The sequence below is a fragment of the Pacificispira sp. genome (assembly GCF_965228185.1).
GTDB lineage: Bacteria > Pseudomonadota > Alphaproteobacteria > UBA8366 > Aestuariispiraceae > Pacificispira.
Genome location: NZ_CBDDHE010000006.1, coordinates 742,782 through 800,452, shown reverse-complemented (window position 1 = coordinate 800,452; position 57,671 = coordinate 742,782). Strand labels below are relative to the sequence as shown.

General features: G+C 63.8%; 48 protein-coding genes (2 of these 48 cut by a window edge). 22 read left to right on the top strand and 26 right to left on the bottom strand.

Annotation, left to right across the window (positions count from 1 at the left end; genetic code table 11):
- A protein-coding gene (locus tag ACO06O_RS14430) for an alpha/beta fold hydrolase (protein ID WP_421881019.1) crosses the window boundary here: on the bottom strand, positions 1-418 show its start. The gene continues 434 nt to the left of window position 1, outside the view; 418 of the gene's 852 nt are visible here — the first part of the coding sequence; it begins with the start codon at positions 416-418; the stop codon falls past the left edge of the window.
- Positions 419-508: 90 nt separating this feature from the next.
- Here ACO06O_RS14430 and ACO06O_RS14425 point away from each other — a divergent pair, with 90 nt between their 5' ends.
- Positions 509-1,399, top strand: a complete 891-nt coding sequence (locus tag ACO06O_RS14425) for a LysR substrate-binding domain-containing protein (RefSeq protein WP_421881016.1) — start codon at positions 509-511, stop codon at positions 1,397-1,399.
- On the opposite strand, the gene glyA is transcribed toward ACO06O_RS14425, so the two are convergent.
- On the bottom strand, positions 1,372-2,706 hold the full coding sequence (glyA, locus tag ACO06O_RS14420) for a serine hydroxymethyltransferase (RefSeq protein ID WP_421881013.1): 1,335 nt from the start codon (positions 2,704-2,706) through the stop codon (positions 1,372-1,374). The two genes, ACO06O_RS14425 and glyA, sit on opposite strands and share 28 nt — an antisense overlap.
- A 99-nt stretch (positions 2,707-2,805) precedes the next feature.
- Here glyA and ACO06O_RS14415 point away from each other — a divergent pair, with 99 nt between their 5' ends.
- Positions 2,806-3,678: a LysR family transcriptional regulator gene (locus tag ACO06O_RS14415; protein ID WP_421881009.1), complete on the top strand. Its 873-nt coding sequence runs from the start codon at positions 2,806-2,808 to the stop codon at positions 3,676-3,678.
- A gap of 2 nt (positions 3,679-3,680) precedes the next feature.
- Here the strand turns inward: ACO06O_RS14415 and ACO06O_RS14410 are convergent, their stop codons facing one another.
- The 13 genes from ACO06O_RS14410 to speB form a co-directional block, all read right to left on the bottom strand.
- On the bottom strand, positions 3,681-4,877 hold the full coding sequence (locus tag ACO06O_RS14410) for an ABC transporter permease (protein WP_421881007.1): 1,197 nt from the start codon (positions 4,875-4,877) through the stop codon (positions 3,681-3,683).
- Positions 4,874-5,875, bottom strand: a complete 1,002-nt coding sequence (locus ACO06O_RS14405; protein ID WP_420419472.1) for an ABC transporter permease — start codon at positions 5,873-5,875, stop codon at positions 4,874-4,876. Before ACO06O_RS14405 ends, ACO06O_RS14410 begins: the two co-directional genes overlap by 4 nt.
- A gap of 29 nt (positions 5,876-5,904) precedes the next feature.
- Positions 5,905-7,833, bottom strand: coding sequence for an ABC transporter substrate-binding protein (locus ACO06O_RS14400; RefSeq protein ID WP_421881004.1), 1,929 nt, complete (start codon positions 7,831-7,833; stop codon positions 5,905-5,907).
- Positions 7,833-9,716: an ABC transporter ATP-binding protein gene (locus tag ACO06O_RS14395; protein ID WP_421881001.1), complete on the bottom strand. Its 1,884-nt coding sequence runs from the start codon at positions 9,714-9,716 to the stop codon at positions 7,833-7,835. Before ACO06O_RS14395 ends, ACO06O_RS14400 begins: the two co-directional genes overlap by 1 nt.
- 65 nt (positions 9,717-9,781) lie before the next feature.
- A complete protein-coding gene (locus tag ACO06O_RS14390; protein WP_421880998.1) occupies positions 9,782-10,273 on the bottom strand; it encodes a hypothetical protein in 492 nt (163 codons plus the stop codon).
- Positions 10,270-11,025: a polysaccharide deacetylase family protein gene (locus ACO06O_RS14385; protein ID WP_421880995.1), complete on the bottom strand. Its 756-nt coding sequence runs from the start codon at positions 11,023-11,025 to the stop codon at positions 10,270-10,272. The genes ACO06O_RS14390 and ACO06O_RS14385 overlap by 4 nt, the downstream gene beginning before the upstream one ends.
- Positions 11,022-12,191: a glycosyltransferase family protein gene (locus tag ACO06O_RS14380; protein WP_421880992.1), complete on the bottom strand. Its 1,170-nt coding sequence runs from the start codon at positions 12,189-12,191 to the stop codon at positions 11,022-11,024. Before ACO06O_RS14380 ends, ACO06O_RS14385 begins: the two co-directional genes overlap by 4 nt.
- Positions 12,188-12,787 carry a histidine phosphatase family protein gene (locus ACO06O_RS14375; protein ID WP_421880989.1) on the bottom strand — a complete coding sequence of 200 codons (600 nt, stop codon included), beginning with the start codon at positions 12,785-12,787 and terminating at the stop codon, positions 12,188-12,190. Before ACO06O_RS14375 ends, ACO06O_RS14380 begins: the two co-directional genes overlap by 4 nt.
- Positions 12,784-13,926, bottom strand: a complete 1,143-nt coding sequence (locus ACO06O_RS14370; protein ID WP_421880986.1) for a glycosyltransferase family 4 protein — start codon at positions 13,924-13,926, stop codon at positions 12,784-12,786. Before ACO06O_RS14370 ends, ACO06O_RS14375 begins: the two co-directional genes overlap by 4 nt.
- A gap of 12 nt (positions 13,927-13,938) precedes the next feature.
- Positions 13,939-15,177, bottom strand: a complete 1,239-nt coding sequence (locus ACO06O_RS14365) for a glycosyltransferase family 4 protein (protein WP_421880983.1) — start codon at positions 15,175-15,177, stop codon at positions 13,939-13,941.
- A gap of 7 nt (positions 15,178-15,184) precedes the next feature.
- Positions 15,185-16,417, bottom strand: coding sequence for a glycosyltransferase family protein (locus ACO06O_RS14360; protein ID WP_420419481.1), 1,233 nt, complete (start codon positions 16,415-16,417; stop codon positions 15,185-15,187).
- A 162-nt stretch (positions 16,418-16,579) separates the two neighbouring features.
- On the bottom strand, positions 16,580-17,755 hold the full coding sequence (locus ACO06O_RS14355) for a response regulator (protein WP_421880980.1): 1,176 nt from the start codon (positions 17,753-17,755) through the stop codon (positions 16,580-16,582).
- Positions 17,756-17,826: 71 nt separating this feature from the next.
- Entirely contained in the window at positions 17,827-18,795 is a 969-nt protein-coding gene (gene speB, locus ACO06O_RS14350) for an agmatinase (protein WP_421880977.1), read from the bottom strand.
- Positions 18,796-18,972: 177 nt separating this feature from the next.
- Here speB and ACO06O_RS14345 point away from each other — a divergent pair, with 177 nt between their 5' ends.
- The 6 genes from ACO06O_RS14345 to ACO06O_RS14320 all read left to right on the top strand — a co-directional run bounded on the left by ACO06O_RS14345 (position 18,973) and on the right by ACO06O_RS14320 (position 29,227).
- Entirely contained in the window at positions 18,973-20,157 is a 1,185-nt protein-coding gene (locus tag ACO06O_RS14345; RefSeq protein WP_421880974.1) for an efflux RND transporter periplasmic adaptor subunit, read from the top strand.
- Positions 20,158-20,169: 12 nt separating this feature from the next.
- Positions 20,170-23,331: an efflux RND transporter permease subunit gene (locus ACO06O_RS14340; protein WP_421880971.1), complete on the top strand. Its 3,162-nt coding sequence runs from the start codon at positions 20,170-20,172 to the stop codon at positions 23,329-23,331.
- A gap of 53 nt (positions 23,332-23,384) precedes the next feature.
- Complete coding sequence (rimO, locus tag ACO06O_RS14335) at positions 23,385-24,740, top strand: 30S ribosomal protein S12 methylthiotransferase RimO (RefSeq protein ID WP_421880968.1); 1,356 nt, start codon at positions 23,385-23,387, stop codon at positions 24,738-24,740.
- 707 nt (positions 24,741-25,447) lie between these two features.
- A complete protein-coding gene (locus ACO06O_RS14330) occupies positions 25,448-27,091 on the top strand; it encodes a TROVE domain-containing protein (protein ID WP_421880965.1) in 1,644 nt (547 codons plus the stop codon).
- Between the two features lie 197 nt (positions 27,092-27,288).
- Positions 27,289-27,762, top strand: a complete 474-nt coding sequence (locus ACO06O_RS14325) for an NUDIX hydrolase (protein ID WP_421880962.1) — start codon at positions 27,289-27,291, stop codon at positions 27,760-27,762.
- The gene (locus ACO06O_RS14320; RefSeq protein ID WP_421880960.1) at positions 27,749-29,227 is read left to right on the top strand and encodes an inorganic phosphate transporter; all 1,479 of its coding nucleotides are present in this window, start codon (positions 27,749-27,751) and stop codon (positions 29,225-29,227) included. The genes ACO06O_RS14325 and ACO06O_RS14320 overlap by 14 nt, the downstream gene beginning before the upstream one ends.
- A 139-nt stretch (positions 29,228-29,366) precedes the next feature.
- On the opposite strand, the gene ACO06O_RS14315 is transcribed toward ACO06O_RS14320, so the two are convergent.
- Both ACO06O_RS14315 and ACO06O_RS14310 read right to left on the bottom strand, forming a co-directional pair.
- Positions 29,367-29,993, bottom strand: a complete 627-nt coding sequence (locus ACO06O_RS14315) for a hypothetical protein (protein ID WP_421880958.1) — start codon at positions 29,991-29,993, stop codon at positions 29,367-29,369.
- 294 nt (positions 29,994-30,287) lie between these two features.
- Positions 30,288-30,818 (bottom strand): response regulator, encoded by a 531-nt coding sequence (locus ACO06O_RS14310; protein ID WP_421880955.1) that lies wholly within the window; start codon positions 30,816-30,818, stop codon positions 30,288-30,290.
- Positions 30,819-31,015: 197 nt separating this feature from the next.
- Between ACO06O_RS14310 and ACO06O_RS14305 the strand changes: the two genes are divergently transcribed.
- The 3 genes from ACO06O_RS14305 to ACO06O_RS14295 all read left to right on the top strand — a co-directional run bounded on the left by ACO06O_RS14305 (position 31,016) and on the right by ACO06O_RS14295 (position 33,661).
- Positions 31,016-32,011 carry an adenosine kinase gene (locus ACO06O_RS14305; RefSeq protein ID WP_421880953.1) on the top strand — a complete coding sequence of 332 codons (996 nt, stop codon included), beginning with the start codon at positions 31,016-31,018 and terminating at the stop codon, positions 32,009-32,011.
- Between the two features lie 13 nt (positions 32,012-32,024).
- On the top strand, positions 32,025-32,900 hold the full coding sequence (locus ACO06O_RS14300; protein ID WP_421880950.1) for an AEC family transporter: 876 nt from the start codon (positions 32,025-32,027) through the stop codon (positions 32,898-32,900).
- Between the two features lie 77 nt (positions 32,901-32,977).
- On the top strand, positions 32,978-33,661 hold the full coding sequence (locus tag ACO06O_RS14295) for a penicillin-insensitive murein endopeptidase (protein WP_421880948.1): 684 nt from the start codon (positions 32,978-32,980) through the stop codon (positions 33,659-33,661).
- Here ACO06O_RS14295 and ACO06O_RS14290 read toward each other — a convergent pair.
- The gene (locus ACO06O_RS14290) at positions 33,658-34,971 is read right to left on the bottom strand and encodes a class I SAM-dependent RNA methyltransferase (protein ID WP_421880945.1); all 1,314 of its coding nucleotides are present in this window, start codon (positions 34,969-34,971) and stop codon (positions 33,658-33,660) included. The genes ACO06O_RS14295 and ACO06O_RS14290 overlap by 4 nt on opposite strands.
- 174 nt (positions 34,972-35,145) lie before the next feature.
- Between ACO06O_RS14290 and ACO06O_RS14285 the strand changes: the two genes are divergently transcribed.
- The 7 genes from ACO06O_RS14285 (at position 35,146) to ACO06O_RS14255 (ending at position 44,965) form a co-directional block, all read left to right on the top strand.
- Positions 35,146-35,934 (top strand): motility protein A, encoded by a 789-nt coding sequence (locus ACO06O_RS14285; RefSeq protein WP_420419494.1) that lies wholly within the window; start codon positions 35,146-35,148, stop codon positions 35,932-35,934.
- Positions 35,935-35,957: 23 nt separating this feature from the next.
- Positions 35,958-36,638, top strand: a complete 681-nt coding sequence (locus tag ACO06O_RS14280; RefSeq protein WP_421880941.1) for an OmpA/MotB family protein — start codon at positions 35,958-35,960, stop codon at positions 36,636-36,638.
- 124 nt (positions 36,639-36,762) lie between these two features.
- Positions 36,763-37,590 (top strand): MBL fold metallo-hydrolase, encoded by an 828-nt coding sequence (locus ACO06O_RS14275; protein WP_421880937.1) that lies wholly within the window; start codon positions 36,763-36,765, stop codon positions 37,588-37,590.
- Positions 37,591-37,786: 196 nt separating this feature from the next.
- A complete protein-coding gene (locus ACO06O_RS14270; RefSeq protein ID WP_421880934.1) occupies positions 37,787-39,310 on the top strand; it encodes a tetratricopeptide repeat protein in 1,524 nt (507 codons plus the stop codon).
- 34 nt (positions 39,311-39,344) lie between these two features.
- The gene (locus ACO06O_RS14265; protein WP_421880930.1) at positions 39,345-40,667 is read left to right on the top strand and encodes a FecR family protein; all 1,323 of its coding nucleotides are present in this window, start codon (positions 39,345-39,347) and stop codon (positions 40,665-40,667) included.
- Between the two features lie 25 nt (positions 40,668-40,692).
- Positions 40,693-42,978, top strand: coding sequence for a CHASE2 domain-containing protein (locus ACO06O_RS14260; protein ID WP_421880926.1), 2,286 nt, complete (start codon positions 40,693-40,695; stop codon positions 42,976-42,978).
- A gap of 280 nt (positions 42,979-43,258) precedes the next feature.
- On the top strand, positions 43,259-44,965 hold the full coding sequence (locus ACO06O_RS14255) for an HD domain-containing phosphohydrolase (protein ID WP_421880923.1): 1,707 nt from the start codon (positions 43,259-43,261) through the stop codon (positions 44,963-44,965).
- Positions 44,966-45,069: 104 nt separating this feature from the next.
- Here ACO06O_RS14255 and ACO06O_RS14250 read toward each other — a convergent pair whose 3' ends face one another.
- On the bottom strand, positions 45,070-47,025 hold the full coding sequence (locus tag ACO06O_RS14250; protein WP_421880920.1) for a PhoX family protein: 1,956 nt from the start codon (positions 47,023-47,025) through the stop codon (positions 45,070-45,072).
- 173 nt (positions 47,026-47,198) lie between these two features.
- Between ACO06O_RS14250 and ACO06O_RS14245 the strand changes: the two genes are divergently transcribed.
- The 4 genes from ACO06O_RS14245 to ACO06O_RS14230 are packed head-to-tail and all read left to right on the top strand — an operon-like array spanning position 47,199 to position 50,622.
- Positions 47,199-47,864, top strand: a complete 666-nt coding sequence (locus ACO06O_RS14245) for a DUF6134 family protein (RefSeq protein WP_421880917.1) — start codon at positions 47,199-47,201, stop codon at positions 47,862-47,864.
- A 1-nt stretch (position 47,865) separates the two neighbouring features.
- A complete protein-coding gene (locus ACO06O_RS14240) occupies positions 47,866-49,401 on the top strand; it encodes a cryptochrome/photolyase family protein (protein WP_421880914.1) in 1,536 nt (511 codons plus the stop codon).
- Entirely contained in the window at positions 49,398-50,153 is a 756-nt protein-coding gene (locus ACO06O_RS14235) for an SDR family NAD(P)-dependent oxidoreductase (protein WP_421880912.1), read from the top strand. Before ACO06O_RS14240 ends, ACO06O_RS14235 begins: the two co-directional genes overlap by 4 nt.
- 13 nt (positions 50,154-50,166) lie before the next feature.
- A complete protein-coding gene (locus tag ACO06O_RS14230) occupies positions 50,167-50,622 on the top strand; it encodes a nuclear transport factor 2 family protein (protein ID WP_421880910.1) in 456 nt (151 codons plus the stop codon).
- Here the strand turns inward: ACO06O_RS14230 and ACO06O_RS14225 are convergent.
- The 7 genes from ACO06O_RS14225 to pdeM all read right to left on the bottom strand — a co-directional run.
- Positions 50,603-51,181 carry a DUF3833 domain-containing protein gene (locus ACO06O_RS14225; protein ID WP_421880908.1) on the bottom strand — a complete coding sequence of 193 codons (579 nt, stop codon included), beginning with the start codon at positions 51,179-51,181 and terminating at the stop codon, positions 50,603-50,605. The two genes, ACO06O_RS14230 and ACO06O_RS14225, sit on opposite strands and share 20 nt — an antisense overlap.
- Positions 51,178-52,518, bottom strand: coding sequence for an MFS transporter (locus tag ACO06O_RS14220; RefSeq protein ID WP_421880906.1), 1,341 nt, complete (start codon positions 52,516-52,518; stop codon positions 51,178-51,180). Before ACO06O_RS14220 ends, ACO06O_RS14225 begins: the two co-directional genes overlap by 4 nt.
- Positions 52,519-52,531: 13 nt before the next feature.
- Positions 52,532-53,770, bottom strand: coding sequence for a class I SAM-dependent methyltransferase (locus ACO06O_RS14215; RefSeq protein ID WP_421880903.1), 1,239 nt, complete (start codon positions 53,768-53,770; stop codon positions 52,532-52,534).
- A gap of 44 nt (positions 53,771-53,814) precedes the next feature.
- Positions 53,815-54,588, bottom strand: coding sequence for a DUF1365 domain-containing protein (locus ACO06O_RS14210; protein WP_421880899.1), 774 nt, complete (start codon positions 54,586-54,588; stop codon positions 53,815-53,817).
- On the bottom strand, positions 54,585-55,949 hold the full coding sequence (locus tag ACO06O_RS14205) for an NAD(P)/FAD-dependent oxidoreductase (protein WP_421880896.1): 1,365 nt from the start codon (positions 55,947-55,949) through the stop codon (positions 54,585-54,587). The genes ACO06O_RS14210 and ACO06O_RS14205 overlap by 4 nt, the downstream gene beginning before the upstream one ends.
- A gap of 3 nt (positions 55,950-55,952) precedes the next feature.
- Complete coding sequence (locus ACO06O_RS14200) at positions 55,953-57,395, bottom strand: cryptochrome/photolyase family protein (RefSeq protein ID WP_421880893.1); 1,443 nt, start codon at positions 57,393-57,395, stop codon at positions 55,953-55,955.
- 270 nt (positions 57,396-57,665) lie between these two features.
- Positions 57,666-57,671, bottom strand: partial view of a ligase-associated DNA damage response endonuclease PdeM gene (gene pdeM / locus ACO06O_RS14195; RefSeq protein ID WP_421880890.1) — the end only. It continues 684 nt past the right edge of the window; 6 of the gene's 690 nt are visible here — the last part of the coding sequence; the start codon falls outside the window, past its right edge — the gene reads right to left on this strand; the stop codon is at positions 57,666-57,668.

The following is a 57,671-nucleotide window of genomic DNA, read 5'->3' as shown; positions in this document are numbered from 1 at the left end:
GGCGGGTTCGTTCGGACGGCCAGGAATCGAAACTGACCGAATCGATCAGGGTCAGCGTTTGGACCATGCCGGGATGCGCCAAGGTGAAGCGCTGCGCCACCGCGCCGCCGATGTCATGGGCGACGATATGGGCCGCGTCCAGGCCCCAATGGGCCATCAGACCTTTCAGGACCGGGACCTGACCGGCGACGGACGTGTCGGCTTCCGGCGACCACGGGCGCTCCGACAGGCCGAAACCCAGCAGGTCGAACAGGTGAACCGCATAGCCTGCGGCGTTCAGGGCGGGCACGACATCGCGCCAGATCAGCGACGAGGACGGCGTGCCGTGGATCAGGACCAGCGGCACCCCCTCGCCATAGGTGGCGCAGGCAATGCGGTGATTGCCGATCAGGACATTCTGGTGGGCGAGTGAATACAAGGCGACCTCCATTTGTGGGACGCCCCGTTGTAGACCGAAAGGATGAATGACAAAAACGACATGATACGATAAAGATCATCGAAATTTGGCATGATAGAGGGTGCGATGCGCAGCAAGGTCGATATCGACGGTCTTTTGACCCTCTCCGCGGTGGCGGCCCATGGCGGGGTGACCCGTGCGGCGGCGGCGCTGGCGCTCAGCCAGTCGGCGGTCAGTCACAAGATCCTTCGGCTGGAGGAACGGCTGTCCTGCCAGTTGCTGACCCGGAAGGCCGGGGCGCCGATCCTGACCGATGCGGGGGAACGGCTGCTGGGCTATGCCGACCGGATTCTGGCCTTGCATGACGAAGCCGTGGCGGCGTTGAGCGGCAAGTCCATCGTGGGGGAGATCCGCCTCGGCGTGACGGAAGATACCACCACATTGGGCCTGTCGCGTATCCTGGCGCGCTTCGCCAACCTGCATCCCAAGGTCGATATCCGCACCCATGTGGCGCAGAGCCTGACCCTGGCACGCCAGATCGCGGACGCCGCCATCGATCTGGCCGTCATGCAGATTTTCGCGAAGGACAGCCTGCCGGAAGATGTGCTTCTGGACCGGGAACGCCTGGTCTGGGTACAGGCGCGGGATTTCGAGCCGAATCCGGATGCGCCGCTGCCCTTCATTTCCTTCGACCCGAACTGCTTCTACCGTCATTGGGCCTATGAGGCGGTGACGCAGACGCCCTATCGCCTGCGCACCGTGCTGGAATGCGCCAGCATCGGCGGTGTCCGCAGCGCCGTGTCCGCCGGAATGGGGTTGGCCCTGCTGAACGAGCGGCATGTCGGGCCGGACATGGTTCCCGCCCCGCCCGGCCTGCCGGACCCGCCGGATGTCGCCTATGTCGTCCGGGCGCCTGCGGTTCCGATGCGCAGCGCGGTCGCCGCTTTGCGTCGGGAAATCGAAGGCGAAATCGTTCAGCCGGCGATGGTGTCCCGAATGTAATGCAGGCGGTCGAACCGGCCGCGCAGTGCCGCGGTTTCCGCCGCCAGGGCGGCCGGATCGTCGCTGTTCAGCGCCCGGGTCAGCAGATCGGCCAGTTCCGGCACATCCTTCGGCGTCACCCCCCAGCGCACCAGTTCCGGTGTGCCGATACGTAATCCGTTCATGTCGCCGTCGACCGGCGGGCGCGGCAGGCCGATGCCGCAGGCCAGGAATCCCGCCTTGCGGATATGCTTTGACGCCGCCTGCCCGCCGCCGAACCGCGCGGCCTCCACCGCGAACTGGTGTGACCCCGTGAACCCTTGGGCGGTCTTGAAGACGGGCACGTCCATATCCGCCAGAGTGTGGGCGAGCGCTCCGGCCAATGCGATCATTGCCGCGGCGTAGTCGGTTCCGTAATCGCGCCAGTCCAGCAGGCTGAGCGCCAGTGCCGCCGATTTGGCGGCGTCGAAATTCGCCGTCATGCCGGGGAAGGCGATACGGTCCAGCGCCTCGGCGATTTCCGCCTCATTGGTGACGATCAGGCCGCCGGCCGGGCCGCCCAGGCTCTTATAGGTGCTCATCGTCATCAGATGGGCGCCTTCCTGCAGCGGGTTCGGCCAGGCACCGCCGGCGATGATGCCGCATTGATGGGCCGCGTCGAACAGGACCTTGGCGCCGATCTCGTCGGCGATGGCGCGGATCTCACGCACCGGATGCGGCTCCAGATTCAAGCTGCCGCCGATGGTGATGAGTTTCGGCCGCTCCTTCAGCGCCAAATCGCGCAGCGCGTCGACATCGACCGTATAGCCGTCCGCCGCGACCGGCGCGGGGATCGTCCTCAGGCCGTAAAGCCCGGCGCAGCCCGCGCCGTGATGGGTGACATGGCCGCCGATATCGGCCGGGGGCGCGATGATCGTGTCACCCGGCTCGCACAGGGCCATGAAGGTGTAGAGATTGCCCATCGCCCCGGACGCGACCCGGATTTCCGCAAAACGGGCCTGAAAGATCTCGGCCGCCAATTCGGCGCAGATGACCTCGATTTCCTCGATCGCCTCCAGGCCCATCTCGTATTTGTCGCCGGGATATCCCAGCGACGGCCGGCTGCCGATGCCGCTGGAAAGCAGGGCCTCGGCGCGCGGATTCATGACATTGGTCGCCGGGTTCAGGTTGAAGCAGTCCCGCTCGTGAATCTGCCGGTTCTGCTCCGCCAGCGCGTGCAGCCGGTGATCGATCGATGCCGAACCGGCGGTGGAGGCGACGGCCGCGATGGATTGGACGCGGGTTTCGCAATCGGCGGGGACCCAGGAACGTTGGGCGAGGATCGGCATGGCGTTCTCCATTTCTGAATGCCCGACTATGGTCAGGCTTCCGTGCAGCCCGCAACGCAGATAAAATAAAAATCGGCATAGAAAATCTATGGTGAGGCGATGTCGATTCAACCGCCCCGACCCCGGGGGCCATCCCTGAACGCGCTGCGTGCCTTCGAGGCGTCGGCCCGTCTCGGCGGCTTCACCGCGGCGGCGGAGGAGTTGAACGTCACGCCGGGTGCCGTGGCGCAGCAGATCAAGAATTTGGAGGATTGGCTGGGCGAACCCTTGTTTCAGCGTACCAGCCAGGGCGTTCGCCTGACGGCGCTGGGCGAGGCGACCGCGGGCCGCTTTTCGGACGCGTTCGATCAATTGGGCGAGGCGGTGGGCCATTTGCGGGCCCGGGCCAGCACGGCGCAGATTTCGGTCGCTGCGCTGCCCAGTCTGGCGCAATGCTGGCTGATGCCGCGCCTGCCCGCCCTGCGCCGGGCACTGCCCGATCTGGTGATCTCGGTGACCGCGCTGGAAAAGCCGCCGAACCTGATCCGGGAAGCCTTCGACGTCAGCCTGTTTTTCTCGGAAGCCGCGCCGGGCGCGGACGAGATCCGGATCGCGGAGGACCGGATCTATCCGGTCTGTGCCCCCGAAATCGCCGCATCGGTTTCATCCGTCGACGACCTGACCCAGATTCCCTGCCTGCGCGACGGGCATTGGCAGGCGGATTGGCAGGTTTGGCTGCGCCGGGTGATGCCGGACCGGCCCGTCGCCGTGACCGGCCCGCAATATTCGCTCTACAGCATGGCGTTGGACGCGGCGCGGTCGGGCGGGGGCGTGCTGATGGGCCATGACTGCCTAGTCACACCGTTGATCGAGCGCGGTGAGTTGGTGCGCCTGTTCGATCTGACAGTCCCGACCGGACGCTGGCTGACCCTGCGCACCACCCGTCCGGTCCACCCGGCCCTCAAGCGGTTCGTCGATCTTCTGGCGTCGTGAGCCTACTTATAGGGGTCCGCCGCGTCGCGCAGGCCGTCGCCCAGGAACTGGAAGGCCAGCACGACCATGATCACCGGCACCGCCGGCCACAGCAGCCAGGGATACAGGGCGACGGCGTTGAAATTCTGCGCCTCGTTCAGCAGCACACCCCAGCTTGTGATCGGCGGTTTCAGGCCCAGACCCAGGAAGCTGAGCGCCGTTTCGCCCAGGATCATGCTGGGCACGGCCAGGGTGACCGACGCGATCAGATGGCTGGTGAAACTGGGCAGCAGATGCTTGCCGATGATCCGGGTCGGCGTCGCGCCCATCAGCTGGGCGGCGACGGCGAAATCCTCCTCGCGCAGGGACAGAAGCTTGGACCGCACCGCGCGGGCCAGGCCGGGCCAGTCCAGCAGGCCCAGGATCACCGTGATCCCCAGAAAGACCAGGATCGGCGACCAGTTGACCGGCATGGCGGCGGACAGCGCCATCCACAGCGGTAGCGACGGGAAGGAACGGATGACCTCGATCGCGCGCTGCACGCACCAATCTGCGAACCCGCCGAAATAGCCGGCGATCCCGCCCAGGGTGACGCCCAGGACGAAACTGATGATCACCCCGATCAACCCGACGGTCAGCGAAATCCGCGCGCCCTGGATGATCCGGGACAGGATATCGCGTCCCAGCCGGTCGGTCCCCAGCAGGAAGAAATGCGACCCTTCGCTGGGACAGACGAAGTGGAAACTCATCTCCGCCATGTTCCAGAATTCATAGGTCGCGCCGTCATAGTCGGCGGCGGTGCAGAAGAATCGCAGCGGCTTCGGCTCGGCCCGGTTTTCGGTATAGACCCAGCGCAATTCCTCCAGGTCGAGCCGCACGTCATAGGGATAGACGAACGGTCCCACCAACTCGCCCTCGTGGAACAGTCGGACCTCCTGCGGCGGGGCGTAGATATAGTCCGTGTGACGGTGGGTGAAGCTGAACGGCGCCAGCATTTCCGAAATCAGGATCGAGAAATAGACCAGCAGCAGGTAGATGCCGCTCCAGACCGCCAGCTTGTGCCGCCGGAACTTCAACCACATAAGCCGCCACTGGGACGACAGATAGAATTTCTCCTGGTCCGGCGACAGGCGCGTCGCGGAATGCGGATCGAATGGCGCCTCGTTGACGTAGTGGTCGAGGGGCTTGCGGCCGGAATCGGACATCGGCGTATCGCTCATTTCGTCGCCTCCGCACCCAGCCGGATTCGGGGATCCAGCGCGGCGAGCGCCAGATCGGACAACAGATTGCCCAGCACGGTCAGCAGCGCCAGCACCATCAGGAAAGATCCGGCCAGATACATGTCCTGGGTCTCAAGCGCGCGCAGCAGCATCGGCCCGGTCGTCTCCAGGCTGAGCACGATCGAAACGATGGCGGAACCGGAGATGATTTCGGGCAACAGATTGCCGATATCGGCAATGAACGGGTTCAGCGCCATGCGCAGCGGATATTTGAACAGCGCCTTTTTCGGCGGCACGCCCTTGGCCCGGGCGGTGACGACATACTGTTTGTGCAACTCGTCCAGCAGGTTGGCGCGGAGGCGCCGGATCATGCCCGCGGTGCCCGACGTGCCGATGACGATGACCGGCACCCAGAGATGCTGCAGGACGCTGACGAACTTCTCCCAACTCATCGGCGCGTCGCGCAGATCGTCGTCGACCAGGCCGCCGATGGACGCCCCGGTCCATTCATTGGCCAGATACATCAGGATCAGCGCCAGTAGAAAGTTCGGCGTCGCCAGCCCGATGAAACCGACGAAGGTCAGGGCATAGTCGCCCGGCGAATACTGGTTCACCGCCGAATAGACGCCGATCGGGAAAGCGACGATATAGACGAAGATGATGGTGACGAAACTGACCAGGATGGTCAGGAACATGCGGTCGCCGACAACGTCGGACACGGGCAGCTCGTACTCGAAGGAATAGCCCAGATTGCCTTCCAGCAGGATGCCCTTCATCCACAGAAGGTACTGTTTCCACATCGGCTCGCCGAAGCCGTAATTCTCGCGATAGAAGGCCAGGACCTCCTCGCCGATCTGCTCGCCGCGATCCTGATACTCCTGGATGAGCGTGGTCAGATAGTCGCCGGGCGGAAGCTGGATGATCACGAAAACCAGGATGCTGATGACCAGCAAGGTCGGGATCATGACCAGAAGGCGGCGGACGATGTAATCCAACATGCTGAATAAACCCTTTTACCCGTGTCCGCTTACTGGTCCGCCTGGGCGGTCACGGCGTCCTTGTCCCAATACACGTAATCCAGCCCGTAGAGCCCGAAATGCGATCCGGGATCCCAGTTCCACAAGCCGTCTTCCGGCAGATTGCGCAGACCGTTAGACACCACGACGGGCTGCAGGACCCCGGCGATCAGGCCGATGGTCGGCAACAGGTCGGCATGCATCTGCAGCATTTCGTGCCATATCTCGGTCCGTTCTTCGCGGGTTTCGGCCAGATACCAATCGCGGCGTAAATTCATCAGGTCGATACCGATTTCCATATCGGGCGCGGCGCCGCCGGTCTTGTTGGTCTCGTAATATTCGCCCCATTCGGACCATTGGTATTGAACCTGGGTCACGGGCGCGAGGTCGTGCGGCGCCATATCCGGCGTCGCCAACCCGTTCTCGAAGCCGGATTCGATGGTCATCTGCGTCTGGCCTGAGAAGATGCGCCGGCGCAGCGTCTCTTTGCCCAGCGGCTTGATGTAGAGCTTGATGCCCAATTCCCACCAGCTGTCGGCAACCAGTTCCAGGATGTCCGCCTGTTCGGTTTCGCCGCTGGTCTCGACGATGATTTCGATCGGTTCGCCGTCCGGGCCGACCCGGGCGCCGTCCCAGCGCCGTTTCAGACCCATCTCGTCCAGCAGCGCATTCGCGGTCTTCAGATCGAACTGGGCGAAGGACGTCCGGTATTCCTCGCGGTAGAGCGGGCTCTTGGGCAGCATCGTGTTCTGGCCTTCCAGGGCCAGACCGAAATAGATGACGCGGTTGATTTCACGCCGATTGATGCCCAGCGACAGCGCCCGCCGGAACCGGACATCGCGGATCAGGTTGCGGAAGACCGGGTCCTTGGCGGTCAGATTCGGATAGAGCGCCATGTGGGAGCCCTTGGCGATCCGCCAGAGATAGGTCGCGTAGCCGTGTTCCGCCTCGTTCCGTTTCAACAGGGTGACGTCGTCGAAGCGCAGATAGCGCCCTTGGAAATCGACATCGCCCGTCGCCGCCTTGCCAGCGATCAGCTTCTCCTCGGCGATGTTCAGGATCACCTCGTCGGCATAGGGCAGTTGCAGACCGTTGACGTCGACCTTGTGGTAATACGGATTGCGCTTGAAGACGAACCGGTCGGCCGGGGCTTCATTCATCACGTTCCACGGCTGCAAGGTCGGCAGGTCCTTGTTTTCCATCCGGTAATAGCGGTTTGCCTTGATATGGATCGCCGCCCAGTTCCGCTGTCCCGCCGCCTCGGCCGCCGCCTGCAACTCGTCCACGGGCACATGGTTCGGGTGAAACTGGCTGAGGTAATGTTTCGCGGCATAGATCTGGTTCGGTCGGGCCTGGGCCAGACCGGGCAGGAAATCCGGGTTCGGGACCGGGAAGGAATAGCGGATTGCGGTTTTGCTCAGGGCCTCGACTTCCGGGTAATGGCCCATGATCTTCATGTAGGAGGGCGGCCCGGACGGGAAGAGATCCTCGTTATGGGCCATATCCTCCCAGAAATAGAGGAAATCGTCGGTCGTGAACGGATGCCCGTCCGACCATTTATGGCCTTCGCGCAGATGCAGGGTGAAGACCCGGCCGCCATCGGTCACCTCGACATCCTTCAGAATGTCCGGGACGATGTTGAAATCCAGATCGTATTTGACCAGCCGCGCATAGCCGTAGACGTACATGTAGCGCGTGTCCTTGGCCTTGTGCATCAGCGTGACCAGGCTGCCGCCATGGGTCCCGACCGTCTGACCGCGCGCATCCAGATCGACGACCAGTGGCTCGGACGGCAGGCGTTGCGCCACCGGCGGCAGGGTGCCCGCGGCAACCGCCTCGTCGAAATAGGGCGAGTCTGCGAACTCCATCGCACCGGCCGCGGCGGCCGGTATCAGCGCGGCGAAAGCGGAGAGGATCAGGGCGTCCAGGCGCAGGCGCATCAGGCGGCACTCCGGCTGAAAGAAGCGGATTCCTGGGCGCGCACGAAATGTCCGCCGCCCAGGTCGTGGAAAACCGCGCCGCCGGTGCCGTCATCGGTGAAGGGCGCCGGCCAGCGCGCCGGCGATGACGCCTTTTCGTCCATCAGGCGGGCGAAATCCAACAGCCGGTCCGGATTCGGGTCCGGAACCGCGCGCAGCAAACCCTGGGTATAGGGGTGCATCGGGTTCTTGAACAAAAGATCGCGCGGCGCGATTTCGACCAGCCGCCCGCGGCACATCACGGCAATCCGGTCGGCGATATAGTCGACCACCGCCAGATTGTGGCTGATGAAAATATAGGTCAGGCCCAGATCGCGCTGCAGATCCTTCAACAGGTTCAGGATCTGCGCCTGAATGGAGACGTCCAGGGCCGAAACCGGTTCGTCGCAGATGATGATTTCCGGATTGAGCGCCAGGGCTCGCGCGATCCCGATGCGCTGCCGCTGCCCGCCGGAGAAGCTGTGCGGATAGCGTTTCAGGTGGCGCATGTCCAACCCGACCAGTTCCATCAGCGTCGCGGCTTTCTGGCGGCGCTCCTCCATCGTGCCGATCCCGTGGATCGACAAGGGCTCGGTCAGGATGTCCAGCACCGTCATGCGCGGGTTCAGGGACGAGAACGGATCCTGGAAGATGAACTGCATCGTACGGCGGAAATCGAACAGCGCCCCGCCGGTCAGGTCCAGAAGGTCGGTTTCCTTCTGACCGTCATAATAGATCACGTCGCCCGAATCCGGCGTCAGCGCGCGCATCAGGATTTTCGACAGGGTCGTCTTGCCGCAGCCGCTTTCCCCGACCAGTCCCAGGCATTCTCCGCGCTGAACCGCGAAGCTGACGCCGTCCACCGCGCGGATCGGCGTCGACGCGCCGATGATGCCGCCCTTGCGGATGGTGAAGGTCTTGGTCACGTCCCGCACGGTCAGGATCGGCTTCTCCCGGTCTTCGACGACGCGTTTCGGGCGGTCGTCGCGCAGGGAGTCGGCATTGGCCTCGATCTCGCGGATCGGAATCAACCGCTCTCCCGGTTTCATGTCGAAGCGCGGGACGGCGTGCAGCAGGGCCTTCAGATAAGGGTGGCGCGGGTCGCGGAAGATATGGTCCAGCGTCCCATGTTCCATGACCTCGCCGTGATACATGACGACGATTTCCTCGGCCATGTTCGCGACGACGCCCAGATCGTGGGTGATCATCAGCACGGCCATGCCCAGTTCCTGCTGCAGATCGCGCATCAGTTTCAGGATCTGGGCCTGGATCGTCACGTCCAGGGCGGTCGTCGGCTCGTCCGCGATCAGCAGCGCGGGATGACAGACCAGCGCCATGGCGATCATCGCGCGCTGACGCAGCCCGCCGGACAGTTCGAACGGATAGGTCTTCATCGCCCGGTCGGGATCGGGGAACCCGACCATGCGCAGCATGTCGCGGCTCAGGTCATAAATTTCCGCCGTGCTGCAGCCGCGGTGCAGTTCGACCGCCTCGCCGATCTGATTGCCGACCGTGTGCAGCGGCGACAGCGCCGTCATCGGTTCCTGAAAGATGATCGAAATCCGGCCGCCCCGGATCGCGCGCATCGCCGGCCCGTCGCGGTCCAGCTTGGCGATATCGACCGGCCCGCCCGGCTTTTTGGGATCGTCGAACAGGATCGATCCGCCGGTGATCTGGGAAATCTTCGGCAGAATGCCCATGATGGCCTGACTGACCACCGATTTGCCGGAACCGGATTCGCCGACCAGCGCGACCGTGCCGCCCGGCGGCACACGGAACGACACGCCCTTGACGGCCTCCACCGCGCCTTCCAGCAATCGGAAGCCGATCCTCAGGTCCTCGACCTTCAGCAGATCCCCGGCCATTTACCCTATCGTCCCCCAACGCCGCCCGGCGTTTCACCCCCGCCGATCCTGTCCGGGCGGCAATTCTACCGTCGGATCGGCGATCCCATCGCGTCGAAATTGTGCATCGTCGTGGGATCGACGTCGATGCCTTGCCGGGCGCATAGTTCCGCCACGGATTCCGCAAGCCTATCAAACTCCTTGAGCGAAGACTCGACAATGATTTTTGTCCCGCCGCCGCGCAAGGTCAGCGTCAGGACGCCGCTGCCCCGACGGGCCTTGGCCGACGCGAAATAAGACAGTTTCACCACGGTGATATCCGACCACTTCAACTGTCGGCGGCGCAACGGGCTTTGAACCGCGATCGCATCTTCGGATAATTGGATTTCGGTTTTGTGGCGTAAGGCCGTGCGCAACAGAAAGACCGCAAAAAGTGTGGCCAGCGCCCAGCAGACGATTTCGATCGGCCGAAGAATATTCTCAACGCCCAGCGCCGGACCGGCGGTGACGGCGAGGCCGATCAGACCGCGCGCCGCATCTTTCGCCAGAGCACCTGAATCGTAGCGCAGGATTTTCATTGCGCGGCCAATCCCGACCGCGCGTCGATCCAGTCGAACGCGTCCCATTCGGCCAGTGCCTGAAGGAAGGTCCAACTGTCCGCGTCATGGTCCAAATGATGCGTCAGCAGCCCGACCGGTTCGGCCGGGTCGGTACCTTCCGCGCGCAATCGCCGCCGCCGGAACGCGTCGGTTAGAAGATCGAAGGCGGCGTCCTCGCCGATGAAGGCCGCGCGCCCGGTCGCCCGTTTCTGCTTCCAATTCAGAATGTCGACATGGGTGTTCAGCCGGGGAACCGGATCGCCCGGCGCCCGGTCGTTATAGGTGGACAGTCCCGCCAGCCCGGTCTCCGCCAGACGCCCGGCGAGATCCGGGGCGATCCGGTTCCAGGGCGGCACGAAGAGGGGGAAGAATGCCGGGCCGAATTGCTCCGACAAGACGGATACCCCCGCCGCGATGTCGCGTAGGGCTTCGTCCGGTACGCGTGCCGCCCCGAACTCCGCCTTTTTCCGGTCCGCCGGCTCGTGGTTCCGGTGGGCATAGCCGTGGGGCAGGACGGTGACCGTGTCCGGAAGGCTTCCCGCCAGATCCGGTTTCAGCGCCGCCGGGATCACGGCCAAGGCCAGAGGGCGGCCCTGCGCCGCGCCGATCAGCTTGTCCAGGGCAGGGCTGCGCGTTACCGCGTCGTCGTCGCGCCACCACAGACGCGGCCGGCGTCCCTCGGTGCGCCACGCCGCCAATTCCTCGATCAGGCCGTCCCGGGCGGCTGTCATGCCGGACCCTCCCGTCCTGTCATGGCCAATAGTGCCTCCGCCGATCGCCGTGCCCCGTCGGTGCGGTAGGGCGCATCGGGTCGGCGCGGAAGTTCGGCTGCCAGATCCACCGCGCGGGCCAGGCGTTCCGGCGACAATTGCGCCTCCGGTACGGATACCGCGCGGCCCGCGCGCTCCAGCAGCCGGGCGCGGGTCGGCTGTTCCGTTTCCTGCCCGGTCGGTCCCGCGAAAGGGATCAGGACCGACGGGCAGCCGGTTACCGCCAGATCCGCGACGGTGTTGTAGCCCGCCTGGCTGATCGACAGGCTGGCGGCGGCCAGAAGCGCCGGGAAGTCCGGCCGCGACGGTTCGGCCAGGATGCCGGGCGGCGGGGTGTCCAGGAAATCCCGGTCTTCCTGCGGCAGGTTCGGCCCGATCAGGATGCGCCAGATACGGTCCTTCAGGCGCGTCATCGGCCGCGCGGCGACGGCGGCGCGGATCAGGGCGCCGCCGGTCGCACCGCCGCCGGCGGAGACGATGACCTCGCCGTGCCCGTCGGGACCCGGCGCGACCGGCGGCGGTGAGACGATGCCGGTATAGACCACGCGGTCCGCCAGGCAGGGCGCGGCGGAAAAGCTGTCGGCCAATTGCGCGAATGTCGGATCGCCATGAACCAGGATCCGGTCGAAATTCTGCCGCGCGACCTCGGCGATCTCCGCGGTTTTCAGGCGGTCCGGGCGGGCGACCAGAATATCGCGGATGGATACCGCTGCTTTTGCCCCGCCACGGTGCGCTTCGGCGATCAACGGCAGCAATTCGAAGCGGAAGGCGCGGCGCGCGAAGGGAAATCCTTCGACCAGCAGAATGTCGGGCCGGGCCGCGCGCAGGGCATCCAGGCTCGCCTCCGCCCGACGTTCGCGCCAGGCATCGTCGATCGGTGCCCCGGTATCCGCATCGACCACGCCGGAAAAGGCGGCGTCTGCCGCCCGCGCGGGCGGCAGTTGAATGCGCGTCAGCCGGTCCGCCTGCCCGTCCGGGACCTGCCCGGCGACGCCGCCTTCCAGCAGGGTTACTTCGAATCCCGCCTCGGCACAGGCGCAGGCGATCCGTTCGGCGCGGACGCGGTGGCCGATCCCCAACATGTGTTGGACATGGAACAGCAATCTGGGGGCGGAACGGGCGGTCATAACGGATCGTCGGTCAGGGGAATGTTCAATCGGTGCGGGCGCGGGACGCCGTCGGCACCGATCTCGAAGACATGGATCGCATCCCACCGCAGTTTGTCGGGCGGACGTCCTGTCATATTCCAATCCGCCGCCGCCGCATAGACCGCGCGTATCACACCCTTATGGGTGACCGCGATCCGGTTGCCGCCTGCGCCACCCCATTGCGCCAGAAGGGGCAGGACGCGGGCCAGCACCATGCGGGGGCTTTCGCCATCCGGCGGAGTGAAATCCAGACCGCGCGCCTCGTTCTCGCGCATGGCGTCGCCCAGTTCCTCCCGTAATTCCGGCAGGCGGCGGCCTTCCCAGGCGCCATAGCGCATCTCGATCAACGCCGGTTCGGGGAGGGCCGGGCGCCGCAGCAGGATGTCGGCGGTCTCGACCGCGCGGCGCAGCGGGCTGCAATGGGCTGAGAACGAGGTGAATTCCACCGGCAGGCGCCAGGTTGCCACGGCCGCACGGCCGGTCTCGCTCAAGGGCTGGTCGCTGCGGCCCTGCAGGCGTTTTTCGGCGTTCCAGCCGGTGGGGCCATGCCGGACAAGGGCGACAAGGAACGTCATCGGCGCGACCCCGCCAGCACGCCGTCGATCCGGGTCCGCAGCAGCGCCGCCGCCCCGGCGATATCATGGTTCCGGGCGACATGCGCACGGGCGGCTTTCCCCATTTCCGTCAGGCTTTCAGGCGATTCCAGCAGATGTCGGACGGCGCCCGACAGGGCCGCCGCGTCGCCTTCCGGCACCAACAGGCCGGACCGGTCCGCATCAACCAGTCCGCGCGTACCGGGCCGGTCGCCGAGGATCACCGGCAGCCCCGCAGCCTGCGCCTCCAGTGGCGCCATGCCGAAAGCCTCCCCGATGGCGGGCCAGACGAAGAGATCCGATGCGGTGTTCATGCGTCTCAATTCCCGCGCCGACAGCGCACCCGCGAAGCGTATCCTCGGGTCGGGGGCGATTTCTCTTTCGATCTCCGGCCGCGCCGGGCCGTCGCCGACCAGAATCCAGTGAAACGCGATCCCGTCCAGGGCCGCAAGCGCCTGGGCGATGACACGATAGGAGTCTTGCTTGGCGCCGGGCCGCATCATGCCGGTCGAAACCAGCCAGGGCCGCGTGCCGTCCAGATTGAGCCGCGCCGCGATGTCGGCGCGATTGCGCGACCTGTTCGCTGCTCCGCCGCCCTCCCGCGCCAGGTCGACAAAAGGAGGCAGCGTGGCGATGGGGGCATCCGGTCCCAGAAATGTCTGGATTTCGGGAAGATCCCGGGGGTTCGGTTGCAGGATCAGATCGGCTTGGCGCAATGCGGAATCGGTCAGCGCATGACCCCTCCGCCAGGGCCCGTCGGCGCGGGCGGCCGCGCGGCTGGCCTCGGCCACGATATAGGGAACGCCCAGGGCCGACGATACGGCGGGACCCAGCAGATCCGGGGCCTTGTAATAGAGATGATAGGTGAACCAGATCGACGGCGGGTTATCCCGAAAGCGCTCGATCAGCCGGTCGGCGATGGCGGCGGCGCGGCGTTCCAGTCGGTCCTGATATCCGTCATCCCCGTCGGCGTTGCGGCTGCGCAGCGTGCTGACGGTCTCTGCGTCAAATCCGGCGCGGCGCAGGGCCTGCAGCAGCAGCCGCGCGAAACGGCGGTCGCCGGATGGGGTTGGGTGGGTCGGCGGCTTCAGCGGGGCATAGAAGGCGACTCGCTCTGTCATGGGGCCCCCGGGTCAGGACCCGCCGGGCGGTGTGCCAAGGCCGAAATGCCGGGCCAGTCGATCCAACTCCCGTTCGGCGTCGAAATGCGCACGTACCCGCTCTGACCCCGCCTGGCCCAGATCGTGCCTCAGCGCCGGGTCCCGCAGCAATGTCTCCAGCGCGGCGGCCAGGGCCTTCGAGTCGCCGGGCGGGACCAGCAGGCCCGTTCGATCCGCATCGATCAGTTCCGGGATGGCCGAAACGGCGGTCGCGACGGTCGCCACGCCTTGGCTCTGTGCTTCCATGAGAACATTCGGCAGGCCGTCGCGGTCGCCGTCGGCGGCAATCTTGCTGGCCAGAACGAAGATGTCGGCTTCGCGCAAGGCCGTCAGAACCGCGTCCTGCGGCTGCGCCCCGCGCCAATCGATCCGGTCGGCGATCCCGGCTTCCGCCGCCTGCGCTTTCAGTTTTTTCAACAGACCGCCGCCGCCGATATGGATCAGACGCCACTCGATATCGTCCGGCAGGCTTGCCAGCGCCGCGATCAGATCGTCATACCCTTTCTTGGGGACGGCGCGGCCGACGGACAGGATCGTGGTCGGGCCGGTCTTCGGGCCAGTCTTCGGGCCGGTTTCCGGTGCCCGGGGGAACCGGGTCAGATCGATCCCGTGATATTGCAGGGCGACCTTGTCCGGCGTATCGGCCAGGCCACGCAGATGATCCGCGCCGCTGGCGGTGCAGGTGACCAGCCAATCCATTTCCGCCAGCTTCTCGCGGATGTCCCAATCGGGAGAGGTCCAGATGTCCTTGGCATGGGCCGATCCGCTCCAGGGCAGACCGCGCAGAATGGCGGCATAGCGCGTCACCGATGCCGGGGTGTGCAGGAAATGGAAATGCAGGCGCGTTACGCCGGCCGGCAGTTCATGGGCCAGGACGCAGGCCTGGCCCCAGCGCCGGACGCGGTTGCGGGTCGGATCGCGCTTCAGATCGCGCAGCCAGGCCGCGCGCGCGGCACGGTAACCCGGCATCGCTTTCGCGGCTCGCAGCCCGCGCCAGACGCGACGGGGTTCGAGATGCAGGTATTCCGGCAGATACAGGACCGGCGCCTTGATCTCGTCATGGATCGGATGTGTCGTCTTGTCGGTCGGGTGGCGCAGGGACACCAGCCGGATATCCAGCCCGCGGCGCTCCAGTCCCAGGATTTCCTGGGCGATAAATGTTTCCGACAGGCGCGGATAGCCCTTCAGAACGAACGCGACGGGATCGGGCATGAACCGGTCAGGCTCTCTTTTCCGCCAGGGTCAGCGGACGGCGCTGACGCCGGATCCAACGCCGCGCCAGCCGGTCGACATTGTCCAATCCGTCCATCAGGCCCGGCACGACGACTTCCGACGGGCGCGGCTGCTGCGGCAGATGGCGCAACGCCGTCTCCATGGCCCGCGTGTCCGACATTTCCTCGTCGCCCAGCATGGATACGAGGCCCAGTTCCTGGAACCGGGCGGCGCGGATGAATTGTTCCTTGCGGGGGCGGGTGCGCGGCACGATCAGCGCGCGCTTGTCGAAGCTCATGATCTCGCAGAACGTATTGTAACCGCCCATGGCGACCACGCCGACGGCATTCTGCATCAGGCTTTCCATATGAGCGTCGAAGGTGATGACCTCGACGTCGTCCAGCCGTGCCGCCCGGTCCATGAACTCGACCTGGGTCTCGGTCGGCATGAACGGACCCAGCACGACCAGGGCCGGATAGGGCTGGCGCCGGTCGGATTCATAGGCGCGGATGACCCAGTCGACCATCAATTCGCCGTCGCCGCCGCCGCCCGGCGTGACCAGGATATACGGGCTGCGGATTTTCACCGTCTGGTGCGCGACCGCGTCGCCGGCCACTTCGCGGCGCAGATAGCCGGTATAGGTCATCTTCCGCCGCACCGAATTCGGCACCGAGATGCCGGCCAGCGGATCGTGGATCTGCGGCAGGCCATAGATCCAGATGTCGTCATACAGATCGGACAGCGCCGGCATGACGTTCTTGCGCTCCCATTCCGGCTCCAACAGGTCCGGATCGTCCATGACGTCGCGCAGGCCCAGGACTGTCGGCACGCCGCGCTGTTGCAGCATTTTCAGCGTTTCTTCGACTTCGCCGCGCAGGCCCAGCGGTTCCTTGTCCACGATGAACAGGTCGGGATCGAACATGCTGGCAGTGTGCCGGATGATCGATTCCCGCAAGGCCAGTGTTTCGTCAATGTCGATATGAAGCTGCAACGGGGTGTAGTCGCCGTTGCGCAGCTTGATCACGCCCGGCACCCGCACGAAATCGACGCGGCTGCGGAAATCGAAACTGCCGATGATCGACGATCCGGTCAGGATCAGGACCGTCAGATCCTTGTTCTTTTCGACCAAATGATGGGCGATGGCACGACAGCGCCGCAGGTGACCCAGGCCGAACGTGTCGTGGGAATAGATCAGCACGCGCGCGTTGCGACCGCGCGTCCCCCCCGTCTGACAGTCCATCAAAGCCCCTCCTGGACCCGTCGGGCCACTCAAGGTCTGGTTGCTCGTTTCCGACCCGGCGCCGGGTGCGTCGCGGTTCTTTGGACCGTCTCGGCATTCCGGCACGGGCCGGATTATGGCACAGATGCCCGGCGCTTGAAAACGGATGTTGCCGCCGCGCCCTCAGTCGCCGTCGCCATCCTGGTCCGGGTCGCTGTCGACGACTTCCACTTCGACGTCTTCGACACTAGGGGAAAGCAGCTGTTTCTTGGCCGGCGCCCGTTTCGGTTTGGGCACTTCGTCGGCATCCAGGGCGGCCTTGTTCGCCTCCTGGAAATCCCGGCTGACGAATTGAAGACCCGCCGAGTTGCGCAGGAATTTGGCGTTGGCGCGCTGCAATTCGTCCAGCAATTCGCGCCCGATCATGCCGCCGTCGCCCTTGATCTTGTCGCGTACGACGGCCTTCAAAATGCGGATGTGCTCCCCGATCAGATCGCAGCAGGAATCCGAGCGGTCGAGATTGTGCAGCGTCAAATCGAACAGCGACCGCGCGACGCGACTGACCAGCGGATAGCCGAAGGTACCGCCCTGGCCACGCATTTCATGCGCCAGGAAGTTGATGCGGTTGAACGGTTTGCGCCGGTCGGCCGTCTGCGAGGCACGGCAGGCTTCAAGCGCGGCATCGATCTGCTTGATGTAATCCAGGGTCCAATCGCGGAAATCTTCCGCCCAATTGTCCATTTCGCGCTGAACGTCCAGGACCTTCTGAATGTCGATCGACTCGTTGGCCATGCGGCGGCGCAGGTCTTGCGGCGGATCGTAGAAGGTGACCCCCTTGGCTTCGTCGGATGCTTCCGCATCGCGCCGCTCTTCGGGACTCAGCGCCTCGCGGCGCCGGCGGTCGGGGCCGAAGAAACTGCCGATCTTCACAAAGCGCCGCTTGTCCTTCAGCGCCGCCATCAGGTGGATCGCGACGGACTGGGCGGAGAAGGGCTTGCTGAGAAATTCCGTTACCCCCAGATCGCGCGCCAACTGCACGCGCGCCGGGTCGGAAAAGGCGGTGATCATCACGAAGGGCAGAAAGCGGTTCGGCGATTCCTTATGCTTGCGCACCCAGCGCAGCAGCATCGCCCCGTCCACCGGATGCATGACCCAGTCGGACAGAACGGCATCGACCCGGCCCGCGCCTGCCGCCGCCGGGTCACGCGAAACGGTGCGCAGAAGGTCGATCGCCTCCGCCCCGTTGGACGCCCGTAGGATGTTCCCGACGCCGAATGTCCGCAGGACCGAGGCCAGCAGGCCCCGGATCTGCATCTGATCCTCGACGATCAGGATGGTTGTGTGCTTCAGACCGCTCATATCTCAGACGGACCTTACCCGGCTTCGGGTTCGATTCCATGCAGAATCTGTGCCCGAATTGCCGGTCGCCGTCACCCTTTAGCCTGCTTTTTCTGGGCCATGAGGCACAGCCAGTCATGCCCGATCGTCGCCGCCGCGATGGCGGTGATTTCGGCATTGTCATAGGCCGGCGCGACCTCGACGACATCGGCGCCGACCCAATCGATCTCGCCCAGATTGCGTACAATTTCCAGAGCCTGGGCGCTGGACAGGCCGCCCGCCACCGGTGTGCCCGTTCCCGGCGCGAAGGCCGGATCGAGACAATCGATATCGAATGTCATATAGGCCGGGCCGTCGGTGCCGACGACCTCGAGAGTACGATCGATGACGGCCTGAACGCCGTTCTTATGGACCCAGGGCGCGTTCAGCTCTGTAAAGCCGTAATCGTCGTCGTTCCAGGTTCGAAGGCCGATCTGCACCGACTTTTCCGCGATGACGATGCCTTCCTTGGCCGCCCGGGCGAACATGGATCCGTGGTCCAGTCGCTTGCCGTCGTCCGGCCAGGTATCGCAATGGGCGTCGAAATGGATCAGCCGGATCGGCCCGTATTTTTCGGCATAGGCGCGCAGGATCGGATAGGTGACGAAATGGTCGCCGCCCAGGCACAGCGTCGCGGTGTCCTGAGAGAGGATGCCGGCGATATCCTTGGTGATGACGTCCGGCGCTTCCGACCCGTATCCCCAATCGAAATAGACGTCGCCCCAGTCGACGACCGCCAGCGTGTCGAACGGATCGAAACCGAAGGGAAAGGCCTTCAGCTCCGCCAATTGGACGGAGCCCGCGCGGATCGCACGCGGCCCCAGGCGGGCGCCGGGCCGATAGGATGTCGCCAGGTCGAAGGGTATGCCGACGACGGCGACATCGGCCTGGGACAGATCGCGCGTATATTTACGCCGCAGAAAGCTCAGCGCCCCGGAATAGGTCCCGTCGAGACCCCGGCCGGTCGTTGAATCCGACCGGAATGCCTGGTCCCCGTCGATTTCCACCGAATGCGATGGCATGCGCAATCTCCCCAAAATGCCGTATGATCAACACGGTCGGGAGTGTGCGTCCGCGATGGACGGATCGCAAGTCGCACGCGACCGCTGAAAATTTCCGTCCGGGTCTTTTTTGCAGTGCAAAGAACACTATCTAGTTTACTTCTTTTTCTGAGCGCGGTTTCCGAGAGGACGAGTAAAATGGGGAAAACGGCTATGGCGGCTTTGGCCGCCGTCTTGCTTTTGGCGGCGGCTTGCGACGACGCGGGTCAGAACACTCAGGCCGCCGGCGGCGGTGCCGCGCCGCCTCCGCCCACGGTCACGGTGGCCGCGCCGCGGGTCGAACCCCTGATCGAATGGGACGAGTTCACCGGCCGGTTCGACGCGGTCGAGGACGTCGTCGTGCGCGCCCGTGTGACCGGCTATGTCCAGGAAGTCCATTTCGAGGATGGTCAGCTGGTCGAAAAGGGACAACTGCTCTTCACCATCGATCCGCGCACCTATGAAGCCGATGTCGCGGCAGCCAATGCCGATCTGGTATCCGCGCAGGCGGCCCAGCGGCTGGCCACGGACAATTTGAACCGGTCGGAGAAGCTGGTTTCGGGTCGCACGATCTCGGAATCGACCCTGGATCAGGCGCGCCAGGCGAAAGCTTCGGCCGATGCTGCTGTCCAGGCCGCACGGGCGGCGCTGGCACGGGCCCAGCTGGATGTCGAATTCACCGAAGTCCGCTCCCCCGTCACGGGCCGGATTTCCGATGCGCGCGTCGATGTCGGCGATCTGGTGATCGGCGACAACAATCCGACCGAACTGACCCGGGTCGTCACCATCGATCCGATGTATTTCATCTTCGAACTCAGCGAGCGCGACTATCTGGGCTATCAGCGGTCGCGTTTGACCGGCGATATGGCCGAGGCGCGCAACGGGACCGTCCAGGTCGAGCTGCAGCTGTCGGACGAGGATGAGTGGACCCGTGCCGGGGCGATCGATTTCGTCGACAACACGGTCAATCGCGGCACCGGCACGATCCGTCTGCGCGCGGTGGTCCCCAATGGCGACGGCGTCATAACGCCGGGCCTGTTCGGGCGTCTGCGCCTGCCGGGATCGCCGGTCTATGACGCCATCCTGGTGCCGGATTCGATCATTCTCAGCGATCAGTCGCAGAAGCTGGTTCTGGCCGTGAACAAGGACAATGTGGTCGAGGCTGTGCCGGTTCGGCTTGGCCCGCGCGAGCTTGGCATGCGCATCATCCGGTCGGGGCTGACGCCTGAACACCGGATCATCATTTCCGGCGTCCAGAAAGCGCGCCCCGGCATGACCGTGACGCCGCAGGAGGGTCGGATCGAACTGCCCAGCGAGTCCCAGGGCGCGGGCAGCGATCAGTAAGGCTAGGCGATCATGAAAATCTCCCACTTCTTTATCGACCGGCCGATCTTCTCGGCGGTCCTGTCGATCTTGCTGCTCGTGCTCGGCGGGATCTCATTGCTCGGCCTGCCGATCTCGCAGTATCCGGAAGTCGCACCGCCGACCATCCAGGTCACGGCTAGCTATCCCGGCGCGTCGGCCCAAACCGTCGCGGAAACCGTTGCCGCCCCGATCGAACAGGAGATCAACGGGGTGGAGAACATGCTCTACCTGACCTCCCAGGCGACAGGCGACGGGAATGTCACGATCACGGTGACCTTCGAACTGGGCACGGATCTGGATGCCGCCCAGGTTCTGGTTCAGAACCGGGTGGCGGTCGCCCTGCCGCGCCTGCCGCAATCGGTGCGCAACCTGGGCGTCACGACGCGCAAGAATTCGCCGAACCTGATGATGGTCGTCCATATGCTGTCGCCCGACGACACGTTGGATCAGCTCTATATCTCCAACTACGCCTTCCTGCAGGTGAAGGACGTGATCGCTCGGCTGGACGGGGTCGGCGATGTGCGGATTTTCGGCGCGCGCGAGTATTCCATGCGCGTCTGGCTGGACCCGGAGCGGATGGCGTCCCTGAACCTGATCGTCGAGGACGTGATCGGCGCGGTGCAGAATCAGAACGTCCAGGTCGCGGCCGGGGTGGTCGGCGAGGAGCCTTTGCCCAACGCGGTCGATTTCCGCCTGAACGTCGAAACGCAAGGCCGCCTGGTCGATCCGAAGGAGTTCGAGAAGATCATCGTCAAGCGCGGGGAGGACGGCAGCGTCACCCGCATGCGCGATATCGGCCGGGTCGAAATCGGCGGTTACGACTATTCCACCAATTCCTATCTGGACGGCAAACCGGCCGTCGCCATCGCCATATTCCAGCGGCCGGGCAGCAACGCCCTGGCGACGTCGGATGCGGTGATCCGAAGCTTCGAGGACTTGAGCAAGGCCTTCCCCAACGGATTGGCGCACAGCATCGTCTATAACCCGACCGAGTTCATCGAACAGTCGATCGACGCGGTGGTGGAAACGATCTTCGAGGCCGTCGTCCTGGTCGTCATCGTCATCATTCTGTTCCTGAAGACCTGGCGTGCCGCGATCATTCCCATTGTTGCCATTCCGGTCTCGCTGATCGGCACCTTCCTGGTCATGGCGATGCTGGGTTATTCGCTGAACAGCCTGTCGCTCTTCGCCATGGTTCTGGCCATCGGCATCGTCGTCGACGACGCCATCGTCGTGGTCGAGAATGTCGAGCGGAACCTGCGCAAGGGCCTGTCGCCGCGCGAGGCGTCACGGCAGACCATGACCGAAGTGTCGACCGCGCTGATCGCGATTTCCCTGGTGCTGCTGGCGGTCTTTATCCCGACCGCCTTCGTGCCGGGCATCGCCGGGCAGTTCTATTCCCAGTTCGCGGTCACCATTGCCACGTCGACCCTGATTTCCCTGGTCGTGTCGCTGACTCTGTCACCGGCCCTGGCGGCGCTGTTGCTGCGCGAAGAGGATGCGTCGGCGAAATCGTCGCTGATCATGCGGCCGGTCCATGCCTTCTTCCGGATCTTCGACAAGGGGTTCGATGCCATGGCCAACGGCTATGGCGCGATGGTCGGCAAGCTGGTGCGGATTCCGTTGATCGTCCTGATCATCTACGGCGGCTTGATCTATGCGGCGGTCGACGTGTTCCGGACGACGCCGGGCGGCTTCGTGCCGGAGATGGATCAGGGCTACTTCATCGTCGTCGTGCAGACGCCGGCTGGCGCCGCGCTGGGCCGGACGGATGCGGTGGTGCAGGATCTCAGCACCAAGCTGCGCGGCATCGAAGGGATCTCGCACACGGTGGCCTTCGCCGGTTTCGACGGCGCGACCTTCACGAATGCGTCCAACGCGGCCGCCATCTTCACCCCGCTGCTGCCCTTCAAGGAACGAATCGCCCAGGGGATCGATGCCAATGCGATCTATGGCCAGATGTGGGGCATCGCCTCGCAGGTCCAGGATGCGGTGGTCTTCGTCATCAAACCGCCGCCGATCCAGGGCATCGGCACCGGGGGCGGGTTCAAGATGTATGTGCTGGATCAGCGCGGGCGCGGGCCCGAGGCGTTGGAAGCCGCCGCCCAGCAGCTGGCAGGCGCCGCAAACGCCGATCCGGGCCTGACCCAGGTCTTCACCTTCTTCAACACGCGTACGCCCAAGATTTATGCCGATATCGACCGGCATAAAGCGGAAATCCTGAACGTTCCGCTGGAACGGGTGTTCTCGACGCTGGAGACTTTCCTGGGCTCGTCCTATGTCAACGACATCAATCTGTTCGGCCGCACCTTCCGTGTGCGCGTACAGGCGGATGCCGAGTTCCGGGACGACGCGTCCGATATCGGGAAGCTGTGGACCCGAAACCTGGATGGCGAGATGGTACCGCTATCCGCCGTCGCGAAGCTGGAGGACCGGACGGGTCCCTACCGGGTGGCGCGGTACAATCTGTTCCCCGGGGCCGCGGTACAGGGAGCGACCATGCCCGGCGTCTCCACCGGCGACGCCATCGTGCGGATGGAAGCTTTGGCGGATCAGGTCCTGCCGGACGGATTCAGCTATCAATGGACCGAACTGGCCTATCAGGAGAAGCAGGCCGGCAATACCGCGATCTATGTCTTTGCGGCCGCCGTTCTGTTCGTCTTCCTGTTGCTGGCGGCGCAATACGAAAGCTGGCTGCTGCCCTTGGCGGTGATCCTGATCGTGCCGATGTGTCTGCTGGCGGCGATGTACGGCGTCACCTGGCGCGACATGTCGAACGACATCCTGGTTCAGATCGGTCTCGTCGTTCTGGTCGGGCTGGCGGCGAAGAACGCCATTCTGATCGTCGAATTCGCCAAACAGGCGGAAGAAGAGGGCATGAACCGGTTCGAAGCCGCGGCCGACGCGGCCCGGACCCGGCTGCGCCCGATCCTGATGACCGCCTTCGCCTTCATCCTGGGTGTGACGCCGATGGCGCTGGCGACCGGGGCGGCGGCGGAAATGCGCCAGGTTCTGGGCACGGCGGTGTTTTCCGGCATGGTCGGCGTGACCTTCTTCGGTCTGATCTTCACGCCGGTCTTCTATACGGTGTGCCGCAAGCTGGCGAAGGACACGCGGCAAAAGGAAGCCGCCGCGCGCAAGGCCGAGGCATGAGGGACGACGCTGACGCTTGAGTGCGGGACGATTCCGGGATAAGACCCGCCGCCATGACCACAGCGCCCAAATCCGAAACCCGGGTCACGCCCGGCAAGGTCGGCTTCGTCAGCCTCGGCTGCCCGAAGGCGCTGGTCGATTCCGAGCGCATCCTGACCAGCCTTCGGGCCGAAGGCTACGACCTGTCGCCGTCCTATGAGGGCGCGGATGTCGTCGTGGTGAATACCTGCGGCTTCCTGGACAGTGCCAAGGCGGAATCGCTGGAGGCGATCGGCGAGGCGATGGCGGCCAACGGCCGGGTCGTTGTGACCGGCTGCATGGGCGCGGACGAGGCGGCGATCCGCGCCGTTCATCCCAACGTCCTGTCGGTCAGCGGCCCGCAGCAGTACGAACAGGTCGTCGGTGCCGTGCATGAGGTGCTGCCGCCGCTGCACGACCCGAAATTCGACCTGATCCCGCCGCAGGGCGTGAAGCTGACGCCGCGTCATTACGCCTATCTGAAGATTTCCGAAGGCTGCAATCACGCCTGCAAGTTCTGCATCATCCCGTCGATGCGCGGCAAGCTGGTCAGCCGCCCCGCCGCCAAGGTTCTGTACGAGGCCGAACGCCTGGTGAAGGCCGGGGTCAAGGAATTGCTGGTCGTCAGCCAGGACACGTCGGCTTTCGGGATCGATCTGAAAGGCGCGGAAAGCCGCTGGAACGGCCGTGAGGTCCGCGCCGATATCGAGACCCTGTCGCGCGAGCTGGGGTCGCTGGGCGCCTGGGTCCGGCTGCATTACGTCTATCCCTATCCGCATGTCGACCGGTTGATCCCGTTGATGGCGGATGGGCTGATCCTGCCCTATCTCGACATCCCGTTTCAGCATGCCAGCCAGAAGGTCCTGAATCTGATGCGCCGCCCGGCCCATCAGGAAAAGACCCTGGGCCGTATCCATGCCTGGCGCGAGATCTGCCCGGACATCGCCATCCGCTCCACCTTCATCGTCGGCTTCCCCGGCGAGACGGAAGAGGATTTCCAGTTCCTGCTGGATTGGCTGAAGGAAGCGCGCCTGGACCGCGTCGGCTGCTTCAAATACGAGAATGTCGACGGCGCCGCCGCGAACGACCTGCCGGATCACGTGCCGGACGAGGTCAAGGAAGAGCGCTGGAACCGGTTCATGGCGGCCCAGGCGGAGGTCAGCGCCGCGAAGCTTCAGGAGAAGGTCGGCCGGACGCTGGACGTCCTGATCGACGAGGCGATGGACGAAGACGGTTTCGCCACCGCCCGGTCCTATGCCGATGCCCCGGAAATCGATGGGCTTGTCCATGTCGAAGGCCCAGGCACCGAAACCCTGAAACAGGGCGACATCGTCCGCGTCACGATCCGCGAAGCCGACGAATACGACCTCTACGCCGAACCGAGGGCATAGGGTAGGCTCCCTGTCCCATCTGTTGCCGAGGCGCAACAACTTCACGTAGCAACGTCAGAAGCGCGATTTTGCCATTGCGGTGCGCGCGGCATCCGGCCTATAGAGCGGCCCCGGTCGCGATGAGCGCGGCCGTAAAGTTCGAAACTGGAGGCAAACATGAATCGGTTCGCATACGGACCAATGTTCGCCGCAGCCGGAATTCGGACGGGCCGCTAGTCCTCGGTAATCGACAGTTAATCGATCCCCGCCGAGGTCCATCACACGCCCGTCCGGCTTAGACCGGTGTCGCGTGCGATGGGCCGAAATGGCAGGGTTATCACCCGTAACGTCGGATACTTCGCAAGAAGACCGTGGGCTCACGCCCGGATCCCTGCCAGCACCATGCCCATCGCCCCGACCCGGTCGTCCGGAGCGGAACGGGCCGTTGATGGTTGGATTATCTTAGCTCGGTAGCGCCGGATTTCAGATCCGGATGGGGGTTCGACTCCTCTCCGTCGTAAAAGACGGTATCCACCTCGCCGCACGCCCGTTTCGTTCCGGACATCCGCGCCGGCAGCAGACAATTCCGATTCTCCGGGCTCCCATCGGAACCCGGCACACAATGCGATTTGCACCTATGCGTGTGTTTCGCAATAGGGCGGTATTGTCCGCATCCGGTTAAGAAGCCCGACCGACGGGCGGGGCGCAGCGCGAAAAGGAGAAGAACAATGCGTCTGAAAGACCTGTTGTCCCTGGGCTTGGCCCCGGGCGGCGCCACCCCGCAGCGACAGCCGCTGCCGGGCATGGTGCGCAACGACGCCGGCGGGTACGGATACCCGGTGACGGATTCCGTGCTGTTCGACCGATTCCTGCTTTTGGGGACCGAAAGCGGCACATTCTATGTCAACCCGGTCGCCCTGACGGTCGACGCGGCCCGCGCGACAATGCGGGTCATCGACGCGGATGGGCGGGCGGCGGTCGACCGGATCGTCGCGGTTTCGGAAGGCGGTCGGTCGGCGCGGCCGGATTCGGCAATTCTGGCCCTGGCGATGGCGACATCGGCGGAGGACCCGGCGACCCGGAAGGCCGCTCTGCTGGCTCTGCCCCGGGTCGCGCGAACCGGAACCCATCTGTTCCAGTTCGCCGACGCGGTTCAGGGACTGCGCGGCTGGGGCCGGTCGCTGCGCCGTGCCGTGGCGGGCTGGTACCTGGATCAACCGCTGGACCGTCTGACGTATCAGGCGATCAAGTACCGCCAGCGGGACGGTTGGAGCCACCGCGACCTGCTGCGCCTGGCGCACCCGGTCGTACCGGCTGCCGACACCGGCCGTCGGGCCCTGTTCGACGCGATTCTGCGTGGCGTTCGGGATCCCGATCTTCTGCCTGCCGACCTGTCGCAACTCGCGGCGGCGTCCCGGCTGGCCGGGGTGACTGATCCGGTGACGGCGGCGGCGCTGATTCAGGGCCACCGCCTGCCCAGGGAAGCCGTACCGACGGAACTGCTGAGGCAACCGGCGGTCTGGCGGGCGCTGCTGGCGGATATGCCGGTCACGGCACTGATCCGGAACCTGGCGAAACTGTCCCAAGTCGGGGTTCTGACCCCGATGGACGGCAGCGTCGATAAGGTCCTGGCGGTGCTGAACGACCGGGATCATCTGCACCGGGCCCGGATTCACCCGGCGGCCCTGCTGATCGCGGCCCGGACCTATGCGGGCGGGCACGGTCTGCGCGGCCGTCTGACCTGGGAACCGGTTCAGGCAGTGGTCGACGCGTTGGACGGGGCCTTCTATCAGGCCTTCGCCAATGTGCCGGCGACGGGCAAGCGGGTCTATCTGGGGGTCGACGTCTCGGCCTCCATGGGCCAACTCCTGCCCGGCCAAAGCCTGACGGCGGCGGAAGCGGCGGCGGCGATGGCCCTTGTGGTCGCCCACACGGAATCCCGTTGGGTGATCAAGGGGTTCGCCGGCGGATACTACGATCGCCAGGGCATAGTGCGGTCGGAAATGCGGGACCTGGGCATCTCGCCCCGGGACCGGCTGCCGACGGTCCTGGAAAAGACCCGGGGCCATACCTTCGGGGTGACCGACGCGGCTCTGCCGATCGTCGATGCCCTTCGGTCCGGCCTGGCCGTCGATGCTTTCGTCATCCTGACTGATGGCGATACCTGGATCGGGGACATCCACCCGATGCAGGCGCTTCGGGAATACCGTGCGCGCACGGGAATCCCGGCCAAGCTGGTGCAGATGGCCTTCGCGGCCAACCGCATCAGCATCGCCGATCCGTCGGATGCCGGAACGTTGGATATTGTCGGTTTCGATGCCAACGCACCGCGACTGCTCGCCGACTTCATCGGGGGCGGTTCGACCCTGTAACAGATGCGGGTGGTGTTCTTCCGGACACCGCCCGCATTCTGTTTGGCCCCGTATTCTGTTTGGCACAGCGCGCGACTTTGCTTTGCGGCCAATGTTTTTGGGCCAAAGTCTTTTGACTCAGCCGAATCCTGCGTTAAACACTGTTTCAAAATTGTGACAGGGCGAGTCCTTTCACAGCGCATTTCGGATGGGCTTCTATGCTTTTGCAGGCGAAATCTGTGCAACAGGTCGCCTCGCTTCCTTACATTTTCGTGGGGGGCGAGCCGCAGGTGCTGTTGATCACCTCGCGGGAGCGGAAGCGCTGGATCATCCCCAAGGGCTGGCCGGTCAAGGGGCGGCCCGCCGGTGCCGCCGCCGCACTGGAAGCGGCGGAAGAGGCCGGGGTGTTCGGCATTATCGCGCCGGAACCGATCGGCTATTTCGACTATCTGAAGCGCATGCCGACCGGATATGACGTGCCGGCGTCGGCGGTTGTCTATCCGTTGCTGGTGCTGGAGCAGCGGCTGGAATGGGCCGAGCGCAAGCAGCGCAAGCAACGCTGGTACACCCTGGATGAAGCGGCCCGACGCGTCGAGGACAAGCAGCTCGCGTCACTGATCGGCGGGTTGCGGCGGGATGGATACAGCGCATTGAGGGCGCTGGCAGAAGGTATGGTGGATGGCGCGTCTTAAGGGCTCTCTCGATAAAGACCTAGAAAAAATCGTCCATGTAGAATCCGCCGCGCGGGCCCTGTCGGGGAACTACGCGGCGCTGGGTGTGGCGATCGTTTTCCTGGGCCTGTCCGGTGTCGTGGCGGGCTCGGTCTCCGGCGTTTCGAGCGACGCGACCATTGTCGTATTCGCGGCGATACTGGGGGGCTATATGGCCCTCAACATCGGTGCGAACGACGTCGCGAACAATGTCGGCCCCGCGGTCGGTGCGCGGGCCCTGACCATGGTCGGGGCCTTGTTGATCGCGGCGACATTCGAAAGCGCCGGCGCGTTGCTGGCGGGCGGGGACGTCGTCGACACGATTTCGAAAGGCATTATCGATCCGGCTCTCGTACCGGACAGCGAGACCTTCGTCTGGGCGATGGTCGCGGCCTTGGTCTCATCCGCCCTATGGGTCAATCTCGCCACCTGGATCGGGGCCCCGGTTTCGACGACCCATGCGGTTGTCGGCGGCGTGATGGGGGCCGGCATCGCCTCGGTCGGGTTTCAGCTGGTCAATTGGGGTACGATGGGGGCGATTGCCGCCAGTTGGGTGATTTCCCCGGTGCTGGGCGGTATCATTGCGGCGGCCTTCCTGGCCTTTGTGAAAGTCTATGTCATCTATCGCGACGACAAGATCGCGGCGGCGCGGCGCTGGGTTCCGCTGCTGGTCGCCATCATGGCGGGCGCCTTCGCCTGGTATCTGTGCATCAAGGGGCTGAAGCGGATCTGGCGCCCGGACGACCTGACCATCCTGGTCGTGTCCGGCGGTACGTTCCTGCTGGTTTGGCTGGTCATGCGCCCGCTTATCCGCCGCCAGTCCGAGGGTATGGAGAACCGGAACCAATCCTTGCGCATTCTGTTCCGGTTTCCGTTGATCTGCGCGGCGGCCCTCCTGTCCTTTGCGCATGGCGCCAATGATGTCGCCAACGCGATCGGGCCCCTGGCCGCGATCCTTCACAGCGTGCAGGCCGGTGCGATCGCGGGCAAGGTCGCCATTCCCGGATGGGTCATGATGATCGGCGCCTTCGGGATCAGCCTGGGTCTGTTTCTATACGGGCCCAAGCTGATCCGCATGGTCGGGGCCAAGATCACAAAGATGAACCCCATGAGGGCTTATTGCGTGGCCTTGTCGGCGGCGATCACGGTGATCGTAGCATCCTGGATGGGGCTGCCGGTCAGTTCGACCCATATCGCCGTCGGCGCGGTTTTCGGGGTCGGCTTTTTCCGGGAGTATTATACCCGTCGAAGCCGGAAACGGCGACAGATGGTACAGCGCAGCGATCCGTCGGACCCTGAAATTGAGATGCCCCAGGCGGAAATCGCGCATCGCAAGCTGGTGCGACGAACTCATTTCCTGACCATTGTCGCGGCCTGGGTGGTGACGGTCCCGGCTTCCGCTGTACTGTCCGCCGTGGTGTTCTACGCCACCCTGATGGTGCGATAACGCCGAATTCGGTCGCCGCCGCCGATCCTGACATGGTCTTGCCGCCCGGGTTCTCTTCGGGCGATCGTTCTGGTTCCCGAAACGAAAACGGCGCCCGAGAGATCCGGGCGCCGTTCCGTTGTTCGCTGCCGTGACAGGCTTAGCTCGTCGGCGTGCCCTGCAGAGCTTCGAGCACCTGCGGCATCGCTGTGGAGAGCGATTTCTCCAGCGCCTCTTTCAGGGCCGCGGCTTTCAACGATCCGGTGCCGGCGATGCTGCGCTCCGAGATGTCGGCGCTGTAGGTGACCGGGATTGTCGCGACGACGGTGCCGTTCGACTTGACCGTAAGCTCGTAGAACAGCGTCGAAATGGCGCCGATCGTCATCATGCCAGTGTCCTGGTCGGTGAACACTTTGGTCACCTTCACTTCGATGGCGCGCGCGGCGTCGTCCACTACGGTGCTCCCGGATTTCTCGACGGTGTATCCGGCGAGCTCGAGCTCCGAGACGACCGCATTGGCGATCCAGGTAGCGGGGTCGTTGACCGGCAGGACGTCCGCGGTACGGGATCCAAAACCGTTCTTGACGGTGCCGATGATCAGCCGGCCTTCCGGATTGAGGTCGTTGGTGTAAGCGGCTTTCGGCGCGGCGGCGACGACGGTGCCGCTGCCCTGCGGCTCGTAGCCCTGCGGCGTGTAGCCGAGTTCGATTTCCTGATCCACGAAGGCACAGGCCTGGAGGGCAAGCAGCCCAAGACCCAGGCAAACTCCTTTCAACACAAATTTCATGATGGTCCCACCCGATTGAATTGATACCGCGACGCACGATGCGCACAGGTGGGATACGAAGCACGTACGACCCTGTCAACCGCTGGTTGCCGGGCTCCTCAGCTCGTCAGCAGGTTTTCTGACATCGTCCTGGGAAAGGCCATTTCCCTCACCGCCAATGTCGCGCACCGCAATCTGGTCCGGCGGTCACATCTCCTGACCTGCGCCGCAACCTGGGCCGTTACTGCACCTGTGACGGCGCCTCTGTCGGCCGTAACTTACTTTGGGACGCGCCTGCTGCACCGACCCCCGGGGTCAATCCTCGTTGCTGATCTCAAAGATCGGCTTTTCGCCGGACTTCTTTGCGGCCCCCGCGTTTCGGCGGTCGGGCCTGTCGTCCGGCAGGGGGATCTGCTTCCGGCGCCGATCGGGGCCGTGATAGGTTTTGGCGTCGATAAAGGGTCGGGGCCGTTCCAGGACCGCCTGCAGCCTGGCATACATGGAGTTGGTCGATACCGGTTTCGCCAGATACTCGTTGACGCCGGAATCGCGGGCCTGCTCCACGCGGCGGCGCTCCGTATGCCCGGTCAACATGATGATCGGGGTCTTTCGGACCGCCCTGTCCTTCAGAATTCGGACCTGCCGCGCGAAGGTCAACCCGTCCATTGGTTCCATCATCCAGTCGGAAATGATGATGTCCGGTCTGGTGCCGATGATGTCGCTCAGCGCGTCGGTCGCGTTGGCATACTCGTTAACTTGTCCGACCTCAAAGGCGAGGAGCAACTGCTTGATCATCATCCGCATGGAAACGTCGTCTTCCACCAACATGATTTTGATACCGGTCAAATCCAACGCCATACGGGCCACCAATTTTTGAAGCGTCACCTATCGCTTGTTCTTAATTTGCCAAATGTCCGTGCCATTGCCAACTGACGGCGCAGGGGGGCGCGATTCCGGGGCTGCGGGATTGCCCGACCGCCGGGCAGGGGCTAAGTAGCGGTCACACGGAACAAGCGGACGGCTTTCAGGGAAGGACAGGATTCATGGCGGATACGCGGTACGATGTCGTCGGGATCGGCAATGCGCTGGTCGATGTGCTGGTGGAGGTCGATGACGCGAAGGTCACCGCGGCCGGTATGGCGAAGGGCGGCATGACCCTGGTCGAACGCGAACAATCCGATGCCTTGTACGAAACCTTGCCGGCGGGCATCGAACGGTCCGGCGGGTCCTGCGGCAATACCATGGCCGGCCTTGCGGCCCTGGGCGGCAAGGGCGCCTATATCGGCAAGGTGCGCGACGATCAGTTCGGCGACGTGTTCCGCCACGATATGACCGCCATCGGCGTCGACTTTGTCGCCTCCCCGGCGATCGACGGGCCGGGTACCGGCAAATGCCTGGTCATGGTGACGCCCGATGCGCAGCGGACCATGGTGACCTATCTCGGCACCGCCTCCGATTTCACCCCGACCGATGTGCAGGACGCCGTCATCGCGGCCGGCAAGGTCGTCTATCTGGAAGGCTATCTGTTTGACCGGGACGCCGCGAAGGACGCCTTCGCCGCCGCCGCGGATGCCGCCCATGCGGCCGGGCGCGAGGTCGCGCTGACCCTCAGCGACAGTTTCTGCGTCGGCCGTCACCGCGACGCCTTCCTGGCGCTGGTGCGCGACCATGTCGACATTCTGTTCGCGAATGAAGACGAAATCACCTCGCTCTATCAGGTCGACGATTTCGATGCCGCCTTGCAGAACGCCCGGCGCGATTGTCGCATCGCCTGCCTGACCCGGTCGGAAAAGGGGTCGGTTGTGATCTCGAAGGACGAGGTGCATGTGGTGGATGCGGAACCGGTCGCCAAGGTCGTGGACACGACCGGCGCGGGCGATCAATACGCTGCCGGATTCCTGTACGGTTACACGCAAGGCCGCAGCCTGGTCGACGCCGCCCGGATCGGCGGGATCATGGCGGCGGAGGTGATTTCGCACTACGGCGCGCGGCCGGAAGCGGATGTCGCCGCCCTGGTGCGCGACAAGCTCGGCGCCTGACCAGGGATACTCGATGCTCGCCGATCTGTTCTCGGTTCTCGCCCCGGTCTTTGTGACGGCCGGCATCGGCTTCGCCTGGATCAAGGCGGGCCGGACGCTGGACACCAATCAGTTCACGCCGATCATCGTCTTTGTGGGCAGCCCCTGTCTCGTCTTCTCGACGTTGATGGAATCCGGTGTCGATATCGGCCTGCTGGGGCAGATCGCGGGGATTGCGATCCTCGCCCATGCGGCGGCGCTGACAATGGGGTACCTGGCGCTGAAGGCGGGGGGATATCCGCTGCGCGCCTTTCTGCCGTCGCTGATGCTGCCGAACACCGGCAATATGGGCCTGCCGCTCTGCCTCTTCGCCTTCGGAGATATCGGCCTCGCGCTCGGCATCGCCTATTTCACGATCTCGGCCCTGCTGCAGTTCACCGTGGGGATTTCGATTGCGGCGGGCGGCATGTCGGTAAAGCGTGCCCTGTCGACGCCGCATATCTATGTCGTCTCCTTGGCCGTCCTGCTGCTGTGGACCGGAACCACCCTGCCGGAATGGGTGTCGAATACGGTCCATCTGATCGGCCAGTTCACGATACCGCTGATGCTGCTCTTCCTCGGCGTCTCCCTGGCCCGGTTGACGGTGCAGGGGGTCGGGCGCGCAGTCATCCTGTCCGTGGTGCGGATCGGCGGCGGGCTGGCGGTCGGCGTTCTGCTGGTCTGGGCCTTCGGGCTGACCGGACCGGCGGCGGGCGTGGTCCTGATCCAATCGTCCATGCCGGTCGCGGTGTTCAACTATCTCTTCGCCCAGTACTACGACAACAGCCCGGCCGAAGTCGCCGGCCTGGTCGTCGTCTCCACCGCCATCAGCTTCGCGACGCTGCCCTTCCTGTTGGCCTTCGTGCTTTAGCCGCATTGAGGCGCCGATTGCGCCAAACTTTTGCCGCGGAAGGCTGTTGAGTTGGACGCGCCGCAACAGGGGGGCTTATGTCGGTCAGCTATCGCATTTTCGCAGGCTTCATCGTCCTGGCGCTCTTGATTGTTGCTGCCCCGGTCGCAGTGACGCGGTTGGTGGACGGCTTGCCGGGATGCGCGGTGCCGTTACCTGCGGATCGGTTGCCGGTCTATGGAGAGAACTTCGGCACCTATTGTCTGCCCTGCATTCTCGCACTGCGGACCTATGGCAGGGGGGAAGCCGTCGCGGCTACGATGGAAGCTTACGGGACCCTCGCCCGATCTCATCCGGACGTTCAGTTCGTTTATGGGGAAGTCGGCTTTCCCTGGGGCGGTCCGTTCCCGCCGCACCGAACGCATCGGGAAGGCCTGTCCGTGGATTTCATGATGCCGCTCAGGAACAATGCGGTCCTGCCGACCCATATGCTCAATCGGTACGGATATGACGAAGAGTTCGATTCCGCGGGACGAGGCGATTCCGGACAGATCGACTTTGGCGCGGCGGCCGATCATCTGATTGCCTTGCGCGCCGCCGCTCGGCGGCAAGGTGGCGATATCCGACGCATCTACTTCGCCCCGGATCTACAGGACGATCTGTTCGCCGCCAGCCCCGCGCTGCGGTCCTGGGGCGTGTTCAACACCAGACAGGCCTGGGTCAGGCACGACGATCATTATCACGTCGATTTTGCGTTCCCGTGCCCGCACCGGTCCGGCTAAACGGGACGGCTTAACACCGCGACGGCTTCGACATGACCGGACCAGGTGAACTGGTCGACCGGGACGGCGCTGTCCAAGGTGTAGCCGCCGTCGACGAGGCTGCGCAGATCGCGGGCAAGCGTGGCGGGATTGCAGGACACGGCAACGATGCGGGGGACGGCGCTTTGCGCCAGGGTCTCGGCCTGTGCGGCGGCCCCGGCGCGGGGCGGATCGAACACCACCGCCTGAAAGCGGTTCAGTTCCGTCACGCCCAGCGGGTCGCGGGCCAGATCGCGGCATTCGGCCTGGAGACGCAGTCCGGCGGCACCGCGCCGCAGGGCGGCGACCGCCGCTTCCGATCCTTCGACGGCGACGACATTGGCGCCGCGCTTGGACAGGGGAACGGCAAAGCTTCCGCAGCCGGCATAGAGATCGGCGACGGTTGGGGCGTTGTCCGGTACACCCTGCAGGACAAGGCGGGTCAGGATCTCCTGTCCTTCCCGGCTGGGCTGCAGGAAACCGCCGATGGGCAGGTCGACCGGGACGCCGGCGAAGACCGTCCGGGGCGTCCGTCGGGCGACCAAGGGCTCGGCGATGCCATCCGTCTCCCAGCCGATTCGAGCGATGTCGTGCCGTTCGGCGAAATCCACCAGATCCTGCCGCTCATCCAGGGAAGGGTCGCCGCCGCTGGTCGGTATCAACAGGATTTCGACACCGGTGTCGCTGAGCGTCACCTGCACGTCCGCACCGCGCCCAAGGCATTCCAGGCCGCCAATGAGGTCTCTCAGGGCCGGGAACAGATCCGTCAGTTCGCGCCGCGCGACCGGACATTCCCGGACATCGATCACCTTGCCGCTGGCGCGTTCGTTGAACCCCAGAACCGTTCCCGCGGCGAGGCGCAGGGCGGACAGGCGCAGCCGCCGCCGGGACCCCGCCGGGACGCTGACGGTCGGCGCGACAATGTCGGCGGGCAACCCCTTGCGCGCCAAGGCCTCGGCCAATTGATCCCGCTTCATCGCCGCGATCAGATCGCCCGATGCGTGCTGCAGGGTGCAGCCGCCGCACCGGTCGGCGTGTGCGCACGGCGGCGTGACCCGGCCGGGTCCGGATTCGAGGACTTCCCTCAGGGTTGCGGCACGGCCGTCGCCGCGCGTCGCGCCGGGCAGAACGATCGCGCGATCGCCGGGTACGGTGTCGGGAATGTAAAGCGGGCCCTCCGGGCCGCGGGCGATGCCGTCGCCCCGGGCGCCGAAACGTTCGACGCGCACCTCGATCGGGTCGGCCTGACGAGGCGTGGCGGGACGGGATTTGCGGCGGGGGCGGTGGCGCAAGATGGGACTCCTGCCCGTCGAGGGCGACTTTTCTTGTGTTTTCATTGGTTCGGCGACCATAGTTAACCAAACTGTTGCGGTCGACATCGAACGAATCGCGCATACTGTCGCACATTTGTTTTGGGCGGACAGCCCGGATATCAGGCTGAGTTCACGGGGAGACAGTCGCAGCCTATGTCTATCAATACGTTATTCGCCTTTATCCTGGCGTTCGGCCTGTTTGTATTCGCGGTGGTCTCCTCCACCGACAATTATCTTATTTTTGTTGATGTCTTCAGCGCCGTGATGGTCGTCGGCGGCACTTTGGCGGCGACCTTTCTGGGACAGGAATACCGCTATGTCATGCTGTCCCTGCGTGCGATTTTCAGCATGTTCGCGGTGTATCGAGCCGGCCGGAACGTCCTGAATCAGGAGGTCGGCCGCATCATCCAATGGGGTTATCTGGCGCAGCAGAAGGGCCTGATCGGCCTGGAACAGGAAATCGGCAAGGTCGAAGCCGACGATTTCCTGAGCTTCGGCGTCGAAAATCTGTTGAGCGGCTATACCGGCGAGGAACTGCGCGAATCCATGGAGATCGCGGCGGAAAAGACCTTCGAGCGGAACATGGTTCCCGCCAACATCCTGAAATCCATGGGGTCGACGGCGCCTGCCTTCGGTATGATCGGAACCCTGGTCGGTCTGATCATCATGCTGTCCAATCTCAGCGAAGATCCGAAGGCGTTAGGCACCGGTTTGGCCGTGGCCCTGAACACCACGCTTTACGGCGTTCTGTTCGCGCGGCTGATCCTGATCCCGGCGTCGACGAAGCTGACCCAGCGTCAGCAGATTCAACGCTTTCGACACGAATTGATCACTGAAGGGCTGGTCATGCTCGCGGATCGCCGCTCACCCCGGTATATTGCGGACCGCATGAACAGTTTCTTGGATCCCAATATTCGCTTCGACATCGACAAGCAGTCCTAGGCGCGGCGAAAGGGAACGACACGATGGCGAGACGGCGAAAATCCGGCCCCAATGTTCCCGAGGACGAGGGCGAAGACTGGATGGTGACCTATGCGGACGCCATCACCCTTCTGATGGCCTTTTTCGTCATGCTGGTCTCCTTCTCGAAAATCGAACTGCCCGTGTTCGAGCAGGTCCAGGCCGGCATTGCGGAAAAGATCGGCGGAACCACGACCAAGGACACCCCGATCTTCGCATTGGAAGCGACCATGAACTCGGTCCTGTCGGAAGCGAGCACCTTCCCGCCGGACGCGGTTAATGTGGGCTTCGACGATGAAGGCCTCGTGATCGATTTTGCCGCCGGCTACTTTTTTCAGCCGGGCACGACGGTCCTGACCCCGGGCGCGATCGATGTACTGGACGCGGTCCGGCGCGAGTTGGAAGAGCCGCCCTATGACGTTTTTTATGTCGATGTCGAAGGCCACACCTCGGACTTGCCGCCGCCCGGCGAGACGTTTCCCAGCAATTGGGAACTGTCCGCCGCTCAGGCCGCGCGGGTGGTGCGGGCCTTCATCGAACTTGGGATGCAGCCGCAATGGCTGAACGCGTCGGGCTATGCCGACACGGATCCGAAAGTGCCGAACCTGGATGTGGCGAAGCAACCGATCCCTGAAAATCAGAAAAAGAATGAACGGATCACGCTGCGTCTGTATCCAAAGAGCTGATTCGATTGGAGAGATTTGGTTAAAAAAATAGACAAATTTCTTTCAAATCGGTCTTATGCCGTAAAGCTAGTGGCGTCGGGGGCTGCGCCGAAGTTGGGGCGTCGGGGCGGAAGAGAGGTTTAGCATGGCGTTTAAGGTCAAGTTTTGGGGAGTCCGGGGCTCCATCGCGTGTCCGTCGCCGCGCCATATCGGTTTCGGAGGCAATACAAGCTGTATCGAAGTCGCCGCCGGCGGGGACCGGATCATCTTTGACGCCGGCACGGGAATCCGATCGCTGGGGCAATGGATGCTGAAGAAGGACGTGAAGCGCGCCCATCTGATGCTGTCCCACACGCATTGGGACCATATCAACGGCTTTCCCTTCTTCACCCCGGCTTTTCTGCCAGACCGATCGTTCGAAATCATGGCCGGCCATGTCGAGGCGGATCAGGGCGGCATCCGCAAGGTTCTGTCCGGTCAGATGGCTCAACCCTTCTTCCCGGTGCCGCTGGAAGCGATGCGCGGATCGCTGACCTTTTCGGATTTCAGCGCCGGCGATACGTTCAATCTGACCGAAAACATCCGGGTGCGAACCGCCCCGCTGAACCATCCGAACGGTGCGACCGGTTACCGGATCGAGCATCGCGGCAAGTCGGTCTGCTATGTCACAGACACCGAGCACGTGCCGGGCGAGCCGGATCAGAACATTCTGGCGCTGATCGAAGGTGCCGATCTGGTGATTTACGACAGCACCTATACCGAATCGGAATTCCCGGAAAAGGTCGGCTGGGGTCACTCCACCTGGGAGGAGGGGGTCCGGCTGTGCCGCGCCGCGAATGTGCGGATGCTGGCGATATTCCATCATGACCCGACCCATGACGACGCCTTCATGGAAGCCCTGGAGCTGGAGGCGCGTAAGGTCTGGTCCGGCGCGATCGTGGCGCGCGAAAACATGCGGATCAATCTGCTCTGATGCCCGCATCCTGACGCGTAACGTGCCCGCATTTTGCACCCATTCCAGGAAAATGGGGCAAAATTGCAACAGAAAGCCCATCCGACCCGGAAAATCGGGATTATTTCTTTCGCCACCCCACGATGCTTGATACTTTTTCGAAAGTTGCGATTCGGCGTATATGACGCCGTTGGGGAGTGCGCGGGGGACTGAAGTGATGGATTTTCGTATCGTTCAAAGGGCGATTGCCGGAACGGCAGGGGCGGCGCTGGGCGCGTTCTTGCTGATTCAGGGCGGGATCGCGCAGCAGGTCTCTCCCGAACAGGAAGCCGAAAAGGCCGATACGCGCCGCTCCGATATCGAAGCGTCGATCCGCGCGGCGAATGAGGCCAGCGATGCGCTGGCGGACCAAAACTGCCCACAGGTCTCCTACGCCGAGATTCTGTCTGATCCGGACAATATCGCCCTGAACGTCTGCTTCGCGCGCACTCAGTTGGAGCGAGGCGACGTCCGTGGGGCAGCCGCGACCCTTGAACGAATCCTGTTGATTGCGCCGGACGCGCTCGAGGTGCGGTACTACTACGCACTCGCCCTGTTCCGGCTGGACAGCATCGACGAGGCTGAGCGCGAGTTCCAGGCGGTGGCGGCCGTCGACGGCCTGCCACCAAAGGTACGCAAGGAAGTCGACGATTACTTGGCGGAGATCGAACGGCGCCGACAGCGCACGAAGCATTCGGTTCTGGTCGGTCTTGGAACCTATTACGATACCAACCGCAACTCCGCCCCGGCCTCGGGCGAGCTGGAGGCGGCCGGCGTCCGCGCACCGATCACCAATGCGGAGGACCGTGAAAAGGGCATGTTGGGGATTCTAACGATCCTCAGCTACGACTTCACGCATGATCCCGGTTTCCAGAATCAGCATGAAATTTTCGGGGGCGTTGATCTGTATGCCGACACGCTGACGGAGCAGAGCCGCCTCGACGTGCACGCCGCGACATTCGATGTCGGAATGCGTCTGCGCTATCCGAACTTCACCTTCTCTCCGCGCGCCTTTATCCGCACGATGCGCTTGGACTGGGCGAAGTTCTATCAGTCGGAAGGTCTGGAACTGCGCATCGATCACAAGCACAAGCTGACCGGGCTGGAAGATTTGCCGCGCCTGGATACGTTCGCGTCCTTCACGATCCAGGACGAGGACTATCACAATACGCCGAATTTCGGGACACTGACGCTGCGGTCGGGCAATAAGTATACGACGCTGGCCGGCGCCGGTATGCGGGTCGACCCCGATCACTATGTCCGCCTAGTCGGCACGGCGGAATTCAAAACGGCGTCGCCGGACGGTGGCAATAGCGATGCGCGCATCTACTCCTACAAGGACTATCGCGCCGAGGCGAGCCACACCTGGCTTCTGGGAGGCGAGCATTACTTGTTGAGCAGCCTGATGATGGGCGTCCGCCAGTACAAGGCGTCGGACGCGCTGGTTGTCGGTGCAACGGGCGAGAAGCGGATCGAACAACCGTTCCGCGTTCGGATGACCTATGGCATGCCTCTGGTCGATCTGATCGGCGACGACTATCTGCAGCAATCGGTCAACATCAATGACTCGATTCAGGAGTTCCTGAACGAGACAAATGTCTCGTTCTCGGGCGAATACAATTATGTCCGGTCCAACATCACCAACTTCCAATATGACAGCGCACGCGTGTCCGTCCTGTTGACACGTAAACTGGATTTCTGACCGGCAGGCGCCGGCTGCCGGCGGGGAGGACAAGATGAACCGCATTGCCACGACCCTGATGACCGCACTGGCGGCCACCACGCTTTGGACCGCACCGTCCCTGGCCCAGGACGCCACGCAGGCCGGGGTTTCGGCGGCAGTGCGCGGCGAGGTTGCCCTGGCGCGCGCCAATGCGGTCGGCCGCCAGATCGTCAGCGCGGAACCGATCTTCCTGCAGGATCAGATTACGTCGGGCGCGGATTCGGGCATGCAGATCCTGTTGCTGGACGAAACAGTCTTCACGATCGGCCCGGAAAGCGAAATGACAATCGACGAATTCGTCTACGATCCGGCGACGCGGCAGGGCTCCCTGGCCGCGTCCATGGGCAAGGGCGTGATGCGGTTCGTCACGGGCAACATCTCTGCCGGAACGCCGGAGAACATGACGATCAAACTGCCGGTCGGCACGATCGGGATTCGTGGAACGATCGGCGTCGTGTCGGTGCTGTCGCCGGATCAGGCGCAGCAGCAGTTTCCGCAGCAAACGTCGACGCTCAACCCGTCGCCGGGTCAACCGGTCGTCTTCGCGGCCCTCGCCGGTCCGGGGCCGTTGACCCAAACGAATGCGAATACGGGCTCTTTCAATTTCAGTTCTCCGAATGGCAGTGTCGATCTGAACCGACCGGGCGGGGCCGTCCTGGCGTCGCCGGGCCAGCCGCCCGTGTTCTTCATCGCCCCGCCGGGTGCCATTCAGCAGGTTTCCGCACCGCTTGGCGGACGCGGCACGCAGCAGCAGAATGACGGGCAGCAGCAGGGCTCCGATCAGCAGCAAGGTGGACAGCAGCAACAGGCGTCCAACGCGCAGCTTAACAACGCCAATGAAGGATCCGGCGCGAGCAACGACCCTGTTCTGGGTGAGTTGAACAACCCGGGCAACACGCAAGTCCCGTTGCCGGTCATTTCCAGCCCCGTTGCGGATGCGACCACCACCTTCAGCGACATCATCAACAGCGCCGGATCGGGATCCGTGTCCACCGGGTCTGTGAGTGTCAATCAGAACGGTGTCTCGTTCAGTTACTCGTCCAGTGTCAATTTCAGCTCCCGCTTCATCAGCGCGTCATTCTCGAGCATTAACGATACTGGAATTGGCGGGGGTATGAACAACGGGTCGGCAAGCGCCAGTGTCAACTTCAGCGACGCTTCCGGTCCAGCAATCTTCGAGACCAGTGATTTCTCACGTTCGAACAATTGCGACGTTCATTGCACCAATATTCAAGTGCAGTTCACGGATACGCGGACGCAGAACATTTCGTTGACGGTCAACCCGTCGGCCGGCGGCACTGCGACCGTGGAGGTCGGCGGCATTCCTCTGAATTAGACCTAGGCGGCTGGCGCCATCGCCGATGTTCGCGCTAATTCGAAAGTCGGGTCACTACTGGGCGCCGCTGCTGATCCTTGCAGCGGCGCTTTACATTCGCACCTCCCAGCCGTCTTGGCTGGAGCAACTGCAATTCTTCGTTTTCGACACGATGATGCGCGAGGCGCCCCGCGACTATGTGCCGGATGCGGACATCCCGGTGCGCATCGTCGATATTGACGAGGAAAGCCTGGCGGCCCTGGGCCAATGGCCGTGGTCCCGGATCAAGATCGCCCAGATGATCGTCAATCTGCGCCAGGCGGGGGCTGCCGTCATTGCCTTCGACATCGTCTTCGCCGAGGCCGACCGCCTGTCACCGCCGAACGCCGCCGACGAATGGAGCGTCCTGGCCGGGGCCGACGAATTGATCGCCCAGGTCAAGCAATTGCCCGATTTCGATGCCGCCTTCGCGCAGTATCTGCAGGCCTATAACCCCGTCGTCCTGGGCTTCGTGCTCAGTCAGGACGGCCGGTTGCCGCATGTGCCCAAATTCGGTGGGACCTTCGCGACCAAGGGGCTCAGCGCGTCGGATGCGCGTACGAAAATTCAACCGCTCTACAACGGGGCCATCACAAACCTGCCGATTTTCGAAGCGGCCGCCTCCGGCAATGGGACATTCAGCCTTCGTCTGGAACAGGACGGGCTGGTGAGGCGGATCCCTACCGTGTTCCAGCTCGACAAGGGCGATGGCGGCGAAACCAACCTCTATCCCTCTCTGGTCGTGGAGGCCTTCCGTACGGTTCAGGGCGTCGAGACGATGATCGTCTATGCCAGCGGCACCGCCCACGGCGCTTCCGGCCTGGAATCGGGCGATCAAAGCGGGATCGCCGCCATTCAGATCGGGGCGAAGACCGTCCCGACGGACCGGTTCGGACGTCTGTGGCTGCATTCGACCGGGCACCGGCCGGAACGCTATCTGTCCGCCAAGGACGTTCTGACCGGCGAGTTCGACCCGGCCATGGTGGCCGGTGGGATCGTCCTTGTCGGCACCAGCGCGGCCGGCCTGTTCGATCTTAGGTCGACGGCGCTTCAGTCGCAGTATCCGGGGGTGGAGATTCATGCCGAGATCGCAGAACAGATCATCGCGGACCACTACCTCCAAAGGCCCGCCGTCGCCCTGTTCTACGAACTCGCCTTCATTCTGGGGCTCGGCATCCTTCTGATCGCGGCGATGCCCCGCCTGGGCGCGCTGAAATCCGCCATCCTGGGCGCGGTCTGCGTTGCCGGTGCCTTCTACTTCTCCTGGTTCCGCTTCACCGAGGATTTGCAGCTCTTCGACCCGGTTTTTCCCAGCCTGTCGTCCCTGGCGATCTATTTGACCGGAACCATCATCCTCTTCACCCGCGAAGAGGCGCAGCGCCGTCAGATCCGCGGCGCCTTTGCCCAGTATCTTTCCCCGGCGCTGGTCGAGCAATTGGCCGATCAGCCGGAAAGACTGACCTTGGGGGGCGAGACGAAGACCCTGACCTTCCTGTTCTGCGACGTGCGCGGGTTCACCACGATTTCAGAGAGCTTCAAGGGCAACCCGCAGGGCCTGACGGTCCTGATCAACCGGTTCCTGACCCCGCTGACCAACTGCATCCTGGAACGCCAAGGCACGATCGACAAATATATGGGCGATTGCATCATGGCCTTCTGGAACGCGCCGCTGGACGTCGCGCGGCATCCGAATGTCGCCTGCGATTCGGCGCTGGCCATGTTCGAGGCGCTGCATGTCCTGAATGAGGCCCGGCGGAGCGAGGCGGAGGCGGAAGGGGTGCCCTTCCTGCCGCTGAATATCGGGATCGGCCTGAATACCGGCGAATGTGTCGTCGGCAATATGGGCTCGGAACAACGGTTCGACTATTCGGTCCTGGGCGATGCGGTCAATTTGGCGTCCCGGCTGGAAGGCCAGTCGAAGGGATACGGCGTCGGCATCGTCATCGGCGGCGACACGCAGGCCGAGGCGGAGGCGGATTTCGCCACGCTGGAACTCGACCGTATCGCCGTGAAGGGTAAGGCGGAGGCGGTGACAATCTTCACCCTGCTGGGACGCAAGGATATGCGTCAGAGCCAGGAATTCGTGGACCATGCACACTCCCACGGCGCGCTGCTGGCCGCCTATCGCAGTCAGGATTGGGCCGGTGCCGAGGCGATTTTGACGGAATTGCGCGGCGGGCTGGGTGGCGCGATGGACGGATACTACGCCATGCTCGCCTTCCGAATCTCGGAGTACCGCGACAATCCGCCGCCCGCCAATTGGGACGGCGTCTATGTGGCGACCAGCAAATAGCTCCACACGGGCGCAATTCGTGGCCATTGATTGGATAGCGGACGTTGCCGAGTCGGAAGAAGGTGCACGGCAATGTCGACGCTTCCGTAAGGGCGTGAAACACTCTAAAGTGAAGCGTTAACACTTTCCGGCGCGCGGATCGGGTATCCGGGCGCCGCGCGGCATGGGTAGTATTCTGGTTCCAATGGAGACAGGCCTAGATCAAGGATCCGACGAGATCCAAGACGACGACGACAGCGAACGGCGGGAAACTCCGTTTGGGCGGCGGGCTGGTGAGCGCATGATTCACCGGCTGGTCGAGCTGGGAATCGCGCTGTCCTCCGAACGCAATCACGACCGCCTGATGGAGATGATCCTCCTCGAGGCGAAGACGATCTATAATGCCGATGGCGGGACGTTGTATCTGGTGACCGAGGACGAGACCGGTCTGTCCTTCCAGATCATGCGGAACGATAAGCTGAATATCGCGATGGGTGGCACGACCGGGAAGAAAATCCCGTTCCCGCCCGTGCCGCTATACCGCGACGATCAGTCCAAGAACATGAACAACGTCGCCTCGGCCGTGTATCACCAGGCCATGGCGAGCAATATTCCGGACGCCTACGAGGCAGAGGAATTCGACTTCTCCGGTACGAAGAAGTTCGACGAAACCACGGGCTATCGTTCGAAATCCTTCCTGGCCGTTCCGATGATCAATACGGAACGCGAGGTCATCGGCGTCCTGCAATTGATCAACGCGCGGTCCCTGCGCGGCGACACGATTGCGTTCGATGCCTCCATGCAGCCGATGATCGAGGCCCTGACCAGCCAGGCGGCGGTGGCCCTCGAGAACCAATTGCTGATCCAGCAGCAGCGCATGCTGTGGAACTCGTTGATCGAGATGATCGCGGCGTCGATTGACGACAAGTCGCCCTATACCGGCGGCCATTGCCAGCGCGTGCCGGAAATTACCAAGCTTCTGGCCAAGGCCGCCTGCGAGAACGAGGAAGGGATTTTTGCCGGCTTCGACCTCAATGAAGATCAGTGGTACGAACTGCATGTGGCGGCGTGGCTGCACGATTGCGGTAAGGTGACCACACCGGAATATGTCGTCGACAAGGCCTCCAAGCTGGAGACGATCTATAACCGGATCCACGAGATCCGCACCCGGTTCGAGGTGCTGCGCCGCGACGCGGAGATCGCCTGCCTGAAGCGCAAGCTCGCCGGGGAAGACCCGGATACCTGCGACCGGGATTTCGAGTTCGAATGCGCGCGTCTCAATGAGGAATACGCCTTCGTCGCGACCGCCAATGTCGGCGGCGAATTCATGGATGACGAAGATATCGAGCGCCTGCATCAGATCGGCGCGCAAACCTGGACCCGCCATTTCCATAAGGATCTGGGGCTGAGCCCGCCCGAGGCCATGCGGGTCCAGAAGGAGCCGCCGCCGCCGCCGCCCGCCGTGGAACCGCTGCTGGGCGACCTGCCGGAGCACAAGGTCGGCAATTACAATACGGGCGAGCTCTATAACCTTTCCATCCGGCGCGGCACGCTGACCGCCGAGGAACGGGAGAAGATCAACGACCATATCGTCGTGACCATCAAGATGCTGGAACAGCTTCCCTTCCCGAAGAAGATGAAGCGCGTTCCGGAATATGCCGGCGGCCACCACGAGAAAATGGACGGTACCGGTTATCCGCGCGGCCTGAAGAAGTCGGACATGTCGATCCCGGCGCGGATCATGGCGATCGCCGATATCTTCGAGGCGCTGACCGCCGCCGACCGGCCTTACAAGAAGGCGAAGACGATCAGCGAGTCGCTGAAGATCATGAAGTTCATGTGTCAGGATCAGCATATCGATCCGGACCTGTTCGACTTGTTCCTGCGCACCGGTGTCTGGAAGCAATATGCCGAGGAATTCCTGGATCCCTCGCAGATCGATCCGGTGAATATCGAAGATTACCTGCCGGCGGAAAACCTGCTGACCGCCCGGAAAGCGGCGGAATAGGCATCCGGGGTCACCCGATCGCAGAAAAGAGCAAGGGCCAAAAGAGTAAGGGCCGCGACGGCATGTGCCGCGCGGCCCTTCCCATTTGCGCGTGATGTCGGGCGTCAGACGCCGATCTTGCCGCCGCCCTGGCGGGTGATCTGCACTACGGACGGGCGCGGGGGCATGCCGTCCTCGAAATCCGGCCAGCGGGTCGCCGGATCGTCGAAGGTCGAGTCCCGTTCGAAACCGGGATAGTTCTTCACGCCGTCCGATGCCGGGTGCTGAACCGCGACGAACAGGGTCTCGCCGTCGTCCGAGAAGACCGGGCCGCACATCTCCGCGCCGATCGGCACACGGAAGAACATCCGGCCCGTACCGCGCAGCGGTCCGTCCGTCTCCAGTGCCCAAACGCCGTCCGCGGTGCCGGATTTCGACCAGGCGCTACCCTGATCGGTGCTGATCCAAAGGCGGCCGTCGGGGTCGATGGTGCAATTGTCCGGCGATGCGAACCAGCCATTGGCACTGGTCGCCTCGTTCCACTGCGCGCCGATATCCGCAGCCGCCGGGTCGCCGCAGACGACCAGAAGCTCCCAGGACGCCGCGTCCGCACCGTGATCGCCATTCGCCGGGGTCAGTTCCACGATCTGGCCGAACGCGTTCTCCGCCCGGGGATTCGGCCCGTCGACCTGATCCGCCGTGCGTTTGGAATTGTTCGTCAGCATGACATAGACCTTGCCGGTCTTCGGATTGGCCTGGACGTCTTCCGGCCGATCCATCTTGGTCGCGCCCAGAAGGTCGGCGGCCTGGCGGGTCGAAATCAGAACATCGCCCTGATCGCGGAACCCGTTGGCTTCCGTCAGCGGGCCTTCGCCATGAACCAGCGGCAGCCAATCCAGCGATCCGTCATCGTTGAACCGCGCCACGGAGAGGATGCCGTCATCGAGCAGATCGCGGTTGGCTTCGCGATTTCCAGCGTCGAACGGCCGGGCGGTGACGAAGCGGTACAGATAGTCGAAGCGCTGGTCGTCGCCCATATAGACGACGACGCGGCCGTCGCCATTGACGATGGTTTCCGCCCCTTCATGCTTGAAGCGTCCGAGCGCGGTCCGCTTGACCGGCGCAGAGGTTGGGTCCAGCACATCGACTTCGACGACCCAGCCGAACCGGTTCGGTTCATTGGGTTCCTTCGTGATGTCGAACCGGTCGTCGAACTTGCCCCAGGCATACCATTCGCCCGGCGCGCCATAGCGTTTCAGCGCCGCGGCCTCGGGATGCGCGTCCAGGCCATCCTTGCCCCAGAAGTAACCATTGAAGTTCTCTTCGGCCATCAGATAGGTGCCCCAGGGCGTGACGCCGCCGGCGCAATTGTTGATCGTCCCCAGAACGGTCATGCCGTCCGGATCGGCGCCGGTCTTGACCCGGTCGTGCCCGGCGGCGGGACCGGACAGGCGCATTGGCGTCTGGGCGGTGATCCGACGGTTCAGTTTGCCGTTCACGTCGGCGGTCCATTTGCCGTCGCCGCCCCGGACGATTTCGACCACCGTTCCGCCATGGGCGGCCATTTCCACTGCGACCAGATCGGCCGTCATAGCTTGGAAATCCGCCTTGTCCTGGCGGCCCAGACCCGGGAACATCAGCTCCTCGTTGGTGTATTCGTGGTTCACGCACAGAACCGCGCGGTCTTCGGCCAGGGGGATGACGCCGATGAAATCGCAGTTGTAGCCGAACTGGCGGGACTGGGCGTCGGCACTCTGCGCCTGCGGGTCGAAGGCGGGTGAATCCGCGAACAGGGCATCCCCCCAGCGCAGCAGGATGTCGGCGTCATAGCCCGGGGCGACGTGATGGGTTTCGTCGACGCCGTGATGAATCTCATCGAATACGAAGGACGGTTTCGCGGATGCTTCCGCCGGGGGTAGCCGCGACCCGATCGCCAGCGCGGTCCCTGCCATCAGCGCGCCTTTCAGGACGCCGCGCCGGGTGAAACGGCGCGTCCGGACCGCCTCGAAAGTCTCATTGCCGCTGCGGTTGCTGGAAATGTCTTCGGCGTTCTCAATCGCCTGTTCGCGGGTATTTTCCATCTGGGTCGTTTCCTGCCTATGGAAAGAGAGAAGCATGAGGATCGCTGCATAATCGCCGCCGGTTGCCGCCGCATGACCGCCGCAAGACAGATGCGTGACAGGGCGAAAACTGATCCGAACCCCAGTGCGCCGCGTATCGCAAGTCGTGACACGCCATATGGGAAGCATACGCCATGTCCTTGAAAATGCACCGACGGACCCTTCTGCTTGGGTTGGCTGGAACCGCCCTGACCAGTGGAACATCGCCCACCTGGGCCGGTCTGACCGGGGCGGAGGCGGACCGGGATTTCGCGGTGTTCCGCAACGGCGATCCGATCGGACATCACCGGATCGACATGCGCACGGAAGGCGACCGGACGATCGTCGATATCGACATCCTGCTGGAAGTCGGCCTCGGCCCGCTCGTGCTCTACCGGTACCATCACAAGAACCGGGAGATTTGGCAGGACGGCGCCTTCCAGAGTTTCGAATCGGAAACCGACGACGATGGTGACGCGTATCGCGTGCGGGCGGTGCGGCAGGGTAGTGAGATCCTCATCGCCCGTAACCGGGGCGACAATTATGCGACTGGCGACCTGAGCCTTTTGCCCACAACATACTGGAATCCGGCCACAGTCGACCGGCCCCGACTGATCAACACCCAGGACGGCGAGATTGCCGAAGTGCGTGTCGATCGCGGCGGCTGGCAGACCGTCGATACCGGGGCCGGGCAGGTCGAAGCCCGGCGCTTCGATGTCGACGGGGATCTGAAACTCAGCCTCTGGTACGACCGTGACGGCCATTGGGTGAAGCTGGCCTTCCCCCTCAAGGGTGACAGTTTCGAATATCAGCTGGCCTGAGATGGGCGCGTCTGGTGGGAAGCTGCGTCTGGTCCTCGGCGATCAACTCTCGCTGGACCTGTCCGCCTTGGCGAACCTCGATCCGTCTGCCGATACCGTATTGATGGCGGAGGTCGCGGAAGAAGCGACCTATGTGCCGCATCACCCGAAAAAGATCGCCTTCCTGCTTTCCGCCATGCGGCACTTTGCCAAGGATTTGGAACGTAGGGGTGTGCGCGTACGCTACATCCGCCTGGACGATCCAAAGAACAGCGGCAGCATCCTGGGTGAAATCGACCGGGCGATCGAGGACCTCGTCCCATCCTCTGTCGTTGCGACGGAATGCGGGGAATGGCGACTGCAATCGGCCCTGGAGGGTTGGCGTGGACCGGTGCCTCTGGAAATTCTGGACGACGATCGCTTCATTGCGACGCGTGCGGAGTTTGCGGCCTGGGTCGAGGGCCGGAAGCAATTGCGGATGGAGTATTTCTATCGCGAGATCCGCCGCAAGACCGGGCTGCTGATGCGCGACGACGGCACGCCGGAAGGCGGGCAGTGGAATTTCGACAAGGAAAACCGCCAACCGCCCGATACGGGCCTGTTCCGGCCGACCCCACCGTTGGCAATAGAACCGGACTCGATAACCAGGGAGGTCATCGATCTGGTGCGGGACCGGTTCCCGGACCATTACGGCAGTCTGGACGGTTTCGCTTTCGGCGTAACGGCCGAGGAGGCGGAGCGTTGCGCCGACGCCTTCTTCGAAGACCGGCTGCCCCTGTTCGGTGACTATCAGGATGCGATGCTGACCGGTGAGCCGGTCCTCTACCACGCGCTGTTGTCCCAGTATCTCAACGCCGGACTGCTGGACCCGCTGAACCTGTGCCGGCGGGCCGAAGCCGCCTGGCGCGACGGGCATGCGCCGCTGAACGCGGCCGAGGGCTTCATCCGGCAGATTTTGGGCTGGCGGGAATATGTTCGGGGCGTCTACTGGCTGAAGATGCCGGATTATGCCGAAACGAATTTCCTGGACGCGCACCGGCCGCTGCCCGAATTCTTCTGGACCGGCGAGACGGATATGAATTGCCTGCGCCAATGCATCGGGCAAACCCTGCGGGACGCGTACGCCCATCATATCCAGCGGCTGATGGTCATCGGCAATTTCTCCCTTCTGGCCGGATTGTCGCCGAAGGCCGTATGTGCGTGGTACCTCTGTGTCTATGCCGATGCGTACGAGTGGGTGGAGCTTCCCAACACCCACGGCATGGCTTTGTTCGCAGATGGCGGCATTCTGGGGTCCAAACCCTATGCGGCCAGCGGCAAATACATTGATCGGATGTCGGATTACTGTCGCGACTGCCGCTATGATCCGAAGAAGCCGGTGGGCGCGGATGCCTGCCCTTACAACTATCTGTACTGGGATTTTCTGGACCGGAACGCGGAGACCCTGTCGGGAAATCCGCGTATGGCCATGATCTACCGGTCGATGTCCCGCATGGCGCCGGAAAAGCGGCAGGCCATGGCGCAGGATTCGGCCAAATTTCTGGAGGCGCTGACATGACTGCCGACAATCGCAAGGTAATCTGGATTACCGGGGCCAGCATGGGGATCGGCGCGGCCATCGCCCGGCGCGCCGCCCAGGAAGGCTGGGCCGTCGCGGTCAGCGCGCGGTCGCGGGACAAGCTGGCCGCACTGGAGGCGGAACATGATGCCATCCACGCCTATCCACTGGATGTGTTGGACCGGGGTGAGAACGCGGCGGTGCTGGACCGGATCGAAGCCGATCTGGGGCCGGTGGATATCGCGGTCCTGAATGCCGGAACCCATGCCGACATGCCGGCCGCCGAGTTCGACGCCGCTGCCGCCGCGCGCATTTTCGATTTGAACCTGACCGGATTGGCCAATGGGATCGAACCGGTTGTGCAGCGTTTTCTGGCGCGCGGCCGGGGGCGGCTCGCCCTGACGGCCAGCGTCGCCGGCTATCGCGGCCTGCCCCGCGCGGCGGCTTACTGCGCCAGCAAGGCGGGTGTTATCGCGATGGCGGAGTCCCTGGCCGCCGAAATCGGGCCGCGCGGCGTGACGGTTCAAGTGATCTGTCCGGGCTTCGTGCGGACCCCGCTGACCGACAAGAACGAGTTTCCCATGCCTTTCCTGATGGAACCGGAAGATGCCGCCGAAAGGGTCGTAAAGGGACTGCAGGGCACGTCCTTTGAAATCGCCTTTCCGCGCCGCTTCGTCTGGCAGCTCAAACTCTTGCGGCTATTGCCCGCCGCCCTCTACTTTCGGCTGATCCGGAAAGCGACCGGTCTTTAAGCGGGGGTAGGGTATGGGCGACGGGACACTATTGGACGCGACGCGCCGTTGGGCCAATGCCTTCGCGGCGCCGATGCCGGAAGGGCTGGAACAGCTGCTGGCACTGGCCAGCGACGACATCCGGTTCACGGATCCGTTCAACGATGTTTCCGGTAAGGCCGGCCTGCGCGCGATTCTGGAGGACATGACCGAGCGGTGCCGCGAGGCCCGCTTTACCATCCTGGACGTCGCGGCGTCCGAACGGGCGGGCTACATTCGGTGGCGGTTCGACTTCATACCGCGCGGGCGGGGCCGGTCGGCATGGTGCTTCGAAGGGATGAGCGAAATCCACCTGGATGCCACCGGGCGGGTTTCGGTGCATGCGGATCATTGGGACAGCGCGACCCAGCTTTACGCCAAGCTGCCGGTCGTCGGCTGGCCGCTGCGCCGCATCCGGGCCGCGCTGACAGTCACTCCGCCGCCTGAGTGACCTGTTCCCGACCGGCCTGCGCGGTCGCCGCCGGTTTGCTGAACGAAATCACGGCCGTGCCCAGCTCGATTCCCCATTTGGAAACGGTGGCGCGGTTGATGACCGTGCCGTTCGGCTGCAGGAACATCCAGTCGTCGAAGGCCACCCGCAGCGTCCGATCCTTCATTTTCAGATCGAACGTGTATTCCCAATGGAACGCGTTCCCGGCGATTTCGCCGCGTGCCAGGCCGATGACGCCGTCGGCATGGCCTTCATATCTGTTCTCCCCGACCCGCGTCAGCGTCCAGACTCGCCGTTCGGTCTCGCCATCGTCATAGATGAAATCTTCGACCAGGGTCAGGCGATCGCCCTCCACCGTGCCTTCGATATCGACCACGAACTGCCGGCGCACGTCGCCGAACCGGTCGTAGAAGATGCCGGACGCCTCTGTCTTGCCGGCGAAGAATTGCTCCAACTCCAGCTTCGGCTCTTGGTTCTCGAAATCAGATACTTTCATCCCGCTACATCCCATCAATGCCAGCAGCGCCAGAACCGCTGCCCAGGACTTGCCAAATCTCATCCGACCGACCTTTCGATACGGGCGCGCAAGCCGCCCTGTTCATCGGCGTTCAGCGGAAACCGCCACATCAGGGCGATCGCCGCGGCTTTGAAGGCGATGGGCACCGCGCCGTAGAGCAGCGCCAGAACCAGCGCACCTTCATTTGGCCCTACCGGGCCGGCTGTGCCTTCCGTGTCGAGACCCACCGCTTCCAGAACCGGAAAGGCGATCCCGACCGCCAACGCCAGGGCCAGCTTTGTCGCCATGCCCCATAGGGCGAAATAGATCCCGGTCTTTGCCGGGCCGCCCTGGGCCGTGTCGACATCCACGGCATCGGCCTGCATCGAGGGGGGCAGCGCCAGATCCGCGGCCAGTGCGAGCCCTGTCCCGACGCAAAGCGCCAGATAGAGCATACCGTCGCCCGGTCCCAGAAAGGGCGCGAGGGCAAACCAGGCACAGGCCCAGATCATGGCGATGCACCAAGCACGGTGCTTGCCGATCCGTGCGGCGATCCAAAGCCATAAGGGCAGCCCTGCGATCGCCATCAGGAAATACGTTGCCAGGAAGGTTCCGGATTTCTCCGGTTGGCCAAGAATGACGCCGACATAGAGCAAAAACAGCGTGGCGGGCAGGCCGTTGGCTATTCCGTTCAGTATCCACGCCGCCAGCAGCCGCACGAAGGGCTTGTTCCGGATCATCCGGCGCAAATCTTCCCGCCAGGCCGGCGGCGGGACGCGGACCGTGATGGGCGGGTCGGCCAGGAACAGAAGCGCCGGGGCCACCGCCAGCGGCAATCCCACCGCCAGGACCAGACCGACCGTGGCCAAAGCTTCGGCGCGCGTTTCCGGCGATCCTGCGGCGGCGACGAGGCCGCCGGCGACCAGGGTGCCCAGCACGACGAATCCTTCCCGCCAGGCGGCGATGCGGTTGCGCTGCGCGTAATCGCCCGACAGTTCCGCCCCCCAGGCCTGATAGGGCAGCATGACCAGGGTCCAGCCGAGATGGAGGATCAAACCGGCGATCAGCAGATAGGCCAGGCCCGCGTCGACAGGCGGCCGGAACATCATCCAGCCGCCTGCGACGGCGACCGGCAATCCGACGGCTACCCACAGCTTCCGGCGGCCGAAACGGGTGCCGATCCGGTCGGACAGCATGCCGACCAGCGGGTCGGTGACGACGTCCCACAGGCGCATTGCCAGGACCACAAGTCCGACGGCCGCGAGGCCCAGACCCAGATCGACCGCGTAGAAGTTCGGGATATGGATATAAAGCGGCAGGGTGACCGCCGCGAGCGGCAGCCCGGGCAAGCCGTAGAGGATCAGCGATCGGAGCCCGATCGCCGGATAGGGCGACGACATGAGGGGACCCGCCTTAAGCCCGGGCCAGGGTCACGCGTTTGACGTCGATATTGTCGGCCCGGAATCCGGCCTCGCAATAGGCCAGGTAATATTCCCACATCCGCTTGAACCGGGTATCGAAACCCTGGGCGCGGATGTCGTCCCAGGCGGCCTGGAACCGGTTGTTCCATTCCGCCAGCGTCCTGGCATAAGACAGGCCGAACCCTTCGCTGGAAATCTGTGCCAGCCCGGCCTTTTCGGCGCTCTGCCGCAGGGCGGTCGGCGAAGGCAGCATGCCGCCCGGGAAGATATAGCGCTGGATGAAATCAGGGCGGCTTCGGTAATTGTCGAAATGCTTGTCGGCAATCGAGATGATCTGCAGCGCGGCGCGCCCCCCCTCGGTCAGCCGGTCGCGCAGGGTTTCGAAGAAGACCGGCCAGTATTTCTCGCCGACCGCCTCGAACATCTCGATGGACGCGATCCCGTCGAACCGGCCTTCCAGATCGCGATAATCCACCAGGCGGATGTCGACCTTCTCGTTCAGCCCTTCGCGCTGCATGCGCGCCTTGGCGTAATCGTGCTGTTCGCGAGAGATGGTGATGCCGGTGACATGGGCGCCGCGCTCCTTGGCGACGCGTTCGGCGAATCCGCCCCAGCCGCAGCCAATTTCCAGGATGCGGGCGTCCGAGCCCAATTGCAGGCGGTCCGCCAGCAGGTCGTATTTCAACGCCTGGGCGCTGGTTAGGTCGGGGGTCTTCTCCGCGAACTGGGCCGATGAATAGGTCATGCTGGGGTCCAGCCAGCGTTCATAGAACGCGTTCCCCAGATCGTAATGATGGGCGATATTCCGGCGGCTGCCCTCGCGGGAATTGCGGTTCAATGTCTTGTGGATCAGGCGGTTGGCCGCGCGATACAGCATGCTGCCGTTCAGCGTCTCGTCCAGGGCCTCGTAGTTCATTGCCCCGACCGTCAGGAAATCCGCCAGATTGGGGCTGTCCCAATCGCCGTCCATATAGCTTTCGCCCAGACCGATATTGCCGCCCAGGATCATGCGGCGGATGAACCGGTTGTTGCGCACGACCAAGCGGCCGACCGGTCCCGGTTCCTGACCGCCGAACCGCCGCGTCACCCCTTCCGGCACGGTGATTTCGAACGTGCCGAAGCGAATCCGCTCGGCGACCGCGAAGGTCAACCGGCTAGCAAGGGACAGGCGGGGTATGCCGTTCTCCGTTTCCATTTCCATAAAGGTGGTGCTGCGGTCGATATCGGTCATGGGATCACCGGTCTGTTTCGCTGTCAATTGTCAGTCACGCGGCATCAGCGCGTGACATGGGCCGCCGGCCGGGGCGGTTTCGAATGGAAGCGCGCGCCTTTCAGCCATAGCCGCAGGGCTTCCCAGTGGATGCCGGCCACGACCTTGGCGGTCATCAGCGGATGCCGCGCGATGGCGGTGGCGATTGCGCGATCCGTCAAATCCCGGCCGCGGCCGGTATGGCGCGCCATCAAAAGCGGTGCGTCGGATGAATCGGACTGCCGGATCTGAATTGCCAGCCGGTCGTCCGGCGGGCGGACCGCGAAGCGATAACGGCAATCCATCTCCAGAAAGGGCGACACATGAAAGACCTTGCGGGTCTCCTGACGGACAGTCTCGTTCCCCGTTTCTTCGACCGGGATCAGATAGCCGTGCGATTCGCCGAATGTGTTCGACACTTCATACAGAATTGCCCGCAGCGCCCCGTCATGTCCGTAGCAGAAATGCAGGGACAGCGGATTGAAGGCATACCCCCAGAGGCGCGGAAAGGTCAGAAGCCGCAGCGGCGCGCCGCGCAGATCGATCCCTTGTGAATGCAGCGATTCTTCGACCCAGGATCGGATGGTCGATCCGTCACGGCGGCCGTAATCGCGGTCGTGCAGGCTGACCGGCGCCCAGCGGTTATGCCCGAACAGCCGGAGGGTTCCGTCCATCTCCGCCAATTGGTCCGGATCGACCAGAATGGAAAAGACGGAATAGCTCAATTCATGCACGACCGGCTTCAGGCGCTTGTGCATCACCTTGCCGAAATAGAGCGTGGCGTCGGGCGGGCCGCTCATGCCGCCGCCTCGATTTGTGCCGCACGGACGGTGCGTGGCCTGGGCAGTGTCTCGGTGTCGCGCAGGACGGCGCGCATCGCGTGGACCGGGCGATGTCCCCAGGGCGCGTCGACGCCCAGGGCGCGCGCGACCGCAACGGCGGAGCCCAACCCGTCCTCGTGAAAGCCATAGCCGCAATAGCTGCCGCAGAACCAGACCCCGCCGGCGCCCTGGATGTCGGGCAACTGGGTTTGGGCCGCCATGGCGCCATGGTCGAAGACCGGATGATCATAGTCGAATTCGGCGACGACCTGGTCGGCTGCAATGTCCCGCAGCGGATTCAACGTCACGAACAGCGGATGCGCCGGGTCCAGCGATTGCAGATTGTTCATCCAATAGGTGACTGACACGCGGCTTTCGGACTGGGCGTTGCCGCGCTCTGTCAGATAGTTCCAGCTGGACCATACCTTCTGCCGGATCGGCATCTGGCCCGGGTCGCTGTGCAGGATCGCCTTGTTCCTCTGGTATCCAAACCGGGACAGGATCGACGTCTCGCGTGCCGATTGATCCGAAAGCAGGGCAGCCGCCTCGTCGCCGTGGCAGGCGAAGACGACCTGGTCATAGTGTGCGCTATCGCCGTCGGCTAGATGGACGGTGACGCCCTCCGGTCCCCGCTGGACGGCGCGGACGCCGCAGCCGGTGCGGATGTCGCTCGCCAGTCCTAGTCGCAGACGCTCGACATAGCTGCGGCTGCCGTTCTTCACCGTCCACCATTGCGGCCGGTCGTTGACCTGCAACAGGCCGTGATTGTCGAAGAAGCGGATGAAACTGGCCGCCGGGAAGGCCCCCATCGTACTGACCGGGCAGGACCAGATCGCGGCGGCCATCGGCAGCAGATGATCGTCGATGAAGCTTTGCGAATAGCCGTCACGCTTCAGCAGGTCGTCCAGCGTCAGTTGGGCACATCCGTCATTCGCAAGAAGATCCGGTGCGGTTTTATAGAAGCGCAGGATGTCGTGGATCATCCGAAGGAAGCGGGGCGAGACGAGATTTCGCTTCTGCGCGAACAGGCTGCGCAGGTCGCTGCCACCATATTCCAGGCGGCCGCCATCGGCGGAGACGGCGAAGGACATGTCGGTCTTGATCCGAGCCACGCCAAGCGTGTCCAGCAGGCCGATCAGGTTCGGATAGGTCCGTTCGTTATAGACGATGAAGCCTGTGTCGACCGGAATGCTGCCGCCGCCTTCGATGGGCACGTCCACGGTATTGGAATGGCCGCCGGCATAGGCGTTCCGCTCATAAACCGTGACTTTGTGCCGGCGGGACAGAAGCCAGGCCGCCCCCAGCCCGGCGATGCCGCTACCGATAACTGCAATTTTCATGGTTCAAGCCGCCCCTTTGATTTCATCATATGCGTTCAAGGCCCGCTCCCGCGCGCGGCGATGATCGACGATCGGTTTTGGATAGGTCCGCCCCAATGCGATCCCGGCGTCTTCCAGGACACCGGTCGGCGCGGTCCAGGGTTCGTTCAGATACTTGTCGGGCAGGGCAGCGATTTCCGGGATCCAGCGGCGGATATAAGCGCCCTTTGGGTCGAACTTTTCGCCCTGGCCGATTGGATTGAAGATTCGGAAATAGGGCGCTGCATCCGCGCCGCAGCCCGCGACCCACTGCCAATTCGCGACATTGTTGGCCAGATCGGCGTCGACCAGCGTGTCCCGGAACCAGGCTTCGCCGCGCCGCCAGTCGATCATCAGATGCTTGATCAGGAAGGATGCGGCGACCATGCGGACGCGGTTATGCATGAACCCGGTATGCCACAGTTCACGCATGCCGGCGTCGACCAGGGGATATCCCGTACGGCCCTTCTGCCACGCCTTCAGGGCATTGTCGTCGTCGTGCCAGGGAAAGGCGTCGAACTTGCCGTTGTAATTCTCTGACGGCAGGCGCGGATTGTTGAACAGAAGATTGTGGTTGAAGTCCCGCCAACCGATCTCGCGCAGGAAGGACCAAATGCCCGATTCCACGGCGGCACCTCTGCGGCGCGCGGTGTCCCGGGCGATGTGCCAGATTTCCCGGGGGCTGATCTCCCCGAACGCCAGGTGCGGGCTGAGCCGCGATGTGCCGTCCAGATCGGGACGGTTCCGGCGGTCGCCATAGCCGCTGACGCCGTCATCCAGAAAATCGGCGAGCCTCGCTCGCGCGCCTGCCTCGCCCGGTTGCCAGCTTTCCCGAAGGCCTCCGGCCCAATCGGGTTTTGTCGGCGACAGCGCCCAATCTTTCAGGGCCTCACCGTCGGCCGCCACACCCGGAATAACGGTTGGGGCGGGGACGGGCGCGGGCGGGTCGCCCAGCGCGCAGGACGCCTTCCAGAACGGTGTGAAGACACTATAGGGTCCGCCGGTCTTGGTCTTGACCTCCCACGGCTCGTTCAACAGCGTACCGTTGAAGCTGTCGACGGTGACCCCATCCTCTGTCAGGGCGGATTTCAGTGCCGCGTCCCGCGCGACGGCCGCCGGTTCGTAGCAGCGATTCCAGTATACGGCCTCGATCTCGAGGTCCTGGCAGAGGGCGGGGATGATGTCCGCTGGGTCGCCGGATTTCAGAATCAGCGCACCACCCCGTTCCGCGATATCGTCGGCCAGGGCAGCCAAGCTGTGATGCAGCCACCAGGCCGCGGCCCCGCCGACGGGCAGCGAGCCTTCGGACACGTCATCCCGCACGAACACACAAGCGACCGGGCCGCCGCGACGGATCGCGGCATCCAGTGAGGGATTGTCTGAAAGGCGAAGGTCCTTGCGAAACCAAACGAGACTGGGGCCGGTCATGAACGCTCCCAAAGGGGTCGGCGAAACGGGTCGCCGGACAAATTATCGCGGCGTGTAAAACGATACGCGATACCGGTTCCATTTGGATTACGCTCCGGGATCAAATTTTTTTGCCTTCCGAATTGATCCGACCGCCGGTGGCCGGCGTATCGCCTATGCATTCCGGGAAAGCCGGGATGCCGACGGTAGACCCCTCCCCCCACATCTACCGATGGCACGGATGGGCCGGAGCGTTTCGCTTCGGCCCATTTCGTTTGTGCTGGATCCGTATCAGGC

Excerpts from the sequence above, each read along its gene's own strand:
- ACO06O_RS14390 (WP_421880998.1), bottom strand. The coding sequence starts at position 10,273 with ATGAAAATCCTGCGCTACGATTCAGGTGCTCTGGCGAAAGATGCGGCG.
- ACO06O_RS14425 (WP_421881016.1), top strand. The coding sequence starts at position 509 with ATGATAGAGGGTGCGATGCGCAGCAAGGTCGATATCGACGGTCTTTTG.
- ACO06O_RS14255 (WP_421880923.1), top strand. The coding sequence starts at position 43,259 with ATGATTCACCGGCTGGTCGAGCTGGGAATCGCGCTGTCCTCCGAACGC.
- ACO06O_RS14220 (WP_421880906.1), bottom strand. The coding sequence starts at position 52,518 with ATGTCGTCGCCCTATCCGGCGATCGGGCTCCGATCGCTGATCCTCTAC.
- ACO06O_RS14405 (WP_420419472.1), bottom strand. The coding sequence starts at position 5,875 with ATGTTGGATTACATCGTCCGCCGCCTTCTGGTCATGATCCCGACCTTG.
- ACO06O_RS14275 (WP_421880937.1), top strand. The coding sequence starts at position 36,763 with ATGGCGTTTAAGGTCAAGTTTTGGGGAGTCCGGGGCTCCATCGCGTGT.
- rimO (WP_421880968.1), top strand. The coding sequence starts at position 23,385 with ATGACCACAGCGCCCAAATCCGAAACCCGGGTCACGCCCGGCAAGGTC.
- ACO06O_RS14205 (WP_421880896.1), bottom strand. The coding sequence starts at position 55,949 with ATGAAAATTGCAGTTATCGGTAGCGGCATCGCCGGGCTGGGGGCGGCC.
- ACO06O_RS14340 (WP_421880971.1), top strand. The coding sequence starts at position 20,170 with ATGAAAATCTCCCACTTCTTTATCGACCGGCCGATCTTCTCGGCGGTC.
- ACO06O_RS14365 (WP_421880983.1), bottom strand. The coding sequence starts at position 15,177 with ATGCCCGATCCCGTCGCGTTCGTTCTGAAGGGCTATCCGCGCCTGTCG.
- ACO06O_RS14285 (WP_420419494.1), top strand. The coding sequence starts at position 35,146 with ATGTCTATCAATACGTTATTCGCCTTTATCCTGGCGTTCGGCCTGTTT.
- ACO06O_RS14270 (WP_421880934.1), top strand. The coding sequence starts at position 37,787 with ATGGATTTTCGTATCGTTCAAAGGGCGATTGCCGGAACGGCAGGGGCG.
- glyA (WP_421881013.1), bottom strand. The coding sequence starts at position 2,706 with ATGCCGATCCTCGCCCAACGTTCCTGGGTCCCCGCCGATTGCGAAACC.
- ACO06O_RS14360 (WP_420419481.1), bottom strand. The coding sequence starts at position 16,417 with ATGGACTGTCAGACGGGGGGGACGCGCGGTCGCAACGCGCGCGTGCTG.
- ACO06O_RS14240 (WP_421880914.1), top strand. The coding sequence starts at position 47,866 with ATGGGCGCGTCTGGTGGGAAGCTGCGTCTGGTCCTCGGCGATCAACTC.
- ACO06O_RS14225 (WP_421880908.1), bottom strand. The coding sequence starts at position 51,181 with ATGAGATTTGGCAAGTCCTGGGCAGCGGTTCTGGCGCTGCTGGCATTG.
- speB (WP_421880977.1), bottom strand. The coding sequence starts at position 18,795 with ATGCCATCGCATTCGGTGGAAATCGACGGGGACCAGGCATTCCGGTCG.
- ACO06O_RS14315 (WP_421880958.1), bottom strand. The coding sequence starts at position 29,993 with ATGAAATTTGTGTTGAAAGGAGTTTGCCTGGGTCTTGGGCTGCTTGCC.
- ACO06O_RS14260 (WP_421880926.1), top strand. The coding sequence starts at position 40,693 with ATGTTCGCGCTAATTCGAAAGTCGGGTCACTACTGGGCGCCGCTGCTG.
- ACO06O_RS14410 (WP_421881007.1), bottom strand. The coding sequence starts at position 4,877 with ATGAGCGATACGCCGATGTCCGATTCCGGCCGCAAGCCCCTCGACCAC.
- ACO06O_RS14395 (WP_421881001.1), bottom strand. The coding sequence starts at position 9,716 with ATGGCCGGGGATCTGCTGAAGGTCGAGGACCTGAGGATCGGCTTCCGA.
- ACO06O_RS14380 (WP_421880992.1), bottom strand. The coding sequence starts at position 12,191 with ATGACCGCCCGTTCCGCCCCCAGATTGCTGTTCCATGTCCAACACATG.
- ACO06O_RS14210 (WP_421880899.1), bottom strand. The coding sequence starts at position 54,588 with ATGAGCGGCCCGCCCGACGCCACGCTCTATTTCGGCAAGGTGATGCAC.
- ACO06O_RS14295 (WP_421880948.1), top strand. The coding sequence starts at position 32,978 with ATGTCGGTCAGCTATCGCATTTTCGCAGGCTTCATCGTCCTGGCGCTC.
- ACO06O_RS14385 (WP_421880995.1), bottom strand. The coding sequence starts at position 11,025 with ATGACAGCCGCCCGGGACGGCCTGATCGAGGAATTGGCGGCGTGGCGC.
- ACO06O_RS14250 (WP_421880920.1), bottom strand. The coding sequence starts at position 47,025 with ATGGAAAATACCCGCGAACAGGCGATTGAGAACGCCGAAGACATTTCC.
- ACO06O_RS14280 (WP_421880941.1), top strand. The coding sequence starts at position 35,958 with ATGGCGAGACGGCGAAAATCCGGCCCCAATGTTCCCGAGGACGAGGGC.
- ACO06O_RS14400 (WP_421881004.1), bottom strand. The coding sequence starts at position 7,833 with ATGCGCCTGCGCCTGGACGCCCTGATCCTCTCCGCTTTCGCCGCGCTG.
- ACO06O_RS14330 (WP_421880965.1), top strand. The coding sequence starts at position 25,448 with ATGCGTCTGAAAGACCTGTTGTCCCTGGGCTTGGCCCCGGGCGGCGCC.
- ACO06O_RS14320 (WP_421880960.1), top strand. The coding sequence starts at position 27,749 with ATGGCGCGTCTTAAGGGCTCTCTCGATAAAGACCTAGAAAAAATCGTC.
- ACO06O_RS14265 (WP_421880930.1), top strand. The coding sequence starts at position 39,345 with ATGAACCGCATTGCCACGACCCTGATGACCGCACTGGCGGCCACCACG.
- ACO06O_RS14375 (WP_421880989.1), bottom strand. The coding sequence starts at position 12,787 with ATGACGTTCCTTGTCGCCCTTGTCCGGCATGGCCCCACCGGCTGGAAC.
- ACO06O_RS14370 (WP_421880986.1), bottom strand. The coding sequence starts at position 13,926 with ATGACAGAGCGAGTCGCCTTCTATGCCCCGCTGAAGCCGCCGACCCAC.
- ACO06O_RS14345 (WP_421880974.1), top strand. The coding sequence starts at position 18,973 with ATGGGGAAAACGGCTATGGCGGCTTTGGCCGCCGTCTTGCTTTTGGCG.
- ACO06O_RS14215 (WP_421880903.1), bottom strand. The coding sequence starts at position 53,770 with ATGACCGATATCGACCGCAGCACCACCTTTATGGAAATGGAAACGGAG.
- ACO06O_RS14355 (WP_421880980.1), bottom strand. The coding sequence starts at position 17,755 with ATGAGCGGTCTGAAGCACACAACCATCCTGATCGTCGAGGATCAGATG.
- ACO06O_RS14305 (WP_421880953.1), top strand. The coding sequence starts at position 31,016 with ATGGCGGATACGCGGTACGATGTCGTCGGGATCGGCAATGCGCTGGTC.
- ACO06O_RS14230 (WP_421880910.1), top strand. The coding sequence starts at position 50,167 with ATGGGCGACGGGACACTATTGGACGCGACGCGCCGTTGGGCCAATGCC.
- ACO06O_RS14200 (WP_421880893.1), bottom strand. The coding sequence starts at position 57,395 with ATGACCGGCCCCAGTCTCGTTTGGTTTCGCAAGGACCTTCGCCTTTCA.
- ACO06O_RS14325 (WP_421880962.1), top strand. The coding sequence starts at position 27,289 with ATGCTTTTGCAGGCGAAATCTGTGCAACAGGTCGCCTCGCTTCCTTAC.
- ACO06O_RS14300 (WP_421880950.1), top strand. The coding sequence starts at position 32,025 with ATGCTCGCCGATCTGTTCTCGGTTCTCGCCCCGGTCTTTGTGACGGCC.
- ACO06O_RS14235 (WP_421880912.1), top strand. The coding sequence starts at position 49,398 with ATGACTGCCGACAATCGCAAGGTAATCTGGATTACCGGGGCCAGCATG.
- ACO06O_RS14415 (WP_421881009.1), top strand. The coding sequence starts at position 2,806 with ATGTCGATTCAACCGCCCCGACCCCGGGGGCCATCCCTGAACGCGCTG.
- ACO06O_RS14245 (WP_421880917.1), top strand. The coding sequence starts at position 47,199 with ATGTCCTTGAAAATGCACCGACGGACCCTTCTGCTTGGGTTGGCTGGA.